This window comes from Kitasatospora sp. NPDC093679 (genome assembly GCF_040683455.1).
GTDB classification, from domain to species: Bacteria; Actinomycetota; Actinomycetes; order Streptomycetales; family Streptomycetaceae; genus Kitasatospora; species Kitasatospora arboriphila.
This window is the reverse complement of the sequence record NZ_JBFBDW010000021.1, coordinates 54,593-111,377: the sequence shown is the minus strand read 5'-3', so window position 1 is coordinate 111,377 and position 56,785 is coordinate 54,593. Positions and strand designations below refer to the sequence as shown.

The following is a 56,785-nucleotide window of genomic DNA, read 5'->3' as shown; positions in this document are numbered from 1 at the left end:
CGCCTCGCCGGGTTCGGGCTGCGGGTACGGGAAGTTCACCGGCTGCTCGGTCAGCGGGGGACCGAGCTCGATGGTCGGCGGGTCGTCGCCGGTCGCGGCGGCCATCGGCGGCTGCTCGTGGCCGGTCGGCTCGTGGCCGGTCGGCTCGTGCGGCGGCTGCTCGTGGCCGGTCGGCTCGTGGACGGGCTGCTCGTGGCCCGTCCGGTGCAGCGTGCCGAGCTGCACGGTGGCGTCGTGCCCGCCCGGGTGCGCACCGTGGTGGGCCGGGGCGTGCCAGTGCTGCTCGAGGTAGTGCGCGCCGCCGTAGCCGCTGTAGGTCTCGTCGTAGCCGTAGCCGGCCGGCGGCTCGGAGGGTTCGTAGTAGGAGCCGTACGGGAGCACGTCGAGGTCCTGGTGGTGGCGGGGGCCTGAGTGGGGCGTTTCAGGCCCGGGGAAGCGGTCCTCGGGTGTCATTCGACCATCATAGGAAGACCACTCTCCCGGCGTCCTCACCTGGTGGGCATCCAATCCTTCGGAGCGTCACCGGGCCGGGCCGGACGGCCCGGTCCGACCCGGTCTGGGATGGTCTGGACCTCGCGCCGGAGCGGGTCGGCCCGGGCCCGGCCCGGCCCGGCGAGGACCGTGCCGGAGCTCAACCCCCGCCCGGTGAACGGGGCGGACTGACCGTCCTGCGGGGGCTGCGCCGCTGCGAGGAGGCCCGGACGATCAGCTCCGTCGGCATCAGGGTGCCCGGCGGTGGGCCCGTCCCCGCGGTGCGGAAGCGCGGCGGGAAGAGCCGCGCCCCCTCGGCGCGTTGCCCGCCGGACGAGCCGGCGTCGACTCCCTCGATGGCGTCGATCAGCAGGTTGACCACGGTGGTGCCGATCTTGCGCGGCTTGAGCGAGAGGGTGGTGATCGGCGGCTCGGTGCCCGCGTAGACGTCGCTCTCGCTGCAGCAGACCAGCAGCAGGTCCTCCGGGACGCGGAGGCCGTACCGGCGGGCAGCGGCCAGCAGGTCGGTGCCGTTCGGGTCGAAGAGGCCGTAGACCGCGTCCGGCCGGTCCGGCCGGGCGAGCAGCCGGTCGGCCGCCACGGCGCCGGCCGCCGGGTCGTGCGCCGGGTAGGTCTCGTAGACCGGCTCCTGGCCGACCCGCCGGCACCAGCCGAGGTACGCCTCGGTGGAGAGCCGGGTGTAGGTGTCGGTGCTGGTGCCGGTGAGCAGGCCGATCCGGCGGGCGCCGGCCTCCGACAGGTGGTCCAGGATGTCCAGCACGGCGGCCTCGTGGTCGTTGTCGACCCAGGCGGTGACCGGGCAGTTGCCCGGCTTGCCGTCGCTGACCACGGGCACGCCGGACCGGTAGAGCTCGGTCACCAGCGGGTCCTGGTCGGGCGGGTCGATGACCACCGTGCCGTCCAGGGCGATGTTGCTCCAGACGTCGTGCCGGGACGAGGCGGGGAGCACGACCAGGGCGAAGCCGCGGCCGAGCGCCGCGCTGGTGGCGGCCCGCGCCATCTCCGCGAAGTAGGCGAACTCGGTGAAGGTGAACGGCTCCTCGCCGTAGGTGGTCACGGTGAGGCCGATCAGGCCCGAGCGGCCGGTGCGCAGGGTGCGGGCGGCCGCGGAGGGGCGGTAGCCCAGGCGCTCGGCGACCTCGCGCACCCTGCTTCTGGTCTCCTCGGGCAGGCGGCCCTTCCCGTTGAGGGCGTCGGAGACCGTGGTGATCGACACTCCGGCGGCCGCCGCGACGTCCCGGATGCCGGCCCGCTCCAGGCGCCGCGAGGTGGACCGCCGTCCGCTCTGGTTGGCTGCTGCTGTCATGGCGGACCGATCGTATGGCGCATGACAGCGGGCTGTGACCGGCCCCGGCCACCGGTCTGAAGATACGTTTCTCCAAGAGTCGGAACGGATCACACCCTTCGATACCCGCTCCGATCCGGGCCTGTTACCTCTGACATGTGCCGTGGGAACGCGGCAGAATGGCTGATCTGCACCCGTAACCCGATCGGGCATCTCACCCGCATGGGTGAGCCCGGCCGGTATCGTGCGGGGCACCCGACCGGGGTGGCGCGGGTGTGTGGCGAGGGGCGGCGCGGGACCGGCGAACCCGGTGTGCGCGGCCCGGCACGCGCGCCCAAGACAGCACAGAAGGAGAACGACCGTGAGCGGTACCGCAGCGCAGGGGCCCCGGCTGAGGCCGACCCTGGACGGCATCCCCACCTACAAGCCGGGCAAGCCGGCCGGTGCCGACGCGTACAAGCTGTCCTCGAACGAGAACCCCTACCCGCCGCTGCCCGGCGTGCTGGAGGCGGCCACCGCCGCCGCGGGCTCGTTCAACCGCTACCCGGACATGGCCGTCACCGGCCTCACCGAGGAGCTCGCCGCCCGCTTCGGCGTCCCGGTCGAGCACATCGCCACCGGCACCGGCTCGGTCGGCGTCGCCCAGTCCCTGGTGCTCGCCACCGCGGGCCCCGGCGAAGAGGTGATCTTCGCCTGGCGCTCCTTCGAGGCGTACCCGATCATCACCCAAGTGGCCGGTGCCACCCCCGTGCCCGTGCCGCTGACCGCGGACGAGGAGCACGACCTCGACGCCATGCTCGCCGCGATCACCGACCGCACCCGGCTGATCTTCGTCTGCAACCCCAACAACCCGACCGGCGCCGTGATCCACCGCGCCGAGCTGGAGCGCTTCCTCGACGCCGTGCCCGGCCACATCCTGGTCGTGGTCGACGAGGCCTACATCGAGTTCATCCGCGACGCCGAGGTGCCCAACGGCATCGACGTCTACCGCGACCGGCCGAACGTCTGCGTGCTGCGCACCTTCTCCAAGGCATACGGCCTGGCCGGCCTGCGGGTCGGCTTCGCGGTCGCCCACGAGCCGGTGGCCACCGCGCTGCGCAAGACCGCGGTGCCGTTCGGCGTCAGCCAGCTCGCCCAGGACGCCGCGGTCGCCTCGCTGCGCGCCGAGGAGGCGCTGCTGGAGCGGGTCGAGTCGCTGGTCGCCGAGCGCAGCCGGGTGCTGGCGGGGCTGCGCGCCCAGGGCTGGACGGTCGTCGACTCGCAGGCCAACTTCGTCTGGCTGCGGCTCGGCGAGCGCACCGTCGACTTCGCCGCCGCCTGCGCGGCCGCCGGCGTGGTCGTCCGCCCGTTCCCCGGCGAGGGCGTCCGGGTGTCGATCGGCGAGACCGCCGGCAACGACATCTTCCTGGCGACCGCGGAGGCCTTCCGCAAGGAGCTCTGAGCCGGGGTCTCCCCGGGTTCCCGACGGGCCCGCTGCCGGCGACGGCGGCGGGCCCCGTCGCATGCCCCCGTCCGGGTCCTCCGGCACCCCGGCAAGTTCAGAAGCTCGGACGTAAAGACTGGGAACTTCCTGGGAGGCGGATCAACGCTTCATCCCCACGGGGTAGAGAGAGCCACCCTGGCGCCGTTGTATGCGTGGATTGTCCGGATTGACGGTTCCAGTCGACTCCCAGGAAGGCGCCAGCAACCGGAAAGAGCACGGGGCGAAGCTGTCCGCCATGAAGGTGCTCCCGCGACGGCGCCGTGCCGTCCTCGTCAACTCCGCGCTCGGTGTGGCCCTGGTCGGCGGGGCCGCGCTGGCGTACACCACCGTGGACTCCGGAACCAGCTCCGCCGCGAGCGACACGCGCGTGCGGACCGCCACGGTCGCCAAGGGCACGGTCCTGGCCACCGTGTCCGGTTCCGGCACGCTCTCCTCGCCCTCCGACACCGGGCAGGACTTCGTCACCGGCGGCAGGCTCACCTCGGTCAAGGTCGCCGTCGGCGACACCGTGACCAAGGGCCAGGTGCTGGCCACCGTCGACACCACCGCCGCCCAGCAGGACGTGGACGCCGCCGAGTCGGCCCTGGCCACCGCCAAGGCCAACCTCACCAAGGCCAAGGCCGGCGAGACCGTCACCACCACGACCGGCGGCTCCGGCGGATCGTCCGCCGGCACCACCGGCGGCCGCGGCGGCAGCACGGCCCAGCAGACGCCGACCACCACGACCACCACCAAGGTGGACGCCGCCCAGGTCGCCCAGGCCCAGCAGCAGGTGGACTCCGCCGAGACGGCCCTCACCAACGCCGAGGCGGCCCTCGACGGCACCACCCTCAAGGCCACCGCCGACGGCACGGTCGCCTCGGTCGCCGGCAAGGTCGGCGACTCCGTGAGCGGCACCGGCGCGGGCGGCTCCTCCGGCAGCGGCGCCTCGGGCACCGGCAGCAAGAGCGGCGGCAGCGGTACGGGCACCGGCAGCGGCAGCACGTCCTCCTCCTCCACCATCCCCACCGGCTTCGTGGTGCTGACCAACCCGAGCGGCATGCAGGTGACCGCCAACTTCTCCGAGCTCGACTCGCTCAAGCTCAAGAAGGGCGAATCCGCCACCGTCACCCTCAACGCGCAGTCCGACACCAAGCTGAACGCCACCGTGCTGTCCGTCAGTTCGCTGCCCAGCTCCTCCGGCGGCAGCGGCGGCGCCGTCCAGTACGGCGCGGTGCTGCAGATCACCAGTGACACCGCCAAGCTGCGCACCGGTCTGAGCGCGACCATCTCGGTCACCGTCGGCGAGGCCGACAACGCGCTCTCGGTGCCCACCGCCGCACTGGCCGGCACCGGCAGCTCCCGCACCGCCACCCTCGTCCACGAGGACGGCTCCACCGAGCGGGTGTCGGTCACCGTCGGCATCGAGGGCGACACCACCGTCCAGGTGGTCGAGGGACTCGCCGAGGGCGACAAGGTCGAGCTGACCTCCACCACCGCCGCCACCGGCAACGGCTTCCCGAACGGCGCCTTCCCGGGCGCGGGCGGGGCGGCCGGCGGCCTCGGCGCCGCGGGCGGAGCCGGCGGCTTCGGCGGCGGTGCCCGCACCACCGGCGGCACCCGCACCGGCGGCGGCACCCGCTGATGGCCGCCACCAAGCCCCCGGTGATCCGGATCAGCCGGGTGACCAAGTCGTACGGCCAGGGCGACTCCGCCGTGCACGCGCTGCGCGGCCCGTCGGCACCGGGCACCGGCGAGCCGCTGGGCGTCAGCCTCGACATCGAGGAGGGCGACTACGTCGCGGTGATGGGCAGCTCCGGCTCCGGCAAGTCCACCCTGATGAACATCCTCGGCTGCCTGGACGTCCCCACCTCCGGCCGCTACCTGCTCGACGGCACCGACGTCGGCCACCTCGACGAGGGCCGGCTCTCGCTGGTCCGCAACCGCAAGATCGGCTTCGTCTTCCAGTCGTTCAACCTGGTGCCCCGCACCACCGCCCTGGCGCAGGTCGAGCTGCCGCTCGCCTACGCCGGGGTGCGGGCCGCCGAACGGCGCCGCCGGGCGCTGGCCGCGCTGGAGCTGGTCGGCCTCGCCGACCGCGCCGGGCACAAGCCCAACGAGCTCTCCGGCGGCCAGCAGCAGCGCGTCGCGGTCGCCCGCGCCCTGGTCACCGCGCCCGCCATGCTGCTGGCCGACGAGCCGACCGGCAACCTGGACTCGCGTTCCACCGCCGAGGTGCTGGCGATCATCGACCGGCTGAACGCGGCCGGCCGCACCGTCGTGGTGATCACCCACGAGGACGAGGTCGCCCTGCACGCCAAGCGGGTGCTGAGGCTGGTCGACGGCGCGATCGTGGACGACGTCCGCCGCGCGCCGGTGGACGGGCCGCCGCCCGCCCTCGCCGCGGAGGTGCCCGCATGATCCTCTGGCAGATGATCCGCTTCGCGGTCGGCGGCCTGGTCGCCAACAAGGTCCGCTCGGCCCTCACCATGCTCGGCGTGCTCATCGGCGTCGCCTCGGTGATCCTGCTGCTCGCCGTCGGCAACGGCTCCTCGGAGGCGGTGAAGGCGTCCATCACCTCGCTCGGCACCAACGCGCTGACCGTCTCCTCCAACGCCGGCCGCGGGTCCGCCACGGCCGCCAAGGCGCTCACCGTGGCCGATGCCAAGGCGCTCGCCACCGACGCCGACAGCACGTCCATCAAGTCGGTGGCACCGGTCGTCACCACCTCCGGTACCGCGCTGTACGGGAACATCTCGTACCAGCCGGGCTCGATCGTCGGCACCTACCCCGCCTACTTCGAGACGGCCAACCAGAAGGTCAAGGACGGCGACTACTTCTCCAACGACGACGTCCTCAACTCCCGCAAGGTGGCGGTGATCGGCGCCACCACCGCCAAGCAGCTCTTCGACACCGAGGAGCCGGTCGGCAAGCGGATCACCATCGGCGGCACCCCGTTCACCGTGGTCGGCGTGCTCACCCCGAAGGGCTCCACCGGCTTCAACGACCCGGACGACGTGGTGATCGCCCCGCTGCCCACCGTGCAGAACGCCTTCACCGGCTTCGGCTCGGTCAACCAGATCATGGTGCAGGCCGCCTCCGCCGAGGCCACCACCGAGGCGCAGAGCGACATCACCCGGATCCTGATGGGCACCCACGCCATCACCGACGCGACCAAGGTCGACTTCCGGATCAGCAGCCAGACCTCGCTGCTCACCGCCCGGGAGTCCACCACCAAGACCTTCACCGTGCTGCTCGGCGCGGTGGCGGCGATCTCGCTGCTGGTCGGCGGAATCGGCATCACCAACATCATGCTGGTGACCGTCACCGAGCGGACGAGGGAGATCGGCATCCGCAAGGCGCTCGGCGCCCCGCGCGGGGTCATCCTCGGCCAGTTCCTCACCGAGTCCACCCTGCTCTCGGTGACCGGCGCCGGCCTCGGCGTCGCCGCCGGCCTGATCGGCTCGCACTTCACGATCGTCGGCATCGAGCCGGTGGTCATCCCGGAGTCCGTCCTCGGCGCCTTCGGCATCGCCGTCGCCATCGGACTGTTCTTCGGCAGCTACCCCGCCAGCCGGGCCGCCTCGCTGCGCCCGATCGAAGCCCTCCGCCACGAGTGACCCAGGAGCATCCGACATGACCAGCGAGAACGAGCCCGGCCGCGCCCTCGGCCCGGTCGAGGCGACCGAGCTGCTCAACACCGCGCCCGACGCCCGCGACATCGCCGCGGAACTCGCCGCCCCGCCCCGCCCCCGCCTGCCCTGGCCCACCCTGGTGCTGGCCGGCGCGGTGATAGCCACCGCCGCCTTCGCCGGTGGCGCCTGGTACGCCAAGGACGACGGCAACGGCGCCGGCCGACAGGCGGCGGCCGGCCGCCGGGGCGCGGGACCGGGCGGCTACGGCGGCTACGGCGGGTTCCCCGGCGCGGGCGGCAACGGCCGGACCGGGACCGCGGGCGGGAACGCGCCCGGCGGGCAGAACGGCGCCGGCTTCACCCGCGGCACCGTCGCCTCGGTGGACGGAACGACCGTCTACCTGACCGACGCCTCCGGCAACACCGTCAAGGTCACCACCGCCGACAGCACCAAGGTCACCCTCAACAAGGAGGGCAAGGTCGGCGACCTGCAGCCCGGACAGACCGTCACCGTGCTGGGCCAGAAGGGCTCGGACGGTTCCTACACCGCCACCCAGCTCACCGAGGGCTCGGCGGCGGGCGGCTTCGGCGGCTTCGGCGGCCGCGGCGCCGGCACCGGCAACGGCGGTACGGGCACCGGGGCTTCGCAGGCCGGCGGCACCGGCAGCCGCTGACCCTCCGCCGTCCCCGGCCGGCTCCTTGACCTTTTCTTTCATGGCGCACCTGACGCGGCCTCACTAGGCTGTCCGGGCTCGACATGTACAGAGAAATCGGGGGAAACCGTGTCGGAGAACAAGCCTGCCCGCGGTGGCGGCGGCGCGACCGCGCTGGGCTGGGTGCTGACCATCGGCCTGAACGTGGTGGCGCCGCTGCTCACCTACAACAACCTGGTCGACCACGGCCACAGCGAGGTCACCGCCCTGCTGCTCTCCGGTCTGTGGCCGGTGGTCGACGTGGTCGTCTACCTCGCCTGGCACCGGCGGGTCGACGAGTTCGCCGCGATCACCCTGGTGTTCCTGGCGATCACCGTGCTGGTCACCGTGGCCGGCCCGAACAGCGCCCGGCTGCTGCTGGTCAAGGACTCGCTGGTGACCGGGCTGTTCGGGGTGGTCTGCCTGGCCTCGCTGGCCGCGCCCCGGCCGCTGATGTTCTACTTCGGCCGCAAGTTCGGCACCGACGGCAGCGCCGAGGGCCTGGCCCGGTGGAACGGCCTGTGGCAGTTCGAGGGCTTCCGTCGGGTGCAGCGCAACCTGACCCTCGGCTGGGGGCTCGGCTACGTCGCCGAGGCGCTCCTGCGGGTCGGACTCACCTACGTGCTGTCCACCGGCGCGATGGTCGCGGTGAACTCGGTGCTCTCCTACGGCGTCACCGGCCTCCTGGTGCTGTGGACGGTGCTCTACGCCAAGCGCGCCCGGGCCCGCGGCGCGGCGGCCGCGGCGGCTTCGGCGGTGACCGCCGGGTAGCCGGACGGAGCGCTTACGATGGCGGGGGCGGCATCATCCAACTTTCATCAACCCCGCATAGCCTTCCCGGGCTATCGTCCGATGAGAAGATTTCGTGAGGACCGGGAGGCGTAGCGCACGTGTCAGGGACAGTACAGACCGCAGGCGGGGCCGCCGCTCCCGGTGAGGCGTTCCTCCTGGTCGTCGACGACGAACCGAACATCCGCGAACTGCTCTCCGCCAGCCTGCGGTTCTCCGGCTTCCGGGTGGCCTCGGCGGCGACCGGCGAGGAGGCCCTCGCCGCCGTCGCCGCCGAGCGGCCCGACCTCGTCGTCCTCGACGTGATGCTCCCCGACCTCGACGGCTTCACCGTCGTCGAGCGGCTGCGCGACCAGACCCGGTGGCCCGCCGCGGGCGAGCACGTTCCGGTGCTGCTGCTCACCGCCCGGGACGCCACCGGCGACAAGGTCCAGGGCCTGGCCCTCGGCGCGGACGACTACGTCACCAAGCCGTTCAGCCTGGAGGAGCTGATAGCCCGGATCCGGGCGATCCTCCGCCGGGCCGGCGGCCCCGCCGAGGACGGCCGGCTGATCGTCGCCGACCTCACCCTCGACCCGGTCGCGCACGAGGTGACCAGGGCGGGCCGCCCGGTCTCGCTCTCCCCCACCGAGTTCAAGCTGCTGCACTACCTGATGGCCAACGTCGGCCGGGTGGTGTCCAAGGCGCAGATCCTCGACCACGTGTGGGCCTACGACTTCGGCGGCGACCTCTCCATCGTCGAGTCCTACATCTCCTACCTGCGGCGCAAGCTCGACTCCGGCGCATCCGTGCACGGGCCCAAGCTGATCCACACCGTCCGCGGCATCGGCTACGCGCTGCGCCGCCCGCCGCAGGCCTGACCGTTGCTCGCCCGGCTCTCCCTGCGCGTCCGGCTGCTCGTGCTGGCCCTGCTGCTGGTCACCACGGGCCTGGTGGTCAGCGACACCCTGGTCATCGCCACCGTCGAGTCGCAGCTGGTCGAGCGCACCGACCAGCAGCTTCAGCGCTTCGGCGAACCGCTCTCCCGCCGGGTGCCCGGCCGGACGCCGTCCGGCGGCCAGGGCACGGGTCAGAGCGGCACCGGCCAGGGCGGTCAGAGCGGCACCGGTCAGAGCGGCACCGGCCAGGGCGGCGGCCAGCGGGCCGGCGGTGCGGGTGCCGGTCAGGCCGACGGCAGCGGGGTGGGCGGCGGGGGCGGCGCCGGCCGACGGATCAACCAGTTCCTGCCCAGCCAGTACGTCGTCCAGTACCTGGGCCGGGACGGCACGGTGGAGATGGTGCTGCGCCAGCCGGTCACCGACTCCGACGGCGCCCCCTACCTCGGCGGCCTCACCGGCGGCACCCTGGCGGCCCGCGAGCGCACCGCCTTCGACGTTCCGGCCGAGCACGACGCGGGGGAGTGGCGCGTCCTGGTGCTGCCGGTCGACCCGGGCGCCTCGGTCGGCATGCCAGGCGGCGGCTCCGGCGCCGCCGCGACCGGGCAGGGCACCCAACTGCCCGCCTACGTGCTGGTGGCGGTCTCCCTGGACGACGTCCGCAGTACCGCCAACCGGCTGCGCACCGCCTTCCTGGCGATCGGCGGCGTGGTGCTGCTGCTGATCGCCGTGCTCGGCCTGTTCGCCGTCCGGGCCGGGCTGGGCCCGCTGCGCCGGATCGAGGAGGGCGCCGCCCGGATCGCCTCCGGCGAGCTGTCGCACCGGATGCCCGAGCTCGCGCCCGGCACCGAGGTCGGCCGGCTGTCCGCCGCGCTGAACGGGATGCTGGCGCAGATCGAGGCGGCGTTCGCGGCCCGGGCCGAGTCCGAGGCGCGGATGCGCCGCTTCGTCGCCGACGCCTCGCACGAGCTGCGCACCCCGCTGGCGGGCATCCGCGGCTTCGCCGAACTGCACCGGATGGGCGCGCTGCCGGACACCGACCGGGCGATGGACCGGATCGAGGCGGAGGCCGTCCGGATGGGCGGCCTGGTCGAGGACCTGCTGATGCTGGCCCGGCTCGACGAGGAGCGCCCGCTCGACCTCGCGCCGATGGACCTGCGGACCCTCGCCGCGGACGCCCTGCACGACCTGACGGCCCTGGACCCGGGCCGGCCCGTCTCGCTCACCGGCCCGGCGGGTGCGGGGGCGCCGCAGGCCGCACCGGTCATGGGCGACGAGGCACGGCTGCGCCAGGTGGTCACCAACCTGGTCGGCAACGCGGTGAAGCACACCCCGCCGGGCACCGCGGTGCGGATCGGCGTCGGGTCGGTGGACGGTCGCTGCCTGCTGGAGGTCGCGGACCGGGGACCGGGCATGACGGGCGACCAGGCCTCGCTGGTCTTCGAGCGGTTCTACCGGGTGGACGCCTCGCGCAGCCGCCGGGAGGGCGGGGGAGCGGGCCTCGGCCTGGCCATCGCCTCGGCCCTGGTGAGTGCGCACGGCGGCACCCTGACCCTGGACACCGCGCCGGGCGACGGCGCCGCGTTCCGGGTGCTGCTGCCCCGCCAGCTCTGAGCGGTCCGGACGCCGGAGCCCGCTGTCAAGTGCCAGGTCGTCGAACCGACCCACCCGGCCGCCGATTGTGACCGCGCCGCGTTCCGTCGGATCATCCGATGGACGCACAACCACACCCCCGCCTCATCTGCCGATGTAGGAGTGGTGCATACTGCGCTTGTGAACGTGTTCACTTTCACAAGCGGACAAGCTTGGCATGCTTCGGCGTGGATGCGTGCTAGACACCCGTTTGTCCGGATGATGGCGGATTTGAGGAGAGCGCTGTGGACCTGGCAGTCGCGCACGAGACGGTCGCCAGATGGCAGTTCGGCATCACCACCGTCTACCACTTCCTGTTCGTCCCGCTGACGATCAGCCTGGCGGCGACCGTGGCCGGCCTGGAGACCGCCTGGGTCCGGACCGGCAAGGAGAAGTACTTCCACGCCACCAAGTTCTGGGGCAAGCTCTTCCTGATCAACATCGCGATGGGCGTGGTCACCGGCATCGTGCAGGAGTTCCAGTTCGGCATGAACTGGTCCGACTACTCGCGCTTCGTCGGCGACGTGTTCGGCGCCCCGCTCGCGATGGAGGCGCTGATCGCCTTCTTCTTCGAGTCCACCTTCATCGGCCTGTGGATCTTCGGCTGGGACCGGCTGCCGAAGAAGATCCACTGCGCCTGCATCTGGATGGTCGCGCTCGGGACGGTGCTGTCCGCGTACTTCATCCTGGCCGCCAACTCCTGGATGCAGCACCCGGTCGGCTACAGGGTCGACCCGGCCACCCACAAGGCGCAGCTCACCGACATCGCCCGGGTGCTCTTCCAGAACACCACCCTCGTCCAGGCCTTCCACACCCTCACCGCCGCCTTCCTCACCGGCGCCGCCTTCGTGGTCGGCATCGCCTCGTACCACCTGTGGCGGGCCAAGCGCGGCAAGGAGACCGACGGTCGGAAGACCGCCGCGATGCGCACCTCGCTCCGGGTGGGCCTGGCCATGGCCGTGGTGGCCGGCCTCGGCACCGCCGTCAGCGGCGACACCCTCGCCAAGGTCATGTTCGAGCAGCAGCCGATGAAGATGGCCGCCGCCGAGGCCCTCTGGGACACCCAGTCGCCCGCACCCTTCTCGATCTTCGCGGTCGGCGACGTCTCCCGCGGCCACAACTCGGTCGAGCTGGAGATCCCCGGAATACTGTCCTTCCTCGCCCACAGCGACTTCTCCAGCTCCGTGCCCGGCATCAACGACACCGCCGCCGCGGAGGCCGCGAAGTACGGCGGGCGGCCCCAGGACTACATCCCGAACATCTTCGTCACCTACTGGGGCTTCCGCCTGATGATCGGCTTCGGCATGACGTCCTTCGTCGCCGCGCTGATCGGCCTGTGGACCACCCGGCGGAGGTTCTGGCTCGCCGAGGAGTACCGCACCGGCGAGGAGGAACCGCCCCGCCTGATGCTCACCAAGCACCGCGAGATGAACACCTTCTTCAGCAGGTGGAGCTGGCGGATCGGCATCCTCACCATGGGCTTCCCGCTGATCGCCAACAGCTTCGGCTGGATCTTCACCGAGATGGGCCGCCAGCCCTGGGTCGTCTTCGGCCTGATGAAGACCGCCAACGCCTCCTCCCCCAGCGTCGGCGTCGGCCTGCAGACCGGCTCGCTGATCACCCTCACCGCGCTCTACGCGATCCTCGCCGTCGTCGAGGTCCGACTCCTCGTCAAGTACGCCAAGCCCGGCCCCGACACCTCGGAGCGGCCGCCCGCGAAGGACCCGGTGCTGCGCGGCCCGTCCGACGGCGACGACGCCGACAAGCCCCTCGCCTTCGCCTACTGAGGACGGAAACGGCATGCACCTCCACGACCTCTGGTTCATCCTCATCGCCGTCCTGTGGACGGGCTACTTCTTCCTCGAAGGGTTCGACTTCGGCGTCGGCATCCTCACCCGCACCCTCGCCCGGAACACCACCGAGCGGCGCGTCCTGATCAACACCATCGGCCCGGTCTGGGACGGCAACGAGGTCTGGCTGCTGACCGCCGGCGGTGCCACCTTCGCGGCCTTCCCCGACTGGTACGCCACGCTGTTCAGCGGCTTCTACATCCCGCTGCTGGTCATCCTGGTCTGCCTGATCGTCCGCGGCGTCGCCTTCGAGTACCGGGCCAAGCGCACCGAGGAGAACTGGCAGCGCAACTGGGAGCTGGCCGTCTTCTGGACCTCCCTGATCCCCGCCTTCCTCTGGGGCGTGGCCTTCGCCAACATCGTCCACGGCGTCGACATCGACGCGCAGAAGAACTACACCGGCACCTTCTGGGACCTGCTGAACCCGTACGCGATCCTCGGCGGGCTCACCACCCTGGTGCTCTTCACCTTCCACGGCGCCGTGTTCACCGCGCTCAAGACCGTCGGCGAGATCCGCGAACGGGCCCGGGCCCAGGCGCTGCGGCTCGGGCTCGCCACCGCCGTCCTCGCCGCCGCCTTCCTGATCTGGACCCAGGCCGACTCCGGCGACGGCTGGAGCCTCGCCGCCCTCGTCGTCGCCGTGCTCGCCCTGCTCGGTGCCCTGGCGGCCAACCAGGTCGGCCGCGAGGGCTGGGCGTTCGCCCTCTCCGGCACCACCGTGGCCGCCGCCACCGCGATGCTCTTCCTCTCGCTCTTCCCCGACGTGATGCCCTCCACCCTGAACCCCGCCTGGAGCCTCACCGTCGAGAACGCCGCATCCTCGGCCTACACCCTCAAGGTGATGACCGTCGTCGCCCTGGTCTTCACCCCGATCGTGCTGCTCTACCAGGGCTGGACGTACTGGGTGTTCCGCCGGCGGATCGGCGTCCAGCACATCCCCGCGGCAGTGCACCACTGATGAAGCCCGTCGACCCCCGGCTGCTGCGGTACGCCGCCGCCACCCGCGCCTTCCTCGCCGGCTCCGTCCTGCTCGGCGGAGCCGGGGCCGTCCTGGTCGTCGTCCAGGCCGGCCTGATCGCCGAGATCGTCGTCCGTGCCTTCCAGCAGCACCGGTACGACCTCACCGGACCGCTGCTCGCCCTGGCCGCCACCGCGGCCGGGCGGGCCGCCGTCGCCTGGCTGACCGAACTCACCGCCCACCGCTCGGTGGCCCGGGTCAAGTCCACCCTGCGCGGCCGGCTGCTCGACCACGCCACCGCACTCGGCCCCGACGCCCTCGACGGGCGCCGCACCGGCGAACTCGCCGCCCTCGCCACCCGCGGGATCGACGCCCTCGACGACTACTTCGCCCGCTACCTCCCGCAGCTGGCCCTCGCCGTCGTCGTCCCCGCCGTCGTCCTCGCCCGGATCCTCGGCGCCGACTGGGTCTCCGCCGCGATCATCGCCGTCACCCTGCCGCTCATCCCCCTCTTCATGGTGCTGATCGGCCTCGCCACCCAGGCCCGCACCGACCGCCAGTGGCAGCAGCTCGCCCGGCTCTCCCACCACTTCCTCGACGTGGTCGCCGGCCTGCCCACCCTCAAGGTCTTCGACCGGGCCAGGGCCCAGGCCCGCACCATCGCCCGGATCACCGACGAGCACCGCCGCGCCACCCTGCGCACCCTGCGGATCGCCTTCGTCTCCTCCTTCGCCCTGGAACTCCTCTCCACCCTCTCCGTCGCCCTGGTCGCCGTCTCCGTCGGCTTCCGGCTGGTCGACGGCACCCTCGACCTGGAGACCGGGCTGCTCGTCCTCGTCCTCGCCCCCGAGGTCCACCTGCCGATCCGCCAGGTCGGCGCGCTCTACCACGCCAGCGCCGAAGGACTCAGCGCCGCCGGACAGGTCTTCGACCTGCTGGAGACCCCGTTGCCCGCCGCCGGCACCCGCCCCGTCCCGCCGCTCGCCACCACCCCGGTCGAACTCGACGCGGTCACCGTGCTGCGCCCCGGCCGCAGCACCCCCGCCCTGGACGGCGCCACCCTCACCCTCGAACCCGGCACCACCACCGCCCTCACCGGGCCCAGCGGCGCCGGCAAGTCCACCCTGATCGCCGCGCTGCTCGGCTTCGTCCGGCCCGACACGGGAACCGTCCGGGTCGGCGGCCACGACCTCGCCGACCTCGACCCCGAGGAGTGGCGCCGGCAGATCGCCTGGGTGCCCCAGCACCCCCACCTCTTCGCCGGCACCGTCGCCGAGAACGTCCGGCTCGCCCACCCCGGGGCGACCGACGGCGAGGTCGCCGCCGCGCTCGCCGCCGCCCACGCCCTCGACTTCGCCGACCCCGACACCCCGCTCGGCGAAGGCGGCGCCGGCCTCTCCGCCGGCCAGCGGCAGCGCCTCGCGCTCGCCCGCGCCCTGCTCACCGACCGGCCGCTGCTGGTCCTCGACGAGCCCACCGCCCACCTCGACAACGCCACCGAGGCCGCCGTCGTCGACGCCGTCCGCGCCCTGCACGGCACCCGCACCGTCCTGCTGGTCGCCCACCGGCCCGCCCTGCTCGCCGCCGCCGACCGCGTCCACCACCTGCCCGGCCCCGCCGCCGACGCCCCGGCCGAACCGCTGCCCGTCGCGCCCGCCGAGCCCGCTGCCGTCCGACCCGTGCAGGTCCGGCCCGCCACCGAGGACGGACCCGAACCCCACCCGCCGACCCGGCCCCGGCTCGCCGGCGCCGTCCTGCTCGGCACCCTCGCCCTCGGCTGCGCGGTCGCCCTCCTCGGCACCTCCGGCTGGCTGATCTCCCGCGCCTCCGAGATGCCGCCGGTGCTCTACCTGATGGTCGCCGTCACCTCCGTCCGCGCCTTCGGCATCGGCCGGTCCGTCTTCCGCTACGCCGAACGGCTGGTCTCCCACGACGCCGTCCTCAAGGCGCTGGCCGGCGTCCGGGTCGCCGTCTACCGCCGCCTCGAACGGCTCGCCCCGGCCAGGCTGCCCGCCTACCGTCGAGGCGACCTGCTCGCCCGGCTCGTCGCCGACGTCGACGCCGTCCAGGACCACCACCTGCGCTGGCGGCTGCCCGCCGCCGTCGCCGCGCTCGTCTCGGCAGGCTCCGCCGCCGCCCTCGGCCTGCTGCTGCCCGCCGCCGGAGCCGTCCTCGCCCTCGGCCTGCTGCTGGCCGGCGCCGCCGTCCCCGCACTCGCCGCCCGGATCTCCGGCCGCGCCGAACGCCGTCAGGCCGCCGCCCGCGGCGCCCTCACCACCGCCGTCCTCGACACCCTCACCGGCACCGCCGAACTCACCGTCGCCGGCGCCCTCCCCCGCCGCCTCGCCGCCGCCCGCGACGCCGACGACCGGCTCACCGGCCTCGCCGCCCGCTCCGCCGCCGGCACCGCCCTCGGCGCCGGACTCACCACCCTCGTCACCGGACTCACCGTCGTCCTCGCCGCCGCCGTCGGCGTGCACGGCGTCAGCACCGGCACCCTGCCCGGGGTCTGCCTCGCCGTCGTCGTCCTCACCCCGCTCGCCGCGTTCGAGGCCGTCGCCGGGATGCCCACCGCCGTCCGCTTCCGCGAGCGCAGCCGCACCGCCCGCGCCCGCCTCGACGAGGTCCTCACCGCCCCCGAACCCGTCACCGAACCCGCCGAACCCCGCCCGCTGCCCGCCGCCCCCCTGCCGGTCGCCGTCCGCGGCCTCACCGCCCGCTGGCCCGGACAGCACACCGACGCCCTCCACGACATCGACCTCGACCTCACCCCCGGCCGCCGGATCGCCGTCGTCGGCCCCTCCGGCTCCGGCAAGACCACCCTCGCCCACGTCCTGCTGCGCTTCCTCGACCAGACCGCCGGCAGCATCACCCTCGGGCCCGACGCCGCCGACACCCGCACCCTCACCGGCGAGGACGTCCGCCGGGTGATCGGCCTCTGCGCGCAGGACGCCCACGTCTTCGACAGCTCCCTGCGGGAGAACCTGCGGCTCGCCCGGCCGGACGCCGACGAGGACGCCCTCCGCGGGGCGCTCGCCGCCGCCCGCCTGCTGCCCTGGGCCGACACCCTCCCCGACGGACTCGACACCATGGTCGGCGAACACGGCGCCCGGCTCTCCGGCGGCCAGCGCCAGCGGCTCGCCCTCGCCCGCGCCCTGCTCGCCGACTTCCCCGTACTGATCCTCGACGAGCCCGCCGAACACCTCGACCTGCCCACCGCCGACGCCCTCACCGCGGACCTCCTCGCCGCCACCGCCGGCCGCACCACCCTCCTCATCACCCACCGCCTCGCCGGCCTCGACGACACCGCCGTCGACGAGGTGATCGTCCTCGACCACGGCCGCATCGCCGAACGCGGCCGCTGGTCCGACCTCATCACCCGTCCCGGCTCCCTCCTCGCCACCCTCGCCCACCACGAACTCACCCCCGCCCGCGGGTAACCCCCGGGGGCAGCCACCCCAGGGGCGCGGGGAACTGCGGAGGGCACCCCAGGGGCGCGGGGAACTGCGCAGTCCGGGAGTGGCGCATCGACTGAACCGGGCCCGGCTCGGTTCGCACGGTGCCCGCATCCGACGTGCGCAGTTCCCCGCGCCCCTGATGGGGCTGCCCCCGGGTGTCCTCCGGGGTGTCCTGCGGGTCGGTCGGGTGCGGCATACGCTCGGCTGCATGGAGTCGCCTGCCGGCCGGAGCCGGAGCCGGGGCCGGATCTCTGAGATCTCCTCGCTGGGCCTGGACACCCTGGTCAGCGAGGTGTCCGAGCGCCTGCAGTCGGCCGCCGCGGTCACCGACCGGATGCAACGGCTGCTGGAGGCCGTGGTCTCGGTCGGCGCGGGCCTGGACCTGCACGTGACGCTGCAGCGGATCGCCGCCGGCGCCGCCGAGCTGGTCGACGCCGAGTACGCCGCCCTCGGCGTGGTCTCTCCGCAGGGCGGCCTCTCCGACTTCATCCACGTCGGCATCGACGACGCGACGGCGGCGCGGATCGGCGAGCTCCCGGCCGGCCGCGGCATCCTGGGCGCGCTGATCGACCGCCCGGAGCCGCTGCGCCTGGCCGATCTGCGGAAGGATCCGCGGTCGTCGGGCTTCCCGCCGCACCACCCGCAGATGACCTCGTTCCTGGGGGTGCCGATCCGGGTCCGCGGCGAGGTGTTCGGCAATCTGTACCTGACCGAGAAGCAGGGCGGCGGCGGTTTCACCCCGGAGGACGAGCAGGTGGTCCAGGCGCTGGCGACGGCCGCCGGGGTGGCGATCGAGAACGCCCGGTTGTACGAGGCGGGGCGCCGCCGGGAGCGGTGGATCGCGGGTGCGGCGGCGGTGACTACGGCGCTGCTCTCCACGGACGAGGCCGAGGTCGCGCTGACGGTCGCCGCCGAGCAGGTCCGGGACCTGGCGGACGGTGCGCTGGGGATGATCCTGCTGCCGACCTCGGACGGCCGGCTGCGGGTGGCGCACGCCTCGGGCGAGGCCGCCGAGTTCGTCCGGGGGGAGCTGATGCCGCAGGGCGGTTTCGCCGGGCGGCTGCTGGCGGGGGAGAGCGTCTACTTCGAGGACATGTCCACGGATCCGGACGTGGTGTTCCGGTTGGCCCGCCGGTTCGGCCCCGCGTTGGCGGTGCCGATGGTGTCGGCGGGCCGGGTGCTCGGCGGGCTGGTGGTGTGGCGGACCCGGGGGACGACGCCGTTCACCGACGGGGAGAAGCAGCTCGCGCAGACCTTCGCCTCACAGGCGGCGCTGGCGCTGCGGCTCGCCGAGGGCCAGCGGGACCAGCAGCGGCTGGCGGTGTTCCAGGACCGCGACCGGATCGCCCGCGACCTGCACGACCTGGTGATCCAGCGGCTGTTCGCCACCGGGATGATGCTGGAGGGGGCGGCCCGCCGGGCGGTCGTCCCGGAGGTGCAGGAGGGCATCGGCAAGGCGGTGGACGAGCTGGACGCGACGATCCAGGAGGTCCGCACCACGATCTACGCCCTGCAGCACGACACCGGGAACGAGCCGGACACCCTGCGCACCCGGGTGCTGCGCGAGGCCAGCCAGGCCGCGGCGGCGCTCGGGTTCAAGCCGTCGGTCGGGTTCACCGGGCCGGTGGAGAGCCTGGTGGGAGCGGGTACGGGCCGTCAGCTGCTGGCCGCGCTGCGGGAGATGCTGTCCAACACGGCCCGGCACGCCCGGGCGTCCCGGGTGGCGGTCGAGGTCGACGCGACGGTGCACCTGGACGCCGAGGGGCGGCCGCTCACCGGCGAACTTGAGGTGCTGGAGAGCGGGCGGCCGGGCGTGCTGCTGACGGTCACCGACGACGGCGTCGGCATCCCGGAGGGCGGGCGCCGCAGCGGGCTGCGCAACCTCGCCCGGCGCGCGGAGGCGCTGGGCGGCGACGCCTGGCACGAGCCCGGCCCGCGCGGCCGCGGCACCCGGGTCCGCTGGTCGGCCAGGCTCTGACCGTCCCCGGCAGCGCCGCCCGCTCCTCAGAAGAGCGTCTCGATGACGGCCGCCACGCCGTCGTCCTCGTTGCTGACGGTGTGCTGGGCCACCGCGGCGAGCACGTCCGGGTGGGCGTTGGCGACGGCGTACGAGGCGCCGGCCCAGGCGAGCATCTCCAGGTCGTTCGGCATGTCGCCGAAGGCGACCACCTCGGAGCGGTCGATGCCCTGCTCGCCGCACCAGCGGGCCAGGGTGCTGGCCTTGGTGACACCCGCGGCGCTGATCTCCAGCAGGCTGACCGGGCTGGACCGGGTGATCTCGGCGAGGTGCCCGGCGGCCTCGCGGGCGCGGACGAGGAAGGTGTCCGGGTCGAGGTCGGGGTGCTTGGCGAGCAGCTTGAACAGGCCGTCCACCCGGCCGTCGGCGATCAGCTTCTCGGCGTCCGCGACCGGGTGCTCCTTGTCGGACTCCCACATCACCAGGGTGTACTCGGGCTCCCGCGCGAACCCGCCGGGGAACTCGAAGGCGAACGCGGTGCCGGGCAGCCGCTCGCGCAGCGCGCGGACCACCGCCAGGGCCTCCTCGGTGCCGAGCGGGAAGGTCTCCAGCAGCTCGCCCCGCCGGACGTCGACGACCGCGCCGCCGTTGGAGCAGATGGCCACCCCGTGGCCGCCGATGTGTCCGCTGAGCTGGGCCATCCAGCGCGGCGGGCGGCCGGTCACGAACACCACCTGCAGGCCGGCCCGCTCGGCCGCGGCGAGGGCCGCCGCCGTCCGGTCGGAGACGGTGCCGCCGCTGCACAGCAGGGTGCCGTCCAGGTCGGTGGCGATCAGGCGGGGGCGAGGGGTGGTGGGGGTCACCGGTCCATCTTCGCGTACCGGGCGGCGGCCCCGGGAGGGGGCGGTCCCGGGAGGGCCGGTGCGGGCCCTCCCGGGACGGGCGGTCAGGCGGCGCGCAGGGTCAGCGCGGCGGTGTGCAGCGTGCCGCCGGTCTGGAACTGCAGGTGCAGCCGCCAGTCGCCCGGCTTCGGCAGTTCGGCGTGGAAGGTCAGCTCGGGGCCGCCCGCCGCGCCCCGGGCCGCCTGCGGGTGCAGGTGGGCGAAGGCCTGGTCGCCGGCGTGGAAGGCGGTCAGGTGGGCGAAGGTGTCGAGGTAGGGCTGCAGGTCGGTGACGGGTCGGCCGTCCTTGCTGACGGTGACCTTCAGCTCGGTGGCGGTGCCCGCGGTGGGCGTGCCCGCCACGGTCAGCGTGTAGCCGTCGACGGTGGTGGTGGCCGCGGCGGCGGGCAGCGGGGTGTCGGCGGCGGTGCCCGGCACGGTCACCGGGCGGCTGAGCACGAGGCCCGCGCCCTTGCCCGGGCCGGCGTCCGGCACGAACGAGGCGTACACCCGCCAGCTGCCCGGCCGCAGCGCGGTGAGCGGCGCCGTCCAGGTGCCGTCGGCGGCCATCGCGGGGTGCAGGTGCTGGAAGCCGGTGAGGTCCGAGCGGATCGCGTAGAAGTGCATCGGCTTGGTCTGCTCGGGCTGGAAGGCGGTCAGCCGGGCGCCGTCCGGGCCGGCCACGGTGAACCGCAGTTCGGCGGGGGAGCCGCCGGGCAGTTCGGCCGCGGCCAGGTCCAGCCGGTAGCCGCCCTGTTCGGCGGCGAGTCCGTCGCCGGCGGCCGCGTCGTGGCCGCCCGCGTCGTGTCCGGGCATGTCGTGGCCGGTGGTGTCCCCGGTTCCGGCCGCGCCGGAGGCCGTGGCGTGGGCGTGGCCGCCCGAGCCGTGGTGCATGCCGGACATGCCGTCGCTGCTCGCGGCGGAGCCGCAGCCGGTCAGGGCGAGGGTGAGCAGGGCGGCCGCGAGCACGCGGGTCCGGCGGTTCTTCATGGTCACAGATGTGCTCCGAGGTGTGCGGGCCCCGACGGGGCCCGGTGAGGGCGGACGGCAGCGCCCGGATCCCCGCCGGGACCCGGGTGGCACCCTCACCTGCGCGCCACGCACACCTTCAGCAGCAGCCCGCGACCGCCGTCCGGGGGCGCCCGTCCGCTCTCCCCGGCCGTGGGTGCGGCACCCGGGCCGTCCGGTCCGGCCGCCGCACCGTCCCCGCACAGCGGGGCCGGACCCGGCGCGGGCAGTGGTGCGCCGCCCCGCGCCTGGGTGGAGACGCAGTGGCCGCCGGTGCCGTACGGCTGAGGCGCCCGGACGGCCGGCCCCCCGGCAGCCCGGACGGCCGACCCGTGGGCGTGCGCGGCGACGGCCGGCATGCCCGTACGGCGGTCGGTGTGGCAGCCGTCGGCCGCCGAGGCGGGGCTGCCGTGCATCAGGAAGAGGCCGAGCAGCAGGGCACAGAGCACGGCGGTCCTGGCACCGGTCGTCCTGCCGTGCACTGCGCCTCCCTCCGCCGTGGTGTCCCGTTCGCCGACGATACCCCCTCCCCGTATCGGCGGCCCGGAGCGGACGCCCCGCGGCGAGCCGCCGGGCACCTCCGCGGACCGGCGTCGGCCACCGCCGCAGCAGCTCTGCCGGCAGGGCTGCACCGCCCCGGGACCGGCGGTCGGGACCGGGCGGTGCGTCGCGGGGCCGGGCGGCCCCGGCCCGGCCACCGAATCGGTCGCGCCGTACCGGGCAGACGCGGTGGCATGGGAGAGATCCGAGTCGGTACGTGTTCCTGGACGGACCGGGCGTTCGTGGCCAGCGGCTGGTACCCGGAGGGCCACCGCGGCGCGGAGGCCAGGCTGCGGTACTACACCGCGCGGTTCCCGGTGGTGGAGGTCGACGCCACCTACTACGGGCTGCCCAGCACCCGCAACAGCGCCCTGTGGGCGGAGCGTTCGCCGGCCGGCTTCCGCTTCGACGTGAAGGCGTTCTCGCTGCTCACCGGGCATCCGACCCGGTCGGCTGCGCTGCCCGCGGATCTGCGGCCGGTCCTCGCCCGGCAGCGCGGCCGGACGGAGCCGGACCCCGGACTGCTCGACGAGGTGTGGGCCCGTTTCAGTGGAGCCCTCCTGCCGCTGCGCGGGGCGGAACGCCTGGGGGCGGTGCTCTTCCAGTTCCCCCCGGGACTGGCCCCGGGCGGGCCGGCGGAGGCGTTCCTGCGCCGCTGCCGGGAGCGCACCGCGGGATGGCCCGTGGCCGTCGAGTTCCGGCACCCCGACTGGTGGCGGGAGGCGCACTACGCCGCCACCGCCGGCCTGCTGGCGGAGCTGGGGATGGCCGCCGTGGCCGTGGACATGGTGCAGACGCTCCCCGTGTCCGTGCCCCCGGTCGCCCCGGTCACCTCCGACCGGCTCGCGGTCGTGCGCTTCCACGGGCGCAGCCCCGCCTGGGGGACCGGTTCGAAGGAGGACAGGTTCCGCCACACGTACACGCCCGAGGAACTGGCGTCCTGGGCGCCGCGCATCCACGCCATGGCGGACCGGGCCCGCGAGGTCCACGTCCTGTTCAACAACTGCTGCGGCGACGCGGCCGCCCGAGCCGCGGAGTCGATGCGCCGCCTGCTCGACACCTCTGCGGCGCCCGCGCCCGTGGACTGACGGGCCGCCCCTCCGCGGAGGAACCCGCGTCGGGCCGGGTGAGGGGCGGCGGTGCGCCGCCCCTCGTCCGACGGACTACTGCGGAGGCAGCTTGCCCAGCAGGGCGGCCAGTACCGTGCGGGACTGCTCGCGGGCGGCGGCCAGGCCCTGCGCCTGCTCCACCGCCACGAACACCTCGACGACCGTCGCCCCGCGGCGGGCCGCGACGTGGACGAACGGGAATTCGGCCGCGCCGCCGCTCAGCGCGGAGGTCTGCCCCTCCTCGGCGTAGACCTCGTCGGCGGCGGTGGTCCGCGGCGGGGCGACCTCGCGGGTGGCCCGGTACTTCCGGCCGTACTGGTCGTCGGTCACCTCCTGGCACCGGCGGGCGTCGGTGCGCAGCGCGGAGACCGCCTCGTGCGCGTCCTCGGCCCGCACGTACACCTCGGCCGCCGAACGGCCGAGCACCGCGGCGTTCGCGCCGGCCGCCGACCGGCGCACCGTTCGCGCCATCGCCCCGATCAGGCCGGTGCCCTGGGAGTTGGGCACGTACGCGCAGGAGGTGTCGACCATCCGCTCGGCCAGGGCGGCCACCTCGTAGGGGTCGCCGGGCACGAACCCGGCCGCCCACTCCTGCGGCTTCAGCGCCACCGAGGCGGCGAGTGCAGGGGCGTCGGGCGCCTCCCGCACCGCGGGCGCACTCGAGCCGGCCGCCCCCGTGGCGGACGGCGCGGCGGCGGACGGTGCGGCGGCGGACGGTGCGGCGGTCGCGGTCGTGGACGGGGGTGCAGCGGCGCCGTTCGAACCGGACCCGCTGCACGCGGGGAGCAGGAGGACGGAAGCGAGCCCGCAGACGGCGGTTGTCCTTCGTATGAATGGATGTGTCACGGAGGACAACTAAATCATCATCAGATCGCTTCGTCGGGTAACGGTTTGCGATCGTCGCAGGCGGTCGGGGCGCACTTCGCGCGAGGGCGCGTGCGCCCCGGCGCGCCGGTTCACCCCAGCTGGGCCAGGCCCTCGGTGGCGATCTCCTCGAACACGGTGAGGTCGTTCTCGAAGATCGAGTCGGGAACGGGCCAGTGGATCACCAGCTCGGTGATGCCGATCTCGCGGTAGGTGCCGGCCCAGTCCACGAAGGCGCCCAGCGACTGCAGCGGCTTCTCCGCCGTCGAGCCCTGGAGCAGCACCTTCTCCAGCTCGGCCGCATCGCGGCCGCGGGCCTCGCACGCCGCCGTCAGCTTCGCCAGTTGCGCGGCGACCACCGCGGGCGCCTGCTCCACCGGAACGTCCGCCGGACCCTTCGGGTCCCCGTACGTCACCCAGCCCTGGCCGTACTCGGCCGCGAGCCGCAGCCCGCGCGGGCCGGTCGCCGCCACGTAGAACGGCAGCCGCGGCGTCTGCACGCAGCCGGGGATGTTCCGCGCCTCGACGGCCGAGTAGTACGTGCCCGCGCTGGTCGTGGAGTCCTCGCGCAGCAGCTCGTCCAGCAGCGGCAGGAACTCGCCGAACCGGTCCGCCCGCTCCTTCGGCGACCACGCCTCCTGCCCGAGCGCCGTCGCGTCGAACCCGATCCCGCCGGCCCCGATGCCCAGCGTCGTCCGGCCGCCGGACACGTCGTCCAGCGTGATGAGCTCCTTCGCCAGCGTCACCGGGTGGCGGAAGTTCGGCGAGGTCACCAGCGTCCCGAGCCGCATCCGCTCGGTCGCCGTCGCCGCGGCCGTCAGCGTCGGGACCGACCCGAACCACGGCTCGTCCCGGAACGACCGCCAGGACAGGTGGTCGTACGTGTAGGCGGCGTGGAAGCCGAGGTCCTCGGCCCGCCGCCAGATCTTCTGCCCCTCGCTCCACCGGTGGATGGGGAGGATCACGGTGCTCAGACGCATGCCCCCGACCCTACGGGACCTCCGGCACGAGAGCCGTGGCGGCGGCCGCGAGGTCGGCGGGCAAGGGGCTCGACCACCGCTGCGAACGAGGCACTCGCCGTCCTCAGAATCGTGCTGATCGTTGGCACCGCGCTGGGCTGGTTCCCGCTGGGGGACGATCCGCTCGTACGCCACGTGCCCCGGCTGGCAGGAGTCCTGATGATCGGACAGGGGACGCTCTGGGTCGTCCGGTCGCGGACGGGTCAGGACGGCTCCTGACCTTGAGCGTCCGGTGACCTGAGGAGCCGGACGGACGGGAGGTCTTCACCGCAGCACGTGACGGCTCGGCCCGCTCCCGGTCCTTCGTCCCCGACCCCCGGCGGCGGGGCGTCGGCGGCGCCTTCTACGCTTCGGTCTCGCGCCGCGGCCGCGGCGGGTCGAGGGAGGGGACCGGCAATGAGCAGTGGCGGGGACTGGCGGGGGCCGCACCACGGGCCCGGTGCTCCGGGCGGGGCGCCCTGGGGGTACGTCGTGGAGGCGCCGAAGCCCGGGGTGGTGCCGCTCCGGCCGCTGGGCGTCGGCGAGATCATCTCGGGCGTCTTCACGACCGTGCAGCGCTACCCGGCCGCCCTGCTCGTGCCGGTGATGTGGACGGCCCTGGCCGCCGTCGCGGCGTTCGGCGCATTCGCCGCCGTCGCCGCCGTCGCGCTGGACGGGCCGTGGCAGGCCGTCCACGACGACGAGCTGCCCTCCACGGCGGACGCGGTCGCCGTGGCGGCGACCGTCGCCGGCGCCTTCCTGCTCCTCCTGGTGGTCCTGGCGGCACTCTCCGCCGTCTCCTCGGCGACCGCCACGGTGGTGGTGCGGTACGCCGTGATCGGCCGCAAGATCTCCACCCGGGAGGTCTGGGCCGAGGCACGGCCGGTGCTGTGGCGGGTGCTGGCGACGCAGCTGCTCACCGGCCTGATCTGCGCGGGCATCCTCGTGGCCTCCTTCGTGCTCCCGGTGCTCGCCGGGCTGCTGTTCGGCTCCGAGGCGGGGATCGTCCTGGGCGCGCTGTTCTTCCTCCCGGGCTGGGTGGGCGCGGTCTACGTGCAGGTGCGCCTGGTCCTGGAGGTGCCCGTCCTGGTGCTGGAGGACGCCCGGCCGGTCGCCGCGATCCGCCGCGCCTGGCGGCTGAACGAGGGCAACTGGTGGCGCAGCCTGGGCATCCCGTACATCGTCGGACTGGTCGGTTCGTTCGCCGCCCAGATCGTCGCGGTGCCGTGCATGGTGGTCGGCATGTTCGTGCTGTTCGCCTCGATGGGGAGTACGGCGGCGGGAGACCCGTACGCGCAGGCGTCCCCGCCGAGCGTGGCCGCACTGGTGACCTTCGCCTTCTGCACGGTGATCGGCGTCGTGCTCGCCACCGCACTCACCGTGCCCCTGACGCCGCTCACCAACGGCCTGCTGTACATCGACCGCCGGATCCGGCGCGAGAGCCTGGACGTCGCCCTCGCCGAGGCGGCGGGCCTGCGCGCCCGGCCGGCCGCGTACGTCCCGGGCCAGCCCGGCGCCCCGGCCGCCGAACGACCCGGCCCGGCCGAACCCGCCTCGGCCGAACCCGCCCCGGCCGGACCCCCGGCGGACGGGCCGACGGCGGACGGGCCGACGGGGAAGCAGGAGCCGGGCGAGGACTGACACCGGCAGAACCGCCGCTCGTTGCGGTTCGATCACGACGTGTCGGACATGGGTGGACCTCGCGCGGAATGTCTCCGGGAACTCGATTGTCGGCCGGGTCGCCGCGCTCTCATAATTCCGTGTCACGCGTGGTCAGAGGCTCGGACGGCGGCGAACGGGGGTGCCCGTCCGGAGCCCGCGCGCGGCAATCCGCCTGCCTTTTACGGGGAGTCCCTTGTCTGCGCCCGAAAACGCGCCCGCGCCCGAACCCGCCGGAGCTCCGGCCGCGCCCGAAGCTCCGGCCCCACCGGGCGCCGAGATACCCGCACCCGCCGCTGCCGCAGAGGGTTCTGACGGCCGGGCCGTTGCGGCCCGTGCCGTGACGGTGCGGCAGCTTCCGCGCGCGGCCCGGGTGGTGCTGGCCGCGGTCGGCCTGCTCGCCGTGACGGCGGCCAGTGCCACCGCCACCGTGGCCGTCGGACGGTCCGACGACCCGCCGCGGGCCGTCGCGGCACCGTCCGCCGCCCCGGCGGCCACGGTCTCCGCCACCCCGTCCCCGACGCCGTCCCCGGCGGCGCCCTCGCCCTCGCCGACGCCCTCCCCGGCGAGCACCGTGCACGGCACCGTCGACGGCTCCACGCACGGCGGCGACATCCGCTACTTCCTGCTGCCGCTGCCGGCCGGCGCCGAGTCCTACGGGGCCCCGGACGGCACCACGCTGAGCACCGACGACGTCGCCGGGCAGTTCGGCAACGCGTCGGAGATGCCGGAGATCCTCCGCTCGTACGGCTACAAGGACGACGCCGCGGATCGCCGCTACCGCACCGCCGACGGCACCCAGGAGGTGTACGTCCGGCTGCTGCGCTTCAAGAGCCGGCAGATGGCCAAGGAGTTCGCCGACGGGCTGAGCTTCAAGCACGGCGACACCTTCGACATCGCGGGCGACGACAACGCCAAGGGCATCATGCTCAAGCCCGAACAGGAGGCCTGGACGGGGAAGATGGTCGGCGTCTCCTTCTCCGGTGACGTCCAGTACGAGATCACCGTGTACGTGAAGGGCACGCCCGACAGGGCGCTGCTGGTCGACGCGATGAAGCGCCAGCGCGAACGGCTGGCCACCGGTGGCTGAGCCCAGGCCGGAGACGGATCCGGCGACCTCCCCCTCCGAGCAGGAGCACCCCGTGACCACCGACATCCCGGCGTCCCCTGACACCGGAACCGAGACCAGCACCGACACCGGAACCGGGACCAGCACCGACACCGGAACCGGGACCAGCACCGACACCGGAACCGGGACCAGCACCGACACCGAGACCGAGACCGAAGCCGCCGCCCCGGTCGCGCCCGGCCGGGCCCCGCGGACCGCCCGGCTGCTGCTCGCCGCCGTGCTGCTCGGGCCGGTGCTCGGCGCCGGCATCGGCTACGCCGTCCAGGCCGCCAGGCCCGAGACGCCGCTGCCGCCGCTCGCCGTCGAGGCCCTGCACTACCCGGCGCAGCCGCTCGACCCGGCCGCCGCCGCTGCCGCCGAACCCAAGCCGCTCGCCATCGACGGCGACCTGCGGAAGCTGCTGATCGGGCGGCCCGCCGACGCCGAGGAGTGGGACAACTACGGCTACGGCGACACCGGCGTGGGCTGGCTCAGCGCCGGCGACAAGGCGATGATGGTCGGCGATTCGGCCGGCGAGTTCCGCCGCCTGATGCAGCACCACTTCCGGCGGGACGCACTGCTCGCCTACCGCCGCGGCGACGTGCACTACCGGATCGAGCTCATCCAGTTCGGCGCGGACGACATCGGATCGGCCGCCTCGGCGTTCACGATCGTCGTCCCGCAGAACGGCGGGACGATCGAGGGCACCGTCAACGGCCACTACGAGGCCCCCGCGGAGCCGGAGCACTACGCCGACAGCACCGAGGAGTACTACTCCGCCCAGGCGACGGCCGTCCGCGGATCCGTCGTCATGCGGATCGAGATGTTCTCCCCGAAGCCCGTCGACGGCCAAGAGATCAAGAACCTGGCGATCCGTCAGTGGGAGCGGCTGAAGTGAGCGACACCACCATGAACCCGGCCGCCCCCGAGCCCGCAGCGGAGCCCGCCGCCGAGCTGCCGCCGGCACCCCCCGAGCAGCCCGCACCGACCGCACCGCCGGCACCCGCCGGGCCGGGCCGGGCGCGGGTGCCGTTCGCCGTCCGGGCCACCGCGTCCGTGGCGGCCGCGGCACTGCTCGGCGTCGGCATCGGCCTCGGCATCCTCCACACCGAGCAGGACGACCGGCCCGCGGCGTCCGCGTCCGCGGCCCCCTCGGGTGCGCCGTCCGCCTCGGCCACGCCGTCCTTCGGCGCCAAGCAGGGCGGCAGCCACTTCGGCTCCATGCGGGACCTGCTGCTCCCGGTGCCGGCCGGCTTCCACCTGGGCCCGGACTCCGGTCAGTTCGGCAACGACACCGAACTGACCGAGGAACAGCGCAAGGCGTGGGTCGAGGACGAGGTCCGCGGCCTGCCCGCCAAGCTGCAGGACGGCGTCCGCAAGGCCTGGCAGCAGTCCGTCCTCAAGGGCGGCGGCGTGCGCGGCCTGGCGTCCGACGACGGCAGCCTGCAGGTGACCGTCTGGCTGCTGCAGTACCACCAGGACGCCGTCCGGGCGCACGACGCCTGGGTGGCGGCGCTCGGCTCGGACTCCGGGTTGTTCCGCGGCGGACCGCAGATCCCGGGCCACCCCGAGGCGCATTGTTACCTGCCGCACCTGGCTCCGGGCGCGGAGATCGACGAGCTGGAGTGCTCGGCCGCGGTCGGCGACCTGCGGGTGGTGCTGAGCGTGCAGGGCATCGCCCCGCTGCCGAAGGACCGCATCGTCCCCCTCTTCGCCCAGCAGCTCGACCGGCTGGCCATCCCCGGAGCGTCCGCATGACCGACACCACCGCCCCCGTGCCGCCGGCCCCGGAACCCGCCGCGGAAGCCCTTGCCACGGAGACCCCCGCCACGGAAACTCCCGCCACGGAGATGACCGTCGTCGAGGCGTCCGTGGCCGGGACGCCCGCGCCCGGCGACGCCTGGGGCCGCGCTCCCGAACTGCTGGAGTCGGCGGGCGTCGACCGCCGCCGCAGCCGGGCCACCCTGCTCCGCTGGGGCGCGGCCGCCCTCGTGCTGCTGCTGTCCGGCACCGGGGCGGCGCTCGCCGTCGCCGCGCCGGACCGCACCGACATCCCGGGCCTGGCCACCCCCAACGACGGCCGGTACGCCTTCCCGCCGCTGACGCTCCCTCCGCTTCCGTCGGGCAAGCCCGCACCGGACGACGCGGCCTCGTACGGCCGCCACTTCGCGGACCTGCGCGGTCTGCTGCTGCCGCTGCCCGAGGGTGCGGTGCCGGAGCGGCCCGCCGCCGGCGTGCCCGCACCGGCGGCACCGGCGAGCGGTACCCCGGCGAGCGGTGCCCCGTCCGCCGGTACCTCGGCGAGCAGTGCCCCGTCCGCCGGTGCCGCCGGTGGCGTGTCCTTCGTCGCCTGCGCCGACTACACGGCGGGCAACGCGGCGAAGGCCCGGCTGGACGCGGGAATGACCGAGTTCGCCTGCCGGGCGGCCACCCGCAGGACCTGGACGGCGGCCGACGGCACCCGCACCGACATCTGGCTGTTCCGGTTCGGCTCGCGGGGGGAGGCGAGCGGCATGCTGGCCGAGCTCGGCTCGTCCCAGCCCGCGGGCGTGTCCGGACTCGGCTTCTCCGACGTCGAGGTCGACCCGTCGCTCGGCGTGGCCACCCTGTCCGTGAGGGCGTCCGAGGAGAAGGCGAAGGGGCAGCCCACCGCCCGCGCGGCCTTCCTGGCGCAGGGCGACGTGGCCGTGAGCATCGTGATGACCAACCCGGCCGGGGTGCCGCTGCAGGCCTACCGGCAGGTGACCCTGCTGCAGTCGCAGATGCTGCTGTGATTCCAGGCCGATGCCTGGCCGAGGCCGGGCCGACGACCGGTCCGGGCAGGTCACGGGCGGCGGCGACCCCTAGGGGACGTCGCCGCCCCGTCATACCGGAGGATCACGCCGGGCTCGTCATCCCAGCTCATTCCCGTGGGGGCGCCGCACCACTACGTTGAGGGGCGTGTCCACAGTCATCGCAACGGACGGCCTCACCAAGAGGTTCCCCCGGGTCACCGCCCTCGACCAGCTGACCGTAGAGGTGCAGCCCGGGGTGGTCGGCCTGGTGGGCGCCAACGGGGCGGGCAAGTCCACCCTGATCAAGATCCTGCTCGGGCTCTCCCCGGCCACCTCCGGCACCGGCCGCGTGCTCGGCCTCGACATCGCCACCGAGGGCGCCGCGATCCGCGAGCGGGTCGGCTACATGCCCGAGCACGACTGCCTGCCGCCGGACGTCTCCGCGACCGAGTTCGTGGTGCACATGGCCCGGATGGCCGGCCTGCCCGCCGCGGCCGCCCGCGAGCGCACCGCCGACATCCTGCGCCACGTCGGCCTGTACGAGGAGCGCTACCGCCCGATGGGCGGCTACTCGACGGGCATGAAGCAGCGGGTCAAGCTCGCCCAGGCACTCGTCCACGACCCGCAGCTGGTGCTGCTCGACGAGCCGACCAACGGCCTCGACCCGGTCGGCCGCGACGAGATGCTGGGCCTGATCCGCCGGGTGCACACCGACTTCGGCATCTCGGTGCTGGTCACCACGCACCTGCTCGGAGAGCTGGAGCGCACCTGCGACCACCTGGTGGTGATCGACGGGGGCCGACTCCTGCGGTCCTCCTCCACCGCCTCCTTCACCGAGGCCACCCAGGTCCTCGCGGTCGAGGTGACCGACCACCCGCAGGACGCCCTCGCCGACCCGGACGCCGCCGTCCGCGAGCGCCTCGCCGCGGCCGGGCTCTCCGTCGCCATGGACGGCTCCCGGATCCTGCTCGTCGAGATCCAGGACGACAGCACCTACGACACCGTCCGCGACACCGTCGCCGACCTCGGTCTCGGCCTGGTCCGCCTGGAGCAGCGCCGCCACCGGGTCGCCGAGATCTTCACCCAGCCCGCCGACCGCGCCGAGCGGACAGGAGGTCCCGCAGATGCATCCGTCTCCTGACGCCCGCACCGCCGCCGACGGCGGAGTGATCCACAACATCGGCTACCGCCGTTACGAGGGCCCCAGGCTGGGCCGCGGCTACGCCACCCGTTCGCTGTACCAGCAGAGCCTGCGCGCCGCCTTCGGCCTCGGCCGCTCCGGCCGCTCCAAGGTGCTGCCGATGGTGGTGCTGGCGCTGCCGCTGCTCATCGCCCTGATCGTGGCCGCCATCCAGATCTTCATGAAGATGGAGAAGCCGATCCTGGACTACCCCGGGCTCCTGGGCTGGATCGGCGTGCTGACCTGGATCTTCCTCGCGGCCCAGGCGCCGGTGCTGCTCTCCCGCGACCTGCGGCACCACACCGTCCCGCTGTACTTCTCCCGCCCGATCACCCGCGCCGACTACGTGCGGGCCAAGTTCGCGGCGATGACCAGCGCGATGATGATCGTCATGGCCGGCCCGCTGCTGGTGCTCTACCTCGGCGCGCTGCTCGGCCGGATGGACTTCGGCCACCACACCGTCCACCTGCTCTACGGCTTGGTCACCGCCCTGCTCTACGCGGTCGTCTACTCCGCGATCGGCCTGCTGATCGCGGCGAGCACGCCGCGCCGCGGCTTCGGCGTCGCGTCGATCATGGGTGTGATGGCGGTCAGCAGCGTGATCGCCCGGATCGTCTACGTGCTGGCCGGCGGCGAGTGGGCGGAGGTCCCGGAGAAGGCCAACTGGGCCGCGATGCTCTCCCCGAGCTGGCTCGTCGAGGGCTTCACCAACCAGGTCTTCGGCCTGGTCGCCAACTCGCGCGTGGTGCACGCCCCCGGTGCCGGTGCCGCCCTGCTCTTCGGCGCCGAGATCCTGCTGCTCGCCGCAGCCTGCTACTGGTTCACCGACCGCCGCTACCGGAAGATCTGAGAGCTCGCCATGGCCGTCATCACCATCGACCGGGTCTCCCGCTGGTTCGGCAACGTCGTCGCCGTGAACGACGTCTCCATGCAGATCGGGCCGGGCGTCACCGGCCTGCTCGGCCCCAACGGCGCCGGCAAGTCCACCCTCATCCACATGATGAGCGGCTTCCTGCCGCCGTCCGCCGGCGAGGTCTCCCTCGACGGCGTCCCGATCTGGCGCAACCAGGAGGCGTACCGGGCGATCGGCCTCGTCCCCGAGCGGGAGTCGATGTACGACTACCTGACGGGCTGGGAGTTCGTCCTCGCCAACGCCGAGCTGCACGGCCTCGCCGACCCGGCCGCCGCCGCCCGGCGCGCCCTCGGCCTGGTCGAGATGGAGTACGCCCAGGACCGGAAGACCGGCACCTACTCCAAGGGCATGAAGCAGCGGGTCAAGATGGCCTCCGCGCTCGTCCACGACCCCGCCGTGCTGCTGCTCGACGAGCCGTTCAACGGCATGGACCCGCGCCAGCGCCTCCAGCTGATGGAGCTGCTGCGCCGCTTCGGCGCCGAGGGCCGCACGGTGCTCTTCTCCTCGCACATCCTGGAGGAGGTCGAGCAGCTCGCCCGGCACATCGAGGTCGTGGTCGCCGGACGGCACGCGGCCTCCGGCGACTTCCGCAGGATCCGGCGGCTGATGACCAGCCGCCCGCACCGCTACCTGGTCCGCTCCAGCGACGACCGCCGGCTGGCCGCCGCACTGATCGCGGACGGCTCCACCGCCGGCATCGAGTTCGACGGGCAGGAGCGCGCCCTGCGTATCCAGGCCGTCGACTTCCAGGGCTTCACCACCCTGCTCCCCCGGGTCGCCAAGGACGCCGGCATCCGGCTCTACACCGTCTCCCCGGCCGACGAGTCGCTGGAGAGCGTCTTCTCCTACCTCGTCGCCTCCTGAGCCGTCCCCGGACCGTCCCCGGACCTCCCAGGACCGTCCCCGAACCGGCCGGACCCGCCGGCACCCACGCCCGAACCACGCCCGAAGGAAGGCCGAACCGTGAACGTGACCGTCGCCAGGCTGACCGTGCGCGGCCTGCTGGGGCGCCGCAGCGGCATCCTGCTGCTGGTCGTCCCCGCCCTGCTGCTGCTCGTCGCCGTCATCGCCCGGCTGACCGCCGACACCCCGGAGGACCTCGCCGCCACCGTCCTCGGCCGGCTCGGCATGGGCACCCTGCTGCCGATCCTGACTCTGGTGGTCGGCACCGGCGTGATCGCCACCGAGATCGAGGACGGCTCGATCGTCTACCTGCTCGCCAAGCCGTTGCCCCGGCACTGGATCATCACCACCAAGCTGACCGTGGCCGTCGCCGCGACCTGGCTGCTCGCCGCCGTGCCCACCCTGATCGCCGGCCTGGTGCTCTGCGGCACCCGGGACGGCCTGGCCGTCGCCTACACCGCCGGCACGCTGGTCGCCGGCACCGCCTACAGCGCGCTCTTCCTGCTGCTCGGCGTCGCCACCCGGCACGCGGTGGTGGCCGGACTCGGCTACGCGCTGGTCTGGGAGAGCCTGGTCGGCAACTTCGTGCCCGGCGCCCGGACGCTGAGCGTCCAGCAGTGGGGCCTGTCGGTGGCGAAGTCGATCGCAGCCCGGGGCTCGATCGAGGCGGACGTGGCGCTCACGGTCGCCGTCCCGCTGCTGGTCGTCGTCGCGGTGGCCGCCACCCTGCTGGCCGCCGTCCGCCTCGGCGGCCTCACCCTCGCCGGGGAGGAGTGAGGCACCCGCGGCACGGGGACGGGGACGTCAGCGGACGGTGACGTCCCGTCCCGCTCCCCAGCCCGCCGCGGCGGCGGCGCCCGCCAGCACCAGCAGCAGGGCCAGCGGCACCGTCCACCCGCCGGTCGCCTGGTGCAGCGCACCGGCACCGACCGGCCCGGCCGCCGCCACCAGGTAGCCGACGGCCTGCGCCATCCCGCTCAGCCGGGCGGCGCCCGCCGCGCTGTCGGTGCGCAGCACGATGAAGGCCAGCGCCAGGCCCAGCGAACCGCCCTGGGCGACGCCGAGGACGGCGGCCGCCGCCCACGCGCCGGAGACCGGGGCGAGCAGCAGGACGGCGATGCCGACGCCGTTGAGCACGGCCATCGCCGCGGCCAGCGCCCGCTGCCGGGTCATCCGGCCGGCCACCAGCGGCACCAGGAAGGCCCCGGCCACCTGCACCAGGTTGAAGAAGGCGAAGACCAGGCCGGCCTCGCCGCGGTCCATCCCGTGGTCGGCCAGCACCGTGGGCATCCAGGCGACCAGGCTGTAGACCAGCAGCGACGAGATCCCCATGAAGGCGCTGACCTGCCAGGCCGCCCCGGAGCGCCACGGGCCGCGGCCCGCCGTGCCGGGAGCCGTCCGCGGAGCGGCCGCGGGGACGGCCGGCGCCGGCGCCCGGCGGGCGTGCAGCAGCTGCGGCAGCCAGGCCAGCGCCGCGACCAGCGCCAGCAGCGACCAGGCACCCAGCGAGGCGCGCCAGCCGCCGCCGAGCGCGTGCTCCAGCGGGACGGACACCCCGGCCGCCAGGGTGGCGCCGACCAGCATGGTGGTGGAGTAGACGCCGGTCATCGCGGCCGCCCGGTGCGGGAACTCGCGCTTCACCAGGGCGGGCATCGACACGTTCAGCACGGCGATCGCCACGCCGATCACCACGCACCCGGCGTACAGCGCGGCCGCTGAGGGCAGCACCCGCAGCAGCACGCCCGCGCCGAGCACCAGCACCGCGCCGAGGACGACGCGCTCGGCACCGAAGCGCCGGGTCAGCCGCGGGGTGAGCGGCGCGCCGACGCCCTGGAAGAGCACCGGCACGGTGGTGATCAGACCGCTCGCGGTGGCGGAGAGGCCGAGGGAGCGCTGGATCTCCCCGACCATCGGTGAGATCGCCGCCAGGCAGGCCCGCATGTTCAGGGCGACGAGGAGGATGCCGGCGAGCATCAGCGCGGGGTGCGCGAGAGCGGTGCGGGTACGGACCACCGGGGTGGCGACGGGCTGCGGGGTGCGGGTGACCGCCATGGTTGGCAGAGCTCTTTCGAAGTCGGTGCGTCAGAGGTCGGGAGTGCGGGGGCGGGCGCTCGGCCCCGTCGTCACTTCCGGGCCGCGATGGCGGCGATCAGCTGCTCGACGGCGGCCGTCGGCCCCGCCAGCAGCGCGCGACAGGCCGCCTCGGCCCGGTCCGGGTCGCCGCTCTCCACCGCGTCGACCAGTGCCTCGTGGGTCTCCAGCGAGACCTCGGGCATGTCGTGGTCGCCGAAGGCCGTCCGCATCGCCTCGCGCACCGAGGCGCCGAAGTAGCGGTACAGCTCGGCCAGCGCCGGGTTGTGGGCGGCCTCGACCACCGCGGTGTGGAACTCCAGGTCGTGCTCGACCGTGGCCCCGCGGCCGGCCCGGTCGGGGTGGGCGGCCATCACCTCGGCCTCCCGGGCGAGCGCGGCGCGCATCCGGGCGACGTCCTCGGCGGTGTGCCGGACGGCGGCCAGTCGGGCGGCCTCCGCCTCCAGCGCGGCGCGCACCTCCAGCACGTCCCGGACGCCGGAGCGCTGCACGCCGCGCAGCACCGCGCCCGGATCGGTGGTGGAGCGGACGAAGGTGCCCTCGCCCTGCCGGGAGACCAGCATCCCGGAGTGCACCAGCACCCGGATCGCCTCGCGCACGGTGTTCCGCCCGACCTGCAGGCGCTCGGCCAGTTCGTGCTCGGTGGGGATGCGCTCCCCGACCGGCCACACGCCCGCGCCGAGCTGCTCGCGCAGCTGCTCGATGGTCTCGTCGACCAGGGAGCGGCGCCCTGCGGCGTGCAGTCCGTCGGTGCGGCCGGGCATGGCGGGGCTCCCTTCACGAGTCGGAGGTCGGCTTGCCCAGTCATCCTACAACTGGACTGGTGCGGCAACCGACCTAGAATCGGCTACTCCCGAGTTCGTCGCATCTCCTTCGAGAGTCGGCCACGGGACTTGTCCGATTGTGCAATCGGCGGCCCGGACCGTGACTCTTCAATGATGCCTTTATATGCTCCGCAGAAGCTCACGCGGCAGTACTCCACCAGGGTGCGTTGCTGCGGCACGTGTTGGCTGCGCCGGTGGAAGGTGTACGAATGTCAGGCCAGAGGGCGGGGGCGTCGGACCACGACGCCGGCTGGTGGCACGACGATGCCCCGTACCAGGACGGCTACCGCCACGACGCCCCGCGCCGCGACGACGCCTTCACCGCGCCCCCGCGCCGCCCCGCGGCACCGCGGCCGCGCCGCATCGAGGAGCAGGACCCGCGGGTGCCCCGCCAGGGCGGCCGCGCCGATGCGCGGCGCGGTCAGCAGGGCGGCCGCGGCGGCGGCGACGACGGCTCCGGCGGCGGTCGGGCGGACGCCCGGCGGGCCCGCAAGCGGCCGAAGGGCCGCAAGAAGGTCGTGGTCTGGGTCGCGGTCGCCACGCTCGGCCTCGCCACCGCCGCGGGCGGTGCGCTCTACCTGAAGTTCAGCGGCAACATCAAGGCGTTCGACGGCGACGGCCTCAGCAAGAACCGGCCCGACGCCGCGAGCCCGGACGCCAACGGCCACACCCCGATCAACGTCCTGCTGATCGGCTCCGACTCGCGCAGCGGCGACAACAAGGACCTCGGCGGCGGCGAGGACGGCGGAGCCCGCTCGGACACCACGATCCTGCTGCACGTCTACGCCGACCACAAGCACGCCGTCGGCGTCTCCTTCCCCCGCGACGCCCTGGTCGAGATTCCGCCCTGCAAGCTGCCCGACGGCTCGTGGACGAAGAAGAAGACCGACGTCATGTTCAACAGCGCCTTCTCGACCGGCAACACCGAGGAGGGCAACCCGGCCTGCACCCAGAACACGGTGGAGGCGCTCACGAACATACGCGTCGACCACACCATGGTGGTGAACTTCGAGGGCTTCTCCGCGATGACCTCGGCGGTCGGCGGCGTCAACGTCTGCCTCCCCAACGCCATCTACGAGGGCGACCTCAACCCCAACCTGGGCAGGAAGGGCAAGCAGCTCTACCCCAAGGGCGAGCAGAAGGTCGAGGGCAAGGCCGCGCTCGACTACGTCCGGCTGCGGCACGGCATCGGCGACGGCTCCGACGTCGGCCGGATGAAGCGCCAGCAGGCCTTCATGGCCTCGCTGATCAAGAGCGTCAAGAGCAAGGGCATGGACCCGACCACGCTGCTGCCGCTCGCCGACGCCGCCACCAAGTCGATGATCGTCGACCCGGGCCTCAACTCCCCGGCCAAGCTGATCTCCTTCGCCATGCAGATGAAGGACATCGACCTCCACAACATCAAGTTCCTGACCACGCCGTGGAAGTTCTCCGGCGCCCGGATCGACCTCGTCCACCCCGACGTCGACACCCTGTGGCAGGCACTCAAGGCCGACCGCACCCTGGACGGCCAGGACGCCAGCGCCGACACCGGCGCCTCGGCCCCCGCGGCCCCCGCCCCCAGCCCCACCCCGGTGACCGTCGACGGCTCCGGCATCAAGGTCGGCGTCTACAACGGCACCCTGACCAGCGGGCTCACCACCAAGGCGGCCTCCACCCTCACCGGCTCCGGCTTCACCATCGCGGCCCGCGGCAACGCCGCCGCGCAGAACCACGAGAAGACGCTCGTGCAGTACGGTCCCGGCCAGAAGGAGGAGGCCGAGCAGGTGGCCAAGCTCTTCCCCGGCGCCACCCTGCAGTCCTCCACCAAGGCCGGCGTCAGCCTGGTCCTCGGCACGGACTACGCGACCGGGTCCGGCGGCGCGGCCGGTGCGGTGCCCAGCACCCTGCCGTCCAGCGTCGCCAAGGAGGCCCGCTCCGCCGACGACGACCCCTGCTCCAACGTCAGCTACGGCTGACCGGGCCGCGCCGGGCCGGTAGCACCGGTCCGGCGGCCCGCCGTGCGGACGGGCGGCGGCGGGCCCGGCTCAGGCCAGGCCGAAGACCCGCTCCAGCACCACGGCCACGCCGTCCTCGTCGTTGCCGGCGGTCACCTCGTCGGCCACCGCCCGCAGCTCCTCGTGCGCACCCGCCATCGCCACCCCGTACGAGGCCCAGGCGAACATCGGGATGTCGTTCGGCATATCGCCGAAGGCGATGGTCTCGGTGCGCTTCACCCCGAGCCGCATCGCGGCCACCGCCAGGCCGGTCGCCTTGGACAGCCCCGGCGGCAGCAGCTCGACCACGCCCGGACCGGCCATCACCACGCCGACCAGCCCCCCGGCCGCCTGCACCGCGGCCGCCGCGAGGGCGTCGTCGGAGAGCTCCGGGTGCTGGACGTACAGCTTGGCCACCGGCTCCACGAGCAGCTCGTCACGGGCGGCGTGCGCCACCGGCAGCTCGGTGCCGATCCGCAGCCGGAAACCCGGGCCGGCCAGCACCTTGCCGTCCAGGCCGTCCTGGTTGGCGGCCACCGCCAGCGGGCCGGTCAGCTCCTCGATCGCGGCCAGCGCCCGCGCGGCCACCTGCCGGTCCAGGGTGAGCGAGGTGAGCAGCCGGTGCGCCCCGGCGTCGTACACCTGGGCGCCCTGGCCGCAGACCGCCATGCCGGTGTAGCCGATCTCGTCGAAGACCGGGCGCGCCCAGGCCGCCGAGCGGCCGGTCACGACGATGTGCCGGGCCCCGGCGTCGACCGCGCCCGCGAGGGCGTCCAGCGTCCGCGCGCTCACCTTCTCGGCGGAGGTGAGCAGGGTCCCGTCGAGGTCGGTGGCGACCAGCCGGTACGGCAGGCCGCCACCGGGGGCGGTGCTCACTTGGCGACGGGCTCGATCACCGAGCGGCCGCCGAGGAAGGGCCGCAGCGCCTCGGGGACGACCACCGAGCCGTCGGCCTGCTGGTGGTTCTCCAGGATCGCCACGATGGTGCGCGGGACGGCGACCAGGGTGCCGTTCAGCGTGGCCAGCGGGCGGACCTTGCCCTCCTCGCGCATCCGGATGGAGAGCCGGCGCGACTGGTACTCGGTCGTGTTGGAGGTCGAGGTGACCTCGCGGTACTTGCCCTGGGTCGGGATCCACGCCTCGATGTCGAACTTGCGCGCGGCGGAGGAGCCGAGGTCGCCCGAGGCGACGTCGATCACCCGGTAGGGCAGCTCCAGCGCGTTGAGGAAGTCCTTCTCCCACTGGAGCAGGCGGCGGTGCTCCGCCTCGGCCTCCTCCGGGGAGGTGAAGACGAACATCTCCACCTTCTCGAACTGGTGGACCCGGATGATGCCGCGGGTGTCCTTGCCGTAGGTGCCCGCCTCGCGGCGGAAGCAGGACGAGAAGCCCGCGTAGCGCAGCGGCAGCTGGCCCGCGTCGAGGATCTCGTCCATGTGGTAGGCGGCGAGCGGGACCTCGCTGGTGCCGACCAGGTAGCGCTCCTCCTCGGGGAGGTAGTACACGTTCTCGGCGGCCTGGCCGAGGAAGCCGGTGCCGTCCATGGCCGCCGGGCGGACCAGGGCCGGGGTGATCATGGCGGTGAAGCCGGCCGCGGTGGCCTGCGCCATCGCCATGTTGACCAGGGCGAGCTCCAGCAGCGCGCCGACGCCGGTCAGGTAGTACGAGCGGGCGCCGGCGACCTTGGCGCCGCGCTCGGTGTCGATCGCGCCCAGGATCTGGCCGAGCTCGACGTGGTCGCGGGGCTCGAAACCCTCGGCGGCGAAGTCGCGCGGGGTGCCGACCTCCTCCAGCGTGACGAAGTCCTCCTCGCCGCCGACCGGGGCGGCCGGGTCGATGAGGTTCGCCAGCGAGCGGAGCAGGCGGTCCGCCTCCTCCTTGGCCTCGTTCTGCTCGGCGTCGGCGGCCTTCACCTCGGCGGCGAGGTCCTTGGTGCGCTGGAGCAGCGCGGCCTTCTCCTCGCCCTGGGCCTTGGCGACCAGCTTGCCGAGCGACTTCTGCTCGTTGCGGAGCTCGTCGAAGCGACTGCCCGAGGACCGGCGCCGTTCGTCGGCGGAGAGGAGGGCGTCGACGACGTCGACGTCCTCACCACGGACGCGCTGCGAGGCGCGCACTCGGTCGGGGTCCTCACGGAGCAGGCGAAGGTCAATCACGGGCCAAGCGTACCGGTGGCCGGGCCCCGGACCGGAACCGGTTTCCCGGGGTTTCGCGCCGAACCCGCGGCCGACCCGCCCGACCCGTGCCGGGGCAGGGTCACGGCCGCCGTCCGTGATTCACTGTTTTCGGAACCGACCGGTGGCTCCGCCTGCTTTGCCCTTTCCCGTCCGGGATTCTGCGAGCTTGTCCGGCGGTGTTCCGTCCGGGGGCGCGACCGGGGCCGTGGAGAGCCGCGGACGCCCTGGGGATAACCTCCGCGATCCTGTGGATAACCCCTGTGGGGAACCGCGCCCGAGGGCGTTTGTCCACAGGCCCTGCTCCGGCCCTGTGGACGAACCGAAAGCCGAGGCGTGCGGCGCGATTCACGGAGGAATTGAGGTTTGAAACCTCGATGAGCCTTCTCGGATGAGGGAATTCGCTCGCTCGAACAGGTGATTTGCTGGCAGAAGGGTGACTCTGGTGTGATGAGTCGCCTCTGCAGCCAAGTGTGATGATCTGACCAGTTCGGGTAGTGGCTATACCGTTTTGTCGACTTGGCCCGCGGCCTGTGGATAACCCGGAACCCGTGCACCCTGTGGACGAAGCGTCCGACCTGTGGATGAACGGCCGCCCCGCGGCCGTCCCACCACCGTGACCGAACCGGTCAGAGCTCCCCGCGGCCGTCCAGGCAGCGGGACAGCCAGTCCGCCGCCTCCGAGAAGTCCGCGTCGGTCGTGCCCGGCCGCACCGGCCGCTGACTTCCCCGGTCCGCCCGCGGGTACGACCCGAGGAACCGCACCTGCGGACAGATCCGCTTGAGGCCCATCAGCGCCTCGGAGACCCGCCGCTCGCTCAGGTGCCCCTCGCAGTCGATCAGGAAGCAGTAGTTGCCCATGCCCTCGCCGGTGGGCCGGGACTCGATGCGCATCAGGTTGATGCCGCGCACCGCGAACTCCTGCAGCAGCTCCAGCAGCGCACCCGGGTGGTCGTCCGGCAGCCAGACCACCATCGAGGTCTTGTCCAGCCCGGTCGGCGAGGAGACCCGGCCCGGCCGGCCCACCAGCAGGAAGCGGGTGGTCGCGTTCGCCGCGTCGTGGATGTCGCTGACCAGCGGCTCCAGCCCGTACAGCGCGGCCGCGAACTCGCCGGCGAAGGCGCCGTCGAAGCGGCCCTCCTGGACGAGCCGGGCGCCGTCCGCGTTGGACGCCGCCGCCTCCCACTGGGCGTCCGGCAGGTTCGCCGCCAGCCAGCGCCGCACCTGCGGCTGCGCCACCGGGTGGCTGGTGACCGTCTTGACGTCGGCCAGCGAGGTGCCCGGACGCACCAGCAGCGCGAAGGTGATCGGCAGCAGCACCTCGCGGTAGATCATCAGCGGCGCGCCCGAGGCCAGCTCGTCGCTGGTCGCGGTGACGGCGCCCTCCACCGAGTTCTCCACCGGCACGAACGCCCCGGCGGCCTCGCCCGCCCGGACGGCGTCCAGCGCGGCCGGGACGGAGGCGAGCGGCACCAGCTCGCGGGTCGCCGCCTCCGGCAGCGTGCGCAGCGCGGCCTCGGTGAAGGTGCCTTCCGGCCCGAGATAGGTGTAGCGGGTCGCCGACATGCCGCCTCCGTACGCGGTGGTGCTGAGCAGTACTCGGCCTGCCACCATAGTCACTCCCGGCGCCCGGCCGGACACCGTTCCGCCCAGTGGTCGCCCGTCCCGGTCGGCCGCGCGAGGGACGCGGCCGACCGGGACGGGCCGTGGTCAGCCGACCTTCAGCTGCTCGGTGGCCGTGCTCTGGTCGATGTCCGAGGAGCGGACGGTCACCGACACCACCCAGTTCCCGGCGAGCGGCAGCTGCGCGGTGCCGGACCAGCGCCCGGTGCCCTGCGCCGCCAGCGTGACCGGCAGCGGGCCGAGGTCCCGGTCCGGCAGGGTGAAGGCGAGCTGCACCTCGGGCACCGAGACCGGCTGGCCGGACTTGTCGTCCAGCTTCAGCGTCACCTCGTTCGGCCCGGTCGCGACCGGGTTCACCGTCACGGTGGCGGTGCCCTTGGCGTTCGGGGTGCTGCCACCGGTGTCGTACGGCAGCTTCAGCTCCACCGTCCGGCCCGGCACGGTGCTGGCCCCGGCGGTGGGCGACTGCGAGGTCGCGGCGACCGCCTCGGCCACCCGGCCGGGCGGCGAGTTGGTCAGCATCGTGGTCACCACCAACACGGCGACCGCGACCGCCGACTCCAGCAGCACCGTCCGCCGCAGCCCGGTCCGGGCCGGCCCGCCGTCGCGGGTGCGCCGCTCGGAGGCCCGGTCGCGGGCGGCCCGCTGACGGGCCAGCTGGGCCAGCCGCGCCGGGTCGTCCCCGCCCTTCCCGCCGTCCGCGGCCGCCGTCGCCGCACGCTTGCCGCCGACGGCCGCCCCGGCACCGGCCTCCCGCTCCGCCGTCCCCTCGGAGGGCTTCCCGCTCGTCGCCTTCCCGCCCGGGGCCGTCGCGTCGGCGGCCTCGTCGGCGGCCGCGTCCGTCCCGTCCGCGGTCGCGCCGGCCGTCCGGAGCCGGGCCACCCAGGCGCGGGAGATCCAGGCCAGGCCGACCATGCCGGCCACCAGACCGGTCTTGATCAGCAGCAGCCGCCCGTACTCGGTGTCGACCAGCGCGCCCCAGCTGCCCAGACCGCGCCAGGCCTGGTAGACGCCGGTCACGGTCAGCACCGTCACGGCGGCCAGCGCCAGCTTGGAGAACCGCTCGACCGCCGCGGCCGGCACGCCGTGCCGCAGCCCGACCAGCAGGGTGGCCAGACCGCCCAGCCAGAACGCCATCGCCAGCAGGTGCAGGGCGGCGGTGGGCAGCGCCAGCGGCACCTGGATGCCGACCGAGGAGTGGTCGGCGCCGACCCAGGTCGCGCTCAGGGCGACGGCGAGCACCGCCCCGCCGACGCCCAGCCCGAGCCGGGCGTCCCGCAGCGGCCGGTCGGCGGCGCGCCGCTCCAGCGCCCGCAGCTCCGCCTCCTCGCCCTCCTCGGTGCCGGGCTCCACGGCGGCCGCAGGCTCCGCGGCGTCCCCGGCGCCGTCGGCGTCGGACGGGTCCTGCGCCGTCCGGTCCTGGCCGAGCTGGCCGACCAGCAGCGACAGGAACACGCCGCCCGCGGCGAGCAGCAGCAGCCGGGCGGCGAGCGCGGTCCCGATCCGCTCGTCCAGGGTGGCCCGCACCAGCGACAGGTCGAAGGCCTGCGAGATCCCGGTGCCGCGCTCGTACGGGCCGCGCAGCAGCAGCACCGCGACGGTGGAGACCAGCAGCGCGATCCAGCCGGTCATCAGCAGCCGCTGCACCTGGTGCACGGCGACCCCGCGCGGCCAGCAGATCAACACGAAGGCGGCCGCGCCGACCAGCAGCGCCAAGGCCGCGTAGGCGACCGTCCGGGCGGTGCCGTAGGCGGCCGCGACCACGGCGTCCGGTTCGGCGCCCTGCACCGCGGAGGCCGAGACCGTGGTGTCCGAGGGCGCGCCGATGGAGAAGGTGAACGCGCCGCCCACCGGGTGGGAGTCCTCGGAGACGGCCCGCCAGGCGACGGTGTACGTGCCGTTGCCGATGCCCTGACGCAGCGTCACCCGGGCGCTGGCCTCCTTGCCGTCGGCGTGGGCCGCGTCGCCGTTGTCGACCTGCTTGCCGGCCGGGTCCAGCACCCGCACCGAGTCGGCGGTCAGCGAGACGCCCTCGCTGAAGGTCAGCGTGACGGCGGCAGGTGCGGTGGCGGTGACCGCGCCCTGCGCCGGGTCGGTGGAGACCAGCGTGGCGTGCGCGGCGGCGGTGCCGGCGCCGCCGAACAGCAGGGCGACGGCCGCCGCCAGTACGGCCAGCAGCGCCGCGACTCTCCTCGGCATCAGTGTCAGCTCCCGGGCCGGTAGGTGAGCGGCTTCACCGGCACGGTGACGGTGATGGTGCCGCTCTTGGCGAAGGTGAGGTCCAGTTCCAGTTCGTCCCCGACGGCGGGCGGCTTCTGCCATCCCATGATCATCAGGTGGTGGCCGCCGCGGGTCAGTTCCAGTGCGCCGTGGGCCGGCACCTGGAGGCTGTCGACCGCGGTCATCGTCGACTCGCCGGAGGTGTGCATGGTGACGGAGCCGGCGTCCGGGCTGGTCACCGCGACGAGCCGGTCGGCCGCCCCGCCGTCGTTGCGGACGGTGAAGTAGCCGGCGCCCATCCCGCCGGGCAGCGCCGGCACCGGGACGTAGCTGCCGACGATGCTGAGGTCGGCCCGTCCGTCGTCGGATCCCGTTCCGCACGCCACGAGTATCGTCCCGGTGGCCAGCACCGCGGACAGTCCCGCGCCGATCAGCGCGGAACGCCGGAACGCCCGGCTCACGCCGGCACCCCCTTCGCCAGCAGCGCCAGGTCGTGGCTGTAGGTCTCGACCGTGCTGCTGCCCATCCACAGCACGTGGGCCTTGTCGTCGGAGGGCAGGAAGGCCAGCACCTGGGCGCCGTGCGCCGAGGTCACCGAGCCGTCGGCGTTCACCACCGGGTCCTGCACGGCGACGCCCACCGTCCGGGCGGCGGTCTTCACCTTGGCGAGGTCGCCGGTGAGGCCGATGAAGCCCTTGCCCATCGAGTCCAGCCAGGTGCGCAGCACCTTCGGGGTGTCCCGCTCCGGGTCGGTGGAGACGAAGACGACGTCGATCTTCTTCTGCTCCTCGGCGGACAGCTTCGACATCGCCACCCCGATGTCGCCCATGGTCGTCGGGCAGACGTCGGGGCAGCTGGTGTAGCCGAAGAACAGCACCACGGGCCGGCCGGCGGTCCGCTTGCGCAGGTCGAACGGCTGCCCGGAGGTGTCGGTCAGGACGAGGTCGGGCTTGTCGAAGTGCTTGCTCAGCACGCTGCCCTGGTACGCGGAGCTGCTGCTCTCCTTGCTGACCTTCGCCGCGCCGGTGCCGCCGCCCCCGGAGGAGGAGCAGGCGGTGAGCGCGAGGGCGGCGGACAGGGCCAGGGCGGCCGCGCCGAGCAGCCGGGCCTTCGGACGGGGGGTGTGGGCCATGGCGTTGGGACTTCCGATCGTGCGGGGCGGGGGATCGGCCCGGCGGGCCGCACCGGGGTGCGGCCCGCCGGGCACCGGGTCAGGAGGCGGGGCCGCTCTTGCGGCGCAGGTCGGCCACGCCGAGCGCGGCACCGATCACGCCGACCACGATGCCGACCACGCCGAGGGTGCGGGCGGTGGAGTCGTCGGCCTTGGCGGCGGCCTGGTCGCCGGAGGCGTCCTGGGAGGCGTGGTGGTCGGCGGCCGGCGCGGCGGAGGCGGCCGCGGCGGCCTTGGTGAGGGTCAGCACCGGGGCGGGCTTGGCGGGCTCGGGCTGGCCCTCCTTGGCCTCCTCGATCCAGCGGACGACCTCGCCGTTGTCGTAGGTCTGCAGGGCCTTGAAGGTCAGCTTGTCGGTGTCGGTCGGCAGGGCGCCGAGCGAGACCCGGAACTCCTGGAACTGACCGGGGGCGATCTTGGTGCCGGCGTCCGCGGTCCAGGTGATCTTGGAGACCGCCTCGGTGATGTCCTTGCCGTGCGCGTTCAGCGGCTTGTCGAGCTTGGACTTCTCCAGGACGGCCGTCCAGCCGGGCAGCGGCTGGATCCGCACCGAGGCCATCGGGTGGTCCATCGGCAGGCTGACCTCCAGCTTCACGGTGGAGGCGGTGTCACTCTCGTCCGGCACCCGGAACGCCACGGCGGTGTAACCGCCCTGCGGGACGCTGCCCGGCTGGACGGTGACGTGGGCGGCGGCCGGCCCGGCCAGCGCGACGACGGCGGCACCGGCGACGGCGGCGGCGAGGGTGGTCCGACGGGCAGGAGTGGTACGCATGATGGGCTCTCCCGGGGGAGCGGGGCGCACGGCGGCGACGGGGCCGCACGGGTGCGCCGGGCTTGGTGGTGGTGCTGGTGATGGCCGTCCCGCATCGGTGCGGTCCGGTCGGCAGCGCGCGCCACGGGCCCGTACCGGGCCGGTCAGCGCGCGAACGCCACCACGGGCGGCCCTCGCCGCACCAGGCTGTGCACCAGGGCGACCGCCCCGGGCAGCGGGACGTCCTCGGCCCGGCGGCGGGGCGCGGCCGGCGCGGCCGCGGGCACCCCGAGCAGGACGGCGGCGAGCATCGCCACCGCACGGCGCAGCGGGGCGGACCACTCGCGGGCCGCCGCCGCGGTGAGCTTCACCAGCCGCCACAGCGCGGCCTCGCCGCGCCGCAGCCACCAGCCGGCCACGACCGCCGCCGCCAGGTGGCCCAGCAGCATCGCCGGGCCCGACCCGAACAGGCCGGAGGCGGCGTGCCCGGCGCCCGCGGCGGCGTACGCGTGCGGGTCCAGACCGGCGTCGCTGATCAGCTGCTCCGGGCTCGTGCCCGCGGGCAGCCGGGTGACGCCGTTGCCGGGCATGTCGTCGCAGAGCAGCCGTCCGGCGGCCTCCGGCATCGACATGCCCGCCATGTGGTGGGCGCGGGCCGGGGTCAAGGTGTGGAAGAGCAGGTGCAGGCCCAGCTGGCCCGCGCCCAGTGCCGCGGTGATCGCCCCGAGCGAGCGTTCGCGCCCGCCGAGCGCCGCGGCCAGCAGCACCACCGCGGCGAATCCGGCCGCCAGTGCGGGCAGGGCGACGTCCCCGCCGCCCACCGCGGTGTGGCCGGCGGCCGCCACCAGGGTGCACACCAGCGCGAACGGCACCGCGCGCGCCACCCGCAGGTCCCAGGCCGCGGCCTGCACCCCGTCGGCGGGGGCGGCGGCGCCTGCGAACGGGGCGGCGGGGTGGGCAGTCATGGCCGGGCCATCATCTCACCGCTCACACCGTCCCCACGGGCAGGGTGGGAAATACGCCGAATGACCCTTTCGGCCCGGCGTGCGGGCCGAAGCGTGCGCCGCGCGGCACACTGTTCCGCACCAGTCCATCCGCCGAACGGGCGGTCGCGGCGCGCGCCGACGGTTCGCTGCCGAAACCCCCGGAGATACCTAGTCGTATGTGGAGCCGCAGCCAGGAGGGACCTCCCGTGGACATCTGGTGGACTCTGCACCTCAAGCGCGACCCGGCCAGCGTGCCGCTGGCCCGCCGCATCCTGCTGGGTGCCATGGACACCGCCGGCGTCGACCCGCAGATCGCCTACGACCTCGGGATCGCCCTCACCGAGGCCTGCGCGAACGCCGTCGAGCACGCCGCGACCGGCCGCCCCGACGACGGGTTCCAGGTCACCGCGGCGATCGCCGGCGACCGGCTGCGGATCGAGGTCGTCGACTCCGGGCCCGGCCTGCCGCCGATCGCCCCGGCCGCCCCGGGCGTCCCGGCCGCCGACGGCCACCGCGGCCCGGCCGCCTCCGCGGCCCGTCCGTCCCCGCGCCGCTGCCGCACCCGCCGCGGCCGGGTCACCCTCGGCCCCCCGCCGCTCGGCGGCCGCCACCCGCGCCGCACCGACCGCCCCGGCCCGTACGACACCCACGTCCTGCCGGCCGGCCGCCCCGCCGCGGTGCGCACCCCCGACCCGGACGTCCTGCCCGACCTCGGTTCCGAGTCCGGCCGCGGCCTCTTCCTGATCCACGCGCTCACCGACCACGTCCAACTCCGCAACCACCCCCTGCGCGGCGCGATCGTCAGCTTCGACAAGATCCTCAAGTGGCAGGACGACGCACTCCTGCGCGCCGCCTCCTGAACCGCGGGCCCCGGGGAACGGGGCCGCCGGATTGCCGCCCGCCCGACCCCGGCGCAGCATGGCGGCATGAGGTATCAGATGCGCGCCGAGTACGGCCCGTCCGGCCCGTCCGACGGGGTGAAGACCTGGCACATCAGCCACGACGGCTCCTCCGTCGCCCTGTGCGGGCGGGACCTGAGCCCGGCGTCGGCCGTCCAGGACCCGGAGATGTGGTCCCGCTCGCCGGACCTCAACTGCCACACCTGCGGGGCGCTGTTCCTGCGCGAGACGCCGTACATGCCGGCCGAGCACGAGTGACCGGATCGCCCGTGCCGGGACCGGCGGGCCCGTAGCGTGGGCGCCATGGAGCCGATGACGCCCCTCGTCCCCGCGGCCGCCCGCCTGCGGGCCGGCGACCCGCCGCTCGCCGAGCACGTCGAGCACCTGTGCACCCGGATCGACCGGATCGACCCGGCGCTGCGCGCCTTCGTCCCGGAGCCCGGCCGGCACGACCGGCTGTCGGCGGCGGCGAAGGAGCTGGAGGCGCGGTACCCGGACCCGGCCGGGCGCCCGCCGCTGTACGGCGTGGCGGTGGGGGTCAAGGACGTGGTGCACGTCGACGGCCTGCCCACGCACGCCGGTTCGGCGCTGCCGCCGGGGGTGCTGGCCGGGCCGGAGGGGCCGCTGGTGGGGCGGCTGCGTGCGGCCGGGGCGCTGGTCGCGGGCAAGACGGTGACGGCGGAGTTCGCCGTCCTCGCGCCGGGGCCGACCCGCAATCCGCACGACCTGGGCCACACCCCGGGCGGGTCGAGCAGCGGTTCGGCGGCGGCCGTCGCGGCGGGGCTGGTGCCGCTGGCGATCGGCACCCAGACCGTCGGGTCGATGATCCGCCCGGCGGCGTACTGCGGCGTGGTGGGATTCCGGCCGACCCACGGGCGGGTCCCGGCGGAGGGGACCGTCCCGCACGCGCCGACGCTGGACACCGCGGGCTGGTACGCGGCCGACCTCGCCGGGGTACGGCTGGCCGCCGCGCTGCTCTGCGACACCTGGGCCGCGCAGCCCGCCGGGCCGCCGGAGCGGGAGCCCGTCCTCGGCGTCCCGGTCGGCGGCTACCTGGACGAGGTGCACCCCGAGGCGCTCGCCGCCTTCGAACACACCGTGCGGGGCCTCGGCCTGACCGTCCGCCGGGTCGACGTGCTGGGCGACTTCGACACCGTGAAGCACCACCTGCGGACGATCATCCGGTACGAGCTGGCGCAGGTGCACCGCGACCTGTTCGCCCGCTTCGGCAGCCTGTACCGGCCGGAGACGGTGGCCGCGATCCGGCACGGCCGGGAGGTGGACCGGGCCGACCACCGGGCCGCGCTGGCCGCCCGGGCGGACTTCCGGCGCCGGGTGGCCGAGGTGACGGCCGATCAGGGCGTGGACGCGTGGGTGACCCCGGCCGCCACCGGCCCGGCGCCGCTCGGCCTGGACTCCACCGGCAGCGCGGTGATGTCGCTGCCGTGGAGCCACGCGGGGCTGCCCGCCGTCTCGCTGCCGGCCGGTGCGCTCGGCGGGCTGCCGCTCGGCCTGCAGTGCGTCGGCGCGGACGGCGGGGACGAACGGCTGCTGGCCGCCGCGGCCGTGATCGGGGAACGCCTGTCGGCGTAGGCTGGCCGCCGACAGCGAGGGACGGCCGGCGGAGGAGCGCGGTGGAGACGCCGACCACGGACGGGCGGGTGCAGCGGGGCAACGAGACCCGCCGCGCGGTGCTGGGGCGTGCCGTGGAGGTCGCCTCCGTCGAGGGCCTGGAGGCCCTGTCGATCGGCCGGCTGGCCACCGACCTGGGGCTGAGCAAGAGCGGGGTGTTCGCCAGCTTCGGTTCCAAGGAGGAGCTGCAGCTGGCCGCCGTGCGCGCCGCCCAGCGGATCTTCCGGGACGCGGTGGTCGTCCCGGTCGAGGACCTGCCTCCCGGGCTCGGCGCGCTGCGGGCGCTCTGTGACTCCTGGCTGGCGTACTCGCGCCGTCGGGTCTTCCCGGGCGGCTGCTTCTTCTACGCGGTGTCGGCCGAGTTCGACGCCCGCCCCGGCCCCGTGCGGGACGCCCTCGCGGCGGCCGGCCGGGCCTGGGAGGAGCACCTGACCGACCTGGCGCGCGCCGCCCGGGAGGCCGGCGAGCTCCGCGCCGACACCGACCTCGACCTGCTGGTCTTCGGGCTGATCGGCATGCTGGAGGCGGCCAACGCCCAGTCGCTGCTGTACGGCGATGAGCGCCGCTACGACCTCGCCGCGGCCGGTGTCCTGGCGCTGCTGCGCGGTGCGGCGAGCCATCCCGAACTGTTGGCCTGACCCTGCCGCGCCGTCGCCCGGGGAATTCCGTGGGCCTAAAAATGCACGAACGATCGTGCTAATATATCGCTCCGTCAGGCTCCGCCCACCCCGCACCTCGACCGGGGAGACCCCATGGACCGCACCAAGGCACTCGTCGGCACCGCCCTCAACACGGCCGCCCTGATCTCGCCCGACCTCGCCGGCCGGGCCGCCTTCGGCCTCTTCCGCAGGCCCGGCGCACGCAGCCGGGTCCGCCCGGCCGAACGCGAGGTCCACGACCGGGCGCGCACCTCCCACCTCACCGTGGCCGGCAGACGCGCCGCGGTCTACCGCTGGGGCGACGGCAGCCGTCCGGTGCTGCTGGTGCACGGCTGGCAGTCCCGGGCCTCGCGCTTCGCCCCGCTGGTGGCCCGGCTGCTGGCCGAGGGCCGCAGCCCGGTCGCCTTCGACGCGCCCGCCCACGGCGGTTCCGCCGGTTCGACCACCACGATCCTGGAGTACGGCGAGGCCATCGGCCGGCTGCACGAGCTGGACGGCCCCTTCGAGGCCGTGGTCGCGCACTCCTTCGGGGTGGCCTGCACCTTCCACGCCCTCGGTGAGGGCCTGCGGGCCGACCGCCTGGTGGCGATCGCCGGCGTCACCGACTTCCGCCACGTCATCGGCGGCTTCCGCGCCCAGCTCGGGCTGTCCGAGCGCGTCTCGCAGCAGGTCGCACGCCGCGTCGAGGAGGTGCTCCTCCCCGGGGACGAGCCGGTCTGGGAGCGCTTCGACGCCGCGGGCCGGCCGTCCGACGCCGTGCCGCCGACCCTGGTGGTGCACGACGAGGGCGACCGGGTGGTGCCGTTCCGCCAGGCAGGCCGGCTGCAGGCCGCGTACGGCGGACGGGTGCGGCTGCTCGCCACCCGCGGGCTCGGCCACCAGCGGGTGCTGACCGACCCGGCCGTGCTCGACAACGTGCTCGGCTTCCTCACCGAGCCGGACACCCGGGCCGCCCTGCCTGCGAACCGCACCGCGGGTGCCTCCGCCTAGGACGTGTCTTCAGAGGCGTACGGATGCCACACGGGGGCGCCCGAGCGCCCTTTGACGACAGCTCCTAGGAGCGGTCTTCACACGGGAGGCCGATCCAGGGGCGCTGGGCGCACCTCCCAGCCGAAGGCCAGGGCGGAGGAGCACTGCGGCGGGCGGACCCCTTCCGGGATCCGCCCGCCGTCCGGCTCGGGATCAGCCGCCGCTCTTGCGGCGGAAGGTGCGCTTTCCGCCCGCCGCCGCGTGGGTGCCGTGGATCTTCGAGCCCTCGCCGCCCTGCCCGGCGCCGCCGCTCCCGCGGCCGCCCTGCTTGCGCTCCAGCGCGGCGAGGAACTTCGCCTTCACGTCCTCCTGGGCGGGTGCCTCGGCGGCCGCCTCGACCGGGGCGGCCCCGGTCTCGGACTGCTCGGCGGGTGGGGCTGCTTCCTTGCTCATGGCGCGACCTCCGGTACGGGGCCCCGGGACAGGGGCCGCATGCAGTGCACACCCTGCCACGGCGGCGGCCGCCCGGCGGGTTCATTTCACTTCGTCGGGGAACCGGGGGCCGCCGATCAGGTAGAAGAGCGCCAGGATCGGGAACCCGATCGACGCGATCACGAGGACGAAGAACTGCCAGACCATCGCAGACTCCTCGGGCGAGGGCGGGTGATCCCCCGACCGTAAGCCGCGCTCCGGCCGGTCGCCACCGCGCGCTCCGGCGCACGCCGACGGTGCCGGTCGAGTCCGTCCGACCCCTGTACCGGGCGGCCGCCCGCACGCAGACTGGTCCGATGCAGGTACAGCTCGCCGGAGAACCGTACGGGCCGGGCCGCGAGAGCGAGGACTTCGCCGCAGCCTCCGCCGAAGCGCTGGTGCTGCTGGACGGTTCCAGCATGCCGGCGGACCTGGAGTCCGGGTGCCGCCACGGCACCGCCTGGTACGCCAGACGGCTCGGGGTCCACCTCCTCGCCCGGCTCACCGACCGGGCCGACCGCTCGATCGCCGAATGCCTGGGCGACGCCATCGTGGAGACGGCGGCCCTGCACGGCGGCCGCTGCGACCTCGCGAACCCGAACACCCCGGCCGCCATGGTGGTCGCCGCCCGCAAGGTCGGCGGCTCGCTGGAGTACCTGGTGCTCGGCGACTCGCTGCTGGTGCTGCACCCCCGGGAGGGCGCACCCCGGGTGATCGGCGACAACCAGCGCTTCCCCGGCGGGGAACTGCTGCGCCGGCAGGTCTGGACGACGGTGCCGGGCAGCACCGAGCGGGCCGAGCTCTACCTCGCGTACGCGCAGGCCGTCCGGGCCGCCCGGAACTCCGGGCACGGGCCGTGGATCGCCGCCGCCACGCCGCGCGCCGCCGAGCACGCGGAGACCGGCTTCGTCCCGCTCGACGAGCTGCGTGGGGTGGCGGCGCTGACCGACGGTGCGGCCCGGTTCACCGAGCGCTTCCGGCTCGGCAGCTGGTCGGACGCGCTGCGGCTGCTCGCGGAGTCGGGGCCGGCCGAGCTGATCGCCCAGGTGCGGGCCGTCGAGGAGGCGGACGCCGACTGCACGCGCTGGCCGCGCGGCAAGAAGTCGGACGACGCCGCCGCCCTCTACGCCCGGATCTGACCCGGCGGGGCCGCGGACGCACCCGGGGCCCGGCGTGTGCCGGGCCCCGGGTGCGAGCGGTGCGGGTTCAGTCGACCGGGTGGCCGAACGAGCCGGACTGGAAGTCCTTCATGGCCTGCTCCAGCTCCCGGTGGCTGTTCATCACGAACGGGCCGTACCAGGCGACCGGCTCGCGGATCGGCTGCCCGCCCAGGACGATCACGTCCAGGTTGGGGTGGCGGGACTCCTGCTTGGCGTCCGCGGTGATGGTGATCGTGTCGCCGTCGCCGAAGACCACGGCCTGGCCGGTGCGCACCGGTCGCCGCTCGGTGCCGACCGTGCCGTCGCCGTTGAGCACGTAGGCGAGGGCGTTGAAGTCGGGCCGCCAGGGCAGGGTGACGGAGGCGCCCGGGGTGAGCGTGGCGTGCAGCAGGGTGATCGGGGTGTGGGTGGCGCCCGGCCCCCGGTGCCCGTCCAGCTCGCCGGCGATCAGCCGCAGCACGGCGCCGCCGTCCGGGCTGGTCAGCAGCTTCACGTGGCCGCCGTGGATGTCCTGGTAGCGCGGCTGGGTCATCTTGTCGCTCGCGGGCAGGTTGACCCACAGCTGGATGCCGTGGAACAGGCCGCCGCTGAGGACCAGCGACTCCGGCGGGGTCTCGATGTGCAGGATGCCCGAGCCGGCCGTCATCCACTGGGTGTCGCCGCCGCCGAGGTGGCCGCCGCCGCCGTGCGAGTCCTTGTGGATGAACTCGCCGTCGATCAGGTAGGTGACGGTCTCGAAGCCGCGGTGCGGGTGCCACGGGGTGCCCTTGGGCTCCCCGGCGGCGTACTCCACCTCGCCCATCTGGTCCATCATGATGAACGGGTCGAGGAACTTGGTGTTGATCTTGGCGAAGGCGCGGCGGACGGGGAAGCCCTCGCCCTCGAAGCCCTCCGGAGCGGTGGCGACCGCCAGCACCGGGCGGGCGACCGCGGCGGCGGGGTCGGGGGTGGTGACGCGCGGCAGGGTCAGCGGGTTCTCGACGGTCACGGCGGGCATGTCGGCCTCCTTCAGGGGTTCTCTGGCCTACGCCCGAAAGATTAGTTCAATCCTCAACCAATAGCAAGTTGAACATTGAACTAAATGGACGCGGCTGTGCGGGAGGCCGTACGCCTCCCGCGGGTGGGGTCAGCCGTACATCCGGCGCATGGTGAAGTCGACCATCTGCTCGACCGCCTTCGCGTCGAAGACCATCCGGTGCTCGCCCTCCATGTCGAGGGCGAAGCCGTAGCCGGTCGGCAGCAGGTCCAGGACCTCCGCGCCGGTGACGCTGAAGTGCTTGGACTCCTTGCCGGCGTAGCGGCGCAGCTCCTTGAGCGAGCTGAACATCGGGATCACCGGCGTCGGGGTGTTGTGCAGGGCGAGGAAGCCGGGGCGGTCGCCGCGCGGGCAGTGCACCTTCGAGGTGATGAAGATCGCCTGGAAGTCCTCGACCGGCATCGAGCCGGTCGTGAAGGCCCGGACGGCGTCGGCCAGCGAGGGCGGCGAGGGCTCCGGGTAGAGGGACTGCTGGGCGCCCCCCTGCTGGGGGTCGCCGTACGGGCCGGGGCCGGGCATGCCGTTCATCCCCGCCTGCTGCTGGTAGGGGTCCTGGTACGCGGTCTGCTCGTAGCCGTACACGGGGCAAGGCTACCGGGCCGGGGCGTCCCGCAGGGGGGACGGATCTCACAAGGTGTGCGCGTCCGGGGTTGTGGGACGTGACCACGTTCATAAGGCTTTGCCGTGAGAGGGCTTGCCCAAGTTACTGCCGGGTAGCATCATGGTGCGTACTGGTGGGTAAGTGGCGCTCGATCGGCGGGCCCACGGCAAGCAGACGAACCGGAGAAACGGTCATGGGTCACTACAAGTCCAACCTGCGGGACGTGGAGTTCAACCTGTTCGAGGTGTTCGGCCGCGAGCAGGTGTACGGCACCGGCCCGTTCGCCGACATGGACGTCGACACCGCGAAGAACATCCTCAGCGAGATCTCCCGCCTCGCCGAGAACGACCTCGCCGCGTCCTTCACCGACGCCGACCGCAACCCGCCGGTCTTCGACCCGGAGACCAACACCGCGCCGGTCCCGGCCACCTTCAAGAAGAGCTACCAGACCTTCATGGACGCCGAGTGGTGGCGCCTGGGCATCCCGGAGGGCATCGGCGGCCAGGTCACCCCGTCCTCCCTGGTCTGGGCCTACGCGGAGCAGGTCCTCGGCTCGAACCCCGCCATCTGGATGTACTCCTCCGGCCCGGCCTTCGCCGGCGTCGTCTACGAGGAGGGCACCGAGGAGCAGCACAAGGTCGCCCAGCGCATGGTCGACGGCCTCTGGGGCGCCACCATGGTGCTGACCGAGCCGGACGCCGGCTCGGACGTCGGCGCCGGCCGCACCAAGGCGATCAAGCAGGAGGACGGCTCCTGGCACATCGAGGGTGTGAAGCGCTTCATCACCTCCGGTGAGCACGACATGTCCGACAACATCATCCACCTGGTGCTGGCCCGCCCCGAGGGCGGCAAGCCCGGCACCAAGGGCCTCGGCCTCTACATCGTGCCGAAGTACGACTTCGACTGGGAGACCGGCGAGCTCGGCGAGCGCAACGGCGTCTACGCCACCAACGTCGAGCACAAGATGGGCCTCAAGGCCTCGAACACCTGCGAGATGACCTTCGGCGCCAAGCACCCGGCCAAGGGCTGGCTGCTCGGCGAGAAGGTCGACGGCATCCGCCAGATGTTCAAGATCATCGAGTTCGCCCGCATGATGGTCGGCACGAAGGCGATCGCCACCCTGTCCACCGGCTACCTGAACGCCCTCGAGTACGCCAAGGAGCGCGTGCAGGGTGCGGACATCGCCAACTTCCTGGACAAGACCGCCCCGCGCGTCACCATCACCCACCACCCCGACGTCCGCCGCTCGCTGATGACGCAGAAGGCGTACGCCGAGGGCATGCGCGCCCTGGTGCTCTACACCGCCTCCGTCCAGGACGACGTGCTGGCCGCCCGCCTGCGCGGCGAGAGCGACGAGGCCGCCGAGCGCCTGAACGACCTGCTCCTGCCGATCGTCAAGGGCTACGGCTCGGAGAAGTCCTACGAGCAGCTCGCCCAGTCCCTGCAGACCTTCGGTGGTTCCGGCTACCTGCAGGAGTACCCGATCGAGCAGTACATCCGCGACGCCAAGATCGACACCCTGTACGAGGGCACCACCGCCATCCAGGGCCAGGACTTCTTCTTCCGCAAGATCGTCAAGGACGGCGGCCAGGCGCTCACCGCCGTCTCCGAGCAGATCCAGAAGTTCATCGCCACCGGCGAGGGCGGCGACGCCCTGGCCGCCGAGCGCGAGGCGCTCGGCAAGGCCGCCGGCGACCTGGAGGCGATCGTCGGCAAGATGCTCGCCGACCTGACCGCCGTCCAGCAGGACGTCGCCAACATGTACAAGGTCGGCCTCAACGCCACCCGCCTGCTGCTGGTCTCCGGTGACGTCGTCATCGGCTGGCTGCTGCTCCGCCAGGCCGCCGTCGCGCTGGCCAAGCTGGAGGCCGGCGCCTCCGAGAAGGACGTCCCGTTCTACCGGGGCAAGGTCGCCGCGGCCCGCTTCTTCGCCCGCAACGTCCTGCCCACCACCGCCCCGCAGCGCCTGATCGCGGAGGCCGTGGACAACGAGATCATGGAGCTCGCGGAGGAGGCCTTCTGAGCCCCCTGAAGTCTGCCTGACACACCCTCACGCCGTGGGGCCCGGTCCGCCGACCGGGCCCCACGGCGTTTCACCGTCGGACGGAATCGGGCAAACGGAACGTCACGGGCGGCATGACGGACGGTCGGGAATGCACTGTGTCCCGGTGTTCTCACCGTTGTGTCACCGTTTTTGAGTTCGCCGCGTCATGTCCGTGTACGGGCATATGCTCAGATGCGGACCCGGTACCCCCATCCGGCGTCCGACCTCCCTCAACCCAGGAGCAGCATGTCGACCGCCGACCGCCCGGCCCACTTCGACCGGACGCACACCGACGATCTGATCGCCTTCCTCGGCGCCGCACCCTCGCCCTACCACGCCGTGGCCGCGTCGGCCGAGCGGCTGGAGAAGGCGGGCTTCCGCAGGGTCCTGGAGACCGACGCCTGGGGGGCCGAGGCCGGCGGCCGGTACCTGATCCGCGGGGGCGCGCTGATCGCCTGGTACGTGCCCGAGGGGGCGGGCCCCGA

At 74.0% G+C, this 56,785-nt stretch carries 52 protein-coding genes (2 of these 52 cut by a window edge); 32 read left to right on the top strand and 20 right to left on the bottom strand.

What is annotated here, in order from left to right:
* Window positions 1–453, bottom strand: partial view of a metallophosphoesterase gene (locus AB0O09_RS19395; protein ID WP_363542854.1) — the 5' portion only. It extends 807 nt beyond the left edge of the window; only the first 453 of its 1,260 coding nucleotides appear in the window; the start codon lies at window positions 451–453; its stop codon lies off the left edge, out of view.
* Window positions 454–631: 178 nt separating this feature from the next.
* A complete protein-coding gene (locus AB0O09_RS19390) occupies window positions 632–1,798 on the bottom strand; it encodes a LacI family DNA-binding transcriptional regulator (protein WP_363542853.1) in 1,167 nt (388 codons plus the stop codon).
* Window positions 1,799–2,138: 340 nt separating this feature from the next.
* Between AB0O09_RS19390 and hisC the strand changes: the two genes are divergently transcribed.
* The 12 genes from hisC (at window position 2,139) to AB0O09_RS19330 (ending at window position 19,105) form a co-directional block, all read left to right on the top strand.
* The gene (gene hisC, locus AB0O09_RS19385) at window positions 2,139–3,218 is read left to right on the top strand and encodes a histidinol-phosphate transaminase (protein WP_344624344.1); all 1,080 of its coding nucleotides are present in this window, start codon (window positions 2,139–2,141) and stop codon (window positions 3,216–3,218) included.
* 277 nt (window positions 3,219–3,495) lie between these two features.
* Window positions 3,496–4,884, top strand: a complete 1,389-nt coding sequence (locus tag AB0O09_RS19380; RefSeq protein WP_363542852.1) for a biotin/lipoyl-binding protein — start codon at window positions 3,496–3,498, stop codon at window positions 4,882–4,884.
* Window positions 4,884–5,660 carry an ABC transporter ATP-binding protein gene (locus tag AB0O09_RS19375; protein ID WP_363542851.1) on the top strand — a complete coding sequence of 259 codons (777 nt, stop codon included), beginning with the start codon at window positions 4,884–4,886 and terminating at the stop codon, window positions 5,658–5,660. The genes AB0O09_RS19380 and AB0O09_RS19375 overlap by 1 nt, the downstream gene beginning before the upstream one ends.
* On the top strand, window positions 5,657–6,859 hold the full coding sequence (locus AB0O09_RS19370; RefSeq protein ID WP_363542850.1) for an ABC transporter permease: 1,203 nt from the start codon (window positions 5,657–5,659) through the stop codon (window positions 6,857–6,859). The genes AB0O09_RS19375 and AB0O09_RS19370 overlap by 4 nt, the downstream gene beginning before the upstream one ends.
* A gap of 16 nt (window positions 6,860–6,875) precedes the next feature.
* Window positions 6,876–7,547, top strand: coding sequence for a DUF5666 domain-containing protein (locus tag AB0O09_RS19365; protein WP_363542849.1), 672 nt, complete (start codon window positions 6,876–6,878; stop codon window positions 7,545–7,547).
* Window positions 7,548–7,655: 108 nt separating this feature from the next.
* A complete protein-coding gene (locus tag AB0O09_RS19360) occupies window positions 7,656–8,336 on the top strand; it encodes a VC0807 family protein (RefSeq protein ID WP_363542848.1) in 681 nt (226 codons plus the stop codon).
* A gap of 119 nt (window positions 8,337–8,455) precedes the next feature.
* A complete protein-coding gene (locus AB0O09_RS19355; protein ID WP_359978641.1) occupies window positions 8,456–9,214 on the top strand; it encodes a response regulator transcription factor in 759 nt (252 codons plus the stop codon).
* Window positions 9,215–9,217: 3 nt separating this feature from the next.
* Window positions 9,218–10,843, top strand: a complete 1,626-nt coding sequence (locus AB0O09_RS19350; RefSeq protein ID WP_363542847.1) for a HAMP domain-containing sensor histidine kinase — start codon at window positions 9,218–9,220, stop codon at window positions 10,841–10,843.
* 263 nt (window positions 10,844–11,106) lie between these two features.
* On the top strand, window positions 11,107–12,648 hold the full coding sequence (locus tag AB0O09_RS19345; protein WP_363542846.1) for a cytochrome ubiquinol oxidase subunit I: 1,542 nt from the start codon (window positions 11,107–11,109) through the stop codon (window positions 12,646–12,648).
* A gap of 13 nt (window positions 12,649–12,661) precedes the next feature.
* Entirely contained in the window at window positions 12,662–13,669 is a 1,008-nt protein-coding gene (gene cydB, locus AB0O09_RS19340) for a cytochrome d ubiquinol oxidase subunit II (RefSeq protein WP_363542845.1), read from the top strand.
* Window positions 13,669–17,109 carry a thiol reductant ABC exporter subunit CydD gene (gene cydD, locus AB0O09_RS19335; RefSeq protein WP_363542844.1) on the top strand — a complete coding sequence of 1,147 codons (3,441 nt, stop codon included), beginning with the start codon at window positions 13,669–13,671 and terminating at the stop codon, window positions 17,107–17,109. Before cydB ends, cydD begins: the two co-directional genes overlap by 1 nt.
* A gap of 226 nt (window positions 17,110–17,335) precedes the next feature.
* Window positions 17,336–19,105: a GAF domain-containing protein gene (locus tag AB0O09_RS19330; RefSeq protein WP_363542843.1), complete on the top strand. Its 1,770-nt coding sequence runs from the start codon at window positions 17,336–17,338 to the stop codon at window positions 19,103–19,105.
* Window positions 19,106–19,131: 26 nt separating this feature from the next.
* Here AB0O09_RS19330 and AB0O09_RS19325 read toward each other — a convergent pair whose 3' ends face one another.
* The 3 genes from AB0O09_RS19325 to AB0O09_RS19315 form a co-directional block, all read right to left on the bottom strand.
* On the bottom strand, window positions 19,132–19,947 hold the full coding sequence (locus tag AB0O09_RS19325; protein ID WP_344624355.1) for an HAD family hydrolase: 816 nt from the start codon (window positions 19,945–19,947) through the stop codon (window positions 19,132–19,134).
* Between the two features lie 83 nt (window positions 19,948–20,030).
* Entirely contained in the window at window positions 20,031–20,954 is a 924-nt protein-coding gene (locus tag AB0O09_RS19320) for a hypothetical protein (protein ID WP_363542842.1), read from the bottom strand.
* Between the two features lie 95 nt (window positions 20,955–21,049).
* Window positions 21,050–21,454, bottom strand: a complete 405-nt coding sequence (locus AB0O09_RS19315; RefSeq protein WP_363542841.1) for a hypothetical protein — start codon at window positions 21,452–21,454, stop codon at window positions 21,050–21,052.
* 252 nt (window positions 21,455–21,706) lie between these two features.
* On the opposite strand from AB0O09_RS19315, the gene AB0O09_RS19310 reads away from it, so the two are divergent.
* Window positions 21,707–22,600: a DUF72 domain-containing protein gene (locus tag AB0O09_RS19310; protein WP_363542840.1), complete on the top strand. Its 894-nt coding sequence runs from the start codon at window positions 21,707–21,709 to the stop codon at window positions 22,598–22,600.
* A 75-nt stretch (window positions 22,601–22,675) separates the two neighbouring features.
* Here the strand turns inward: AB0O09_RS19310 and AB0O09_RS19305 are convergent, their stop codons facing one another.
* Window positions 22,676–23,269, bottom strand: coding sequence for a hypothetical protein (locus AB0O09_RS19305; RefSeq protein WP_363542839.1), 594 nt, complete (start codon window positions 23,267–23,269; stop codon window positions 22,676–22,678).
* A 308-nt stretch (window positions 23,270–23,577) separates the two neighbouring features.
* Window positions 23,578–24,465 (bottom strand): LLM class flavin-dependent oxidoreductase, encoded by an 888-nt coding sequence (locus AB0O09_RS19300; RefSeq protein ID WP_363542838.1) that lies wholly within the window; start codon window positions 24,463–24,465, stop codon window positions 23,578–23,580.
* A 111-nt stretch (window positions 24,466–24,576) separates the two neighbouring features.
* Between AB0O09_RS19300 and AB0O09_RS19295 the strand changes: the two genes are divergently transcribed.
* From AB0O09_RS19295 to AB0O09_RS19250, 10 genes are all read left to right on the top strand, one after another.
* The gene (locus tag AB0O09_RS19295) at window positions 24,577–24,723 is read left to right on the top strand and encodes a hypothetical protein (protein WP_363542837.1); all 147 of its coding nucleotides are present in this window, start codon (window positions 24,577–24,579) and stop codon (window positions 24,721–24,723) included.
* Between the two features lie 177 nt (window positions 24,724–24,900).
* Entirely contained in the window at window positions 24,901–26,124 is a 1,224-nt protein-coding gene (locus tag AB0O09_RS19290) for a hypothetical protein (RefSeq protein WP_363542836.1), read from the top strand.
* Between the two features lie 358 nt (window positions 26,125–26,482).
* Window positions 26,483–27,232: a hypothetical protein gene (locus tag AB0O09_RS19285; RefSeq protein WP_363542835.1), complete on the top strand. Its 750-nt coding sequence runs from the start codon at window positions 26,483–26,485 to the stop codon at window positions 27,230–27,232.
* A gap of 52 nt (window positions 27,233–27,284) precedes the next feature.
* On the top strand, window positions 27,285–28,148 hold the full coding sequence (locus AB0O09_RS19280) for a hypothetical protein (protein ID WP_363542834.1): 864 nt from the start codon (window positions 27,285–27,287) through the stop codon (window positions 28,146–28,148).
* Window positions 28,145–29,008: a hypothetical protein gene (locus AB0O09_RS19275; protein ID WP_363542833.1), complete on the top strand. Its 864-nt coding sequence runs from the start codon at window positions 28,145–28,147 to the stop codon at window positions 29,006–29,008. The genes AB0O09_RS19280 and AB0O09_RS19275 overlap by 4 nt, the downstream gene beginning before the upstream one ends.
* A complete protein-coding gene (locus AB0O09_RS19270) occupies window positions 29,005–30,024 on the top strand; it encodes a hypothetical protein (protein ID WP_363542832.1) in 1,020 nt (339 codons plus the stop codon). Before AB0O09_RS19275 ends, AB0O09_RS19270 begins: the two co-directional genes overlap by 4 nt.
* Window positions 30,025–30,190: 166 nt before the next feature.
* On the top strand, window positions 30,191–31,165 hold the full coding sequence (locus AB0O09_RS19265; protein ID WP_344624366.1) for an ABC transporter ATP-binding protein: 975 nt from the start codon (window positions 30,191–30,193) through the stop codon (window positions 31,163–31,165).
* Entirely contained in the window at window positions 31,149–32,054 is a 906-nt protein-coding gene (locus AB0O09_RS19260; protein ID WP_363542831.1) for an ABC transporter permease, read from the top strand. The genes AB0O09_RS19265 and AB0O09_RS19260 overlap by 17 nt, the downstream gene beginning before the upstream one ends.
* Window positions 32,055–32,063: 9 nt before the next feature.
* Complete coding sequence (locus AB0O09_RS19255) at window positions 32,064–32,981, top strand: ABC transporter ATP-binding protein (protein WP_344624368.1); 918 nt, start codon at window positions 32,064–32,066, stop codon at window positions 32,979–32,981.
* Between the two features lie 99 nt (window positions 32,982–33,080).
* Entirely contained in the window at window positions 33,081–33,797 is a 717-nt protein-coding gene (locus AB0O09_RS19250; protein ID WP_363542830.1) for an ABC transporter permease, read from the top strand.
* Between the two features lie 27 nt (window positions 33,798–33,824).
* Here AB0O09_RS19250 and AB0O09_RS19245 read toward each other — a convergent pair whose 3' ends face one another.
* Both AB0O09_RS19245 and AB0O09_RS19240 read right to left on the bottom strand, forming a co-directional pair.
* Window positions 33,825–35,072 carry an MFS transporter gene (locus AB0O09_RS19245; protein ID WP_363542829.1) on the bottom strand — a complete coding sequence of 416 codons (1,248 nt, stop codon included), beginning with the start codon at window positions 35,070–35,072 and terminating at the stop codon, window positions 33,825–33,827.
* Window positions 35,073–35,143: 71 nt separating this feature from the next.
* Window positions 35,144–35,875 carry a FadR/GntR family transcriptional regulator gene (locus AB0O09_RS19240; protein ID WP_363542828.1) on the bottom strand — a complete coding sequence of 244 codons (732 nt, stop codon included), beginning with the start codon at window positions 35,873–35,875 and terminating at the stop codon, window positions 35,144–35,146.
* A gap of 269 nt (window positions 35,876–36,144) precedes the next feature.
* Between AB0O09_RS19240 and AB0O09_RS19235 the strand changes: the two genes are divergently transcribed.
* Window positions 36,145–37,893, top strand: a complete 1,749-nt coding sequence (locus tag AB0O09_RS19235; protein ID WP_363542827.1) for an LCP family protein — start codon at window positions 36,145–36,147, stop codon at window positions 37,891–37,893.
* A 69-nt stretch (window positions 37,894–37,962) separates the two neighbouring features.
* Here the strand turns inward: AB0O09_RS19235 and AB0O09_RS19230 are convergent, their stop codons facing one another.
* The 8 genes from AB0O09_RS19230 to AB0O09_RS19195 all read right to left on the bottom strand — a co-directional run bounded on the left by AB0O09_RS19230 (window position 37,963) and on the right by AB0O09_RS19195 (window position 46,808).
* Window positions 37,963–38,787, bottom strand: a complete 825-nt coding sequence (locus AB0O09_RS19230) for an HAD family hydrolase (RefSeq protein WP_363542826.1) — start codon at window positions 38,785–38,787, stop codon at window positions 37,963–37,965.
* The gene (gene serS, locus AB0O09_RS19225) at window positions 38,784–40,061 is read right to left on the bottom strand and encodes a serine--tRNA ligase (RefSeq protein ID WP_363542825.1); all 1,278 of its coding nucleotides are present in this window, start codon (window positions 40,059–40,061) and stop codon (window positions 38,784–38,786) included. Before serS ends, AB0O09_RS19230 begins: the two co-directional genes overlap by 4 nt.
* A 647-nt stretch (window positions 40,062–40,708) precedes the next feature.
* Window positions 40,709–41,644 (bottom strand): prephenate dehydratase, encoded by a 936-nt coding sequence (gene pheA, locus AB0O09_RS19220; RefSeq protein WP_363542863.1) that lies wholly within the window; start codon window positions 41,642–41,644, stop codon window positions 40,709–40,711.
* A 144-nt stretch (window positions 41,645–41,788) separates the two neighbouring features.
* Window positions 41,789–43,900, bottom strand: coding sequence for a FixH family protein (locus AB0O09_RS19215; protein ID WP_363542824.1), 2,112 nt, complete (start codon window positions 43,898–43,900; stop codon window positions 41,789–41,791).
* A 5-nt stretch (window positions 43,901–43,905) separates the two neighbouring features.
* Complete coding sequence (locus AB0O09_RS19210) at window positions 43,906–44,382, bottom strand: copper chaperone PCu(A)C (RefSeq protein WP_363542823.1); 477 nt, start codon at window positions 44,380–44,382, stop codon at window positions 43,906–43,908.
* Window positions 44,379–45,053: an SCO family protein gene (locus AB0O09_RS19205; protein WP_363542822.1), complete on the bottom strand. Its 675-nt coding sequence runs from the start codon at window positions 45,051–45,053 to the stop codon at window positions 44,379–44,381. The genes AB0O09_RS19210 and AB0O09_RS19205 overlap by 4 nt, the downstream gene beginning before the upstream one ends.
* Window positions 45,054–45,132: 79 nt before the next feature.
* Complete coding sequence (locus AB0O09_RS19200) at window positions 45,133–45,864, bottom strand: YcnI family protein (RefSeq protein ID WP_363542821.1); 732 nt, start codon at window positions 45,862–45,864, stop codon at window positions 45,133–45,135.
* A 143-nt stretch (window positions 45,865–46,007) separates the two neighbouring features.
* A complete protein-coding gene (locus tag AB0O09_RS19195; protein WP_363542820.1) occupies window positions 46,008–46,808 on the bottom strand; it encodes a hypothetical protein in 801 nt (266 codons plus the stop codon).
* A 227-nt stretch (window positions 46,809–47,035) separates the two neighbouring features.
* On the opposite strand from AB0O09_RS19195, the gene AB0O09_RS19190 reads away from it, so the two are divergent.
* The 5 genes from AB0O09_RS19190 to AB0O09_RS19170 all read left to right on the top strand — a co-directional run bounded on the left by AB0O09_RS19190 (window position 47,036) and on the right by AB0O09_RS19170 (window position 51,009).
* On the top strand, window positions 47,036–47,689 hold the full coding sequence (locus AB0O09_RS19190; RefSeq protein WP_363542819.1) for an ATP-binding protein: 654 nt from the start codon (window positions 47,036–47,038) through the stop codon (window positions 47,687–47,689).
* Between the two features lie 66 nt (window positions 47,690–47,755).
* Window positions 47,756–47,986 carry a hypothetical protein gene (locus AB0O09_RS19185; RefSeq protein ID WP_344624380.1) on the top strand — a complete coding sequence of 77 codons (231 nt, stop codon included), beginning with the start codon at window positions 47,756–47,758 and terminating at the stop codon, window positions 47,984–47,986.
* A gap of 45 nt (window positions 47,987–48,031) precedes the next feature.
* The gene (locus tag AB0O09_RS19180; RefSeq protein ID WP_363542818.1) at window positions 48,032–49,321 is read left to right on the top strand and encodes an amidase; all 1,290 of its coding nucleotides are present in this window, start codon (window positions 48,032–48,034) and stop codon (window positions 49,319–49,321) included.
* A 41-nt stretch (window positions 49,322–49,362) separates the two neighbouring features.
* Window positions 49,363–49,998 carry a TetR/AcrR family transcriptional regulator gene (locus AB0O09_RS19175; RefSeq protein ID WP_363542817.1) on the top strand — a complete coding sequence of 212 codons (636 nt, stop codon included), beginning with the start codon at window positions 49,363–49,365 and terminating at the stop codon, window positions 49,996–49,998.
* 114 nt (window positions 49,999–50,112) lie between these two features.
* The gene (locus AB0O09_RS19170) at window positions 50,113–51,009 is read left to right on the top strand and encodes an alpha/beta hydrolase (protein WP_363542816.1); all 897 of its coding nucleotides are present in this window, start codon (window positions 50,113–50,115) and stop codon (window positions 51,007–51,009) included.
* A gap of 192 nt (window positions 51,010–51,201) precedes the next feature.
* Here AB0O09_RS19170 and AB0O09_RS19165 read toward each other — a convergent pair whose 3' ends face one another.
* A complete protein-coding gene (locus tag AB0O09_RS19165; protein ID WP_344624384.1) occupies window positions 51,202–51,441 on the bottom strand; it encodes a DUF5302 domain-containing protein in 240 nt (79 codons plus the stop codon).
* Window positions 51,442–51,776: 335 nt separating this feature from the next.
* Between AB0O09_RS19165 and AB0O09_RS19160 the strand changes: the two genes are divergently transcribed.
* Window positions 51,777–52,598, top strand: a complete 822-nt coding sequence (locus AB0O09_RS19160; protein ID WP_363542815.1) for an integrase — start codon at window positions 51,777–51,779, stop codon at window positions 52,596–52,598.
* Window positions 52,599–52,665: 67 nt separating this feature from the next.
* Here the strand turns inward: AB0O09_RS19160 and AB0O09_RS19155 are convergent, their stop codons facing one another.
* Complete coding sequence (locus tag AB0O09_RS19155) at window positions 52,666–53,616, bottom strand: pirin family protein (RefSeq protein ID WP_363542814.1); 951 nt, start codon at window positions 53,614–53,616, stop codon at window positions 52,666–52,668.
* 129 nt (window positions 53,617–53,745) lie between these two features.
* The gene (locus AB0O09_RS19150) at window positions 53,746–54,174 is read right to left on the bottom strand and encodes an SseB family protein (protein WP_344624406.1); all 429 of its coding nucleotides are present in this window, start codon (window positions 54,172–54,174) and stop codon (window positions 53,746–53,748) included.
* A gap of 275 nt (window positions 54,175–54,449) precedes the next feature.
* Here AB0O09_RS19150 and AB0O09_RS19145 point away from each other — a divergent pair, with 275 nt between their 5' ends.
* Both AB0O09_RS19145 and AB0O09_RS19140 read left to right on the top strand, forming a co-directional pair.
* Window positions 54,450–56,279: an acyl-CoA dehydrogenase gene (locus AB0O09_RS19145; RefSeq protein ID WP_363542813.1), complete on the top strand. Its 1,830-nt coding sequence runs from the start codon at window positions 54,450–54,452 to the stop codon at window positions 56,277–56,279.
* Between the two features lie 267 nt (window positions 56,280–56,546).
* Window positions 56,547–56,785: the 5' end (the start) of a M18 family aminopeptidase gene (locus AB0O09_RS19140; protein WP_363542812.1), read on the top strand. It continues 1,063 nt past the right edge of the window; only the first 239 of its 1,302 coding nucleotides appear in the window; the start codon lies at window positions 56,547–56,549; its stop codon lies off the right edge, out of view.

What these genes read in the sequence shown, in the direction of transcription:
- AB0O09_RS19215 (WP_363542824.1), bottom strand. Translation starts at nt 43,900, where the DNA reads ATGCCGAGGAGAGTCGCGGCGCTGCTGGCCGTACTGGCGGCGGCCGTC.
- AB0O09_RS19260 (WP_363542831.1), top strand. Translation starts at nt 31,149, where the DNA reads ATGCATCCGTCTCCTGACGCCCGCACCGCCGCCGACGGCGGAGTGATC.
- AB0O09_RS19180 (WP_363542818.1), top strand. Translation starts at nt 48,032, where the DNA reads ATGGAGCCGATGACGCCCCTCGTCCCCGCGGCCGCCCGCCTGCGGGCC.
- AB0O09_RS19145 (WP_363542813.1), top strand. Translation starts at nt 54,450, where the DNA reads ATGGGTCACTACAAGTCCAACCTGCGGGACGTGGAGTTCAACCTGTTC.
- cydB (WP_363542845.1), top strand. Translation starts at nt 12,662, where the DNA reads ATGCACCTCCACGACCTCTGGTTCATCCTCATCGCCGTCCTGTGGACG.
- pheA (WP_363542863.1), bottom strand. Translation starts at nt 41,644, where the DNA reads ATGTCGGCGACCCGCTACACCTATCTCGGGCCGGAAGGCACCTTCACC.
- AB0O09_RS19185 (WP_344624380.1), top strand. Translation starts at nt 47,756, where the DNA reads ATGAGGTATCAGATGCGCGCCGAGTACGGCCCGTCCGGCCCGTCCGAC.
- AB0O09_RS19290 (WP_363542836.1), top strand. Translation starts at nt 24,901, where the DNA reads ATGAGCAGTGGCGGGGACTGGCGGGGGCCGCACCACGGGCCCGGTGCT.
- AB0O09_RS19155 (WP_363542814.1), bottom strand. Translation starts at nt 53,616, where the DNA reads ATGCCCGCCGTGACCGTCGAGAACCCGCTGACCCTGCCGCGCGTCACC.
- AB0O09_RS19205 (WP_363542822.1), bottom strand. Translation starts at nt 45,053, where the DNA reads ATGGCCCACACCCCCCGTCCGAAGGCCCGGCTGCTCGGCGCGGCCGCC.
- AB0O09_RS19240 (WP_363542828.1), bottom strand. Translation starts at nt 35,875, where the DNA reads ATGCCCGGCCGCACCGACGGACTGCACGCCGCAGGGCGCCGCTCCCTG.
- AB0O09_RS19380 (WP_363542852.1), top strand. Translation starts at nt 3,496, where the DNA reads ATGAAGGTGCTCCCGCGACGGCGCCGTGCCGTCCTCGTCAACTCCGCG.
- AB0O09_RS19270 (WP_363542832.1), top strand. Translation starts at nt 29,005, where the DNA reads ATGACCGACACCACCGCCCCCGTGCCGCCGGCCCCGGAACCCGCCGCG.
- AB0O09_RS19375 (WP_363542851.1), top strand. Translation starts at nt 4,884, where the DNA reads ATGGCCGCCACCAAGCCCCCGGTGATCCGGATCAGCCGGGTGACCAAG.
- AB0O09_RS19245 (WP_363542829.1), bottom strand. Translation starts at nt 35,072, where the DNA reads ATGGCGGTCACCCGCACCCCGCAGCCCGTCGCCACCCCGGTGGTCCGT.
- AB0O09_RS19320 (WP_363542842.1), bottom strand. Translation starts at nt 20,954, where the DNA reads ATGAAGAACCGCCGGACCCGCGTGCTCGCGGCCGCCCTGCTCACCCTC.
- AB0O09_RS19370 (WP_363542850.1), top strand. Translation starts at nt 5,657, where the DNA reads ATGATCCTCTGGCAGATGATCCGCTTCGCGGTCGGCGGCCTGGTCGCC.
- AB0O09_RS19390 (WP_363542853.1), bottom strand. Translation starts at nt 1,798, where the DNA reads ATGACAGCAGCAGCCAACCAGAGCGGACGGCGGTCCACCTCGCGGCGC.
- AB0O09_RS19150 (WP_344624406.1), bottom strand. Translation starts at nt 54,174, where the DNA reads ATGCCCGGCCCCGGCCCGTACGGCGACCCCCAGCAGGGGGGCGCCCAG.
- AB0O09_RS19235 (WP_363542827.1), top strand. Translation starts at nt 36,145, where the DNA reads ATGTCAGGCCAGAGGGCGGGGGCGTCGGACCACGACGCCGGCTGGTGG.
- AB0O09_RS19330 (WP_363542843.1), top strand. Translation starts at nt 17,336, where the DNA reads ATGGAGTCGCCTGCCGGCCGGAGCCGGAGCCGGGGCCGGATCTCTGAG.
- AB0O09_RS19310 (WP_363542840.1), top strand. Translation starts at nt 21,707, where the DNA reads ATGGGAGAGATCCGAGTCGGTACGTGTTCCTGGACGGACCGGGCGTTC.
- AB0O09_RS19160 (WP_363542815.1), top strand. Translation starts at nt 51,777, where the DNA reads ATGCAGGTACAGCTCGCCGGAGAACCGTACGGGCCGGGCCGCGAGAGC.
- AB0O09_RS19300 (WP_363542838.1), bottom strand. Translation starts at nt 24,465, where the DNA reads ATGCGTCTGAGCACCGTGATCCTCCCCATCCACCGGTGGAGCGAGGGG.
- AB0O09_RS19255 (WP_344624368.1), top strand. Translation starts at nt 32,064, where the DNA reads ATGGCCGTCATCACCATCGACCGGGTCTCCCGCTGGTTCGGCAACGTC.
- cydD (WP_363542844.1), top strand. Translation starts at nt 13,669, where the DNA reads ATGAAGCCCGTCGACCCCCGGCTGCTGCGGTACGCCGCCGCCACCCGC.
- AB0O09_RS19200 (WP_363542821.1), bottom strand. Translation starts at nt 45,864, where the DNA reads ATGCGTACCACTCCTGCCCGTCGGACCACCCTCGCCGCCGCCGTCGCC.
- AB0O09_RS19365 (WP_363542849.1), top strand. Translation starts at nt 6,876, where the DNA reads ATGACCAGCGAGAACGAGCCCGGCCGCGCCCTCGGCCCGGTCGAGGCG.
- AB0O09_RS19170 (WP_363542816.1), top strand. Translation starts at nt 50,113, where the DNA reads ATGGACCGCACCAAGGCACTCGTCGGCACCGCCCTCAACACGGCCGCC.
- AB0O09_RS19195 (WP_363542820.1), bottom strand. Translation starts at nt 46,808, where the DNA reads ATGACTGCCCACCCCGCCGCCCCGTTCGCAGGCGCCGCCGCCCCCGCC.
- AB0O09_RS19165 (WP_344624384.1), bottom strand. Translation starts at nt 51,441, where the DNA reads ATGAGCAAGGAAGCAGCCCCACCCGCCGAGCAGTCCGAGACCGGGGCC.